The following is a 56,563-nucleotide window of genomic DNA, read 5'->3' on the forward strand; positions in this document are numbered from 1 at the left end:
TCGGCACGCTCGATTCGGCCGAGGTGCGGGAGACCGCGGACGCCTACGAGGTCACCTTCACGGGCGAGTTCCTCGATCCGGCGCTGGTGACGCCCACCGCCCGGGTGAACTTTCGGCTGGTGCTGACCGAGCCCGACACCGCTCCCGTGATGCTGTTCACCGAGTACGCGCAGGGCGCGCTCACCACCACCGGGACCGTCGCCGTGGGTATGGCGTTCGCGCAGGAGACGGCCGCGGAGCTGACGCCGGGCGCCTTCACCGCGAGCTACGCCAAGAGCTCTCCGGACCTCGCGGGCTTCGCGCCCGAAACCTGGCGTGCGGGCGTGGAGTACACGAGCGGGGAGCCCAGGGTGGACCCGGTGATTCGCTCGTGCGGGGACGGTCGGGACTGGGAGTGGCAGCCGCTCGCGGGGGAGTAGGGAGCCCGCGGTTCGCCGCGCCGGAGGACCTGGTAGGCACAGCTCTGGGCGCGGCCGGATCAGGCGGGCGTTGCGCTGAGTGAAGCGTTCGTCCTGCATGGTCCGCATCGCTGTTCGAAGCGATCGTCGCGGTCGCCGGTGCCCGTTATCGGAATAGGGATGGGGATCCAGTCGCAGCGTGGGCGTCATACGGCGGCGCGGCCGGTGTCCGAGGTTTCGTGCCCGCGAGGGAGGCGTGGGCAACAAATGCCTGATGAGGCATGCCGAGGAGGGCGTTGCCGAGACCCTCGAACGCGGCCGAGGCGCACAGCGCAAACACCGAGGTGTCGGCGTGGTCTGGGCTCACACAGCCGCCGTGCGGATCAATCACCGGAACTCCCCGTCTGCTGCGGTGCGAGAACACGGCGGTAGCCGCGGCCGACGCGCGAGCAACGGTTGTCCTGGAGAGGAGCTGGGTGTGGGGATGAGGTGACACCGCAGGTGCACGTCGTCTAATGTTGGATTGTGAACAAATTACACCACCGTCTTCGATCCGACAGCGTTGCGGATCCGCTCTCGCCCCGATCGTCGCGCCCCGCGCGCCGTCGCACCCTCGGCCTCGCGCTTGCGGCCACGCTGGCCCTCGGCGGTACCGGGCTCGCCACGGCAAGCGCCGCCCACGCGACTCCGCTCCCGCAGCAGACCGAGCCGGGCACCCCCAGCGCCGAAGTCGCGGCAGGGGTCGTGACGCACACGGAACTCATCGTCCAGTCGACCCCGAGCCGAGTGGGGCAGTATCTCGTTGCCGCGGCACTCGTCTCCCTCGACGGCCCCGCACTGCTCAACGGCGAAGCGCTGGTCTTTGAGCTCGATGGCGTCGTAGTCGGGCAGAGCCCGCTGTTGTATTTCGGATCCGGGAAGTACGGCACGCTCGTTCCGCTCATCTTTTCGCCCGGGGCGGGGTCTCATGAATTGGTGGCACGGTTCGCGGGAACGGGCGACGCCCTCGCCTCAGCGAGTGATCCGGCGGTGTTCAGCGTCGCGCAGATCAGCACGCTGACGGAGATCACCAGCGCGCCCATCTCGGGCACCATCGATGCCCCGATCGACGTCTCCGCGCGGGTGAGCGCCGACCAGCCACCCCCCAATCTGGAGGGGCTCGACGGAACAGCGGCGCTGCTCGCAAACGGCTCGCCGGTGATGACGCTCGAACTTGCGGCCGACGGCTCGGTGCGGTTCGACGATGTGCTCGTACCGTGGGGCACCACCACCCTCAGCGTTGCCTACCTGGGGGATACCCGCGGTAACTACGCGCCTTCCTCCTCGGCGTTTTCGCCGTTCGCGGGTGAGGTGATCGACACCACCACCGCGCTCTCACTCTCCGCCCCGCAGATCCGCGCGGACGGTGCCGTCGCGCTGACGGCGACGGTGCAGTCGGCGGATGGCGCAACGGCTCCGCGCGGCACCGTCGAGTTCCAGGTTGACGGCGAGGTGGTGCGCACCGCTCAGCTGGGCACGGACGCCGACACGGCGCCGGGCACGGCTCTCGCGGTGTCCACGTTGAACCCCGCGGAACTCATGCTCGGTGAGCACGAACTGACCGCGCGGTTGGTGCCAGCGGACGGCTTTGCGGGCTCCTCGAGCACTGCAGCCGCATTGCGGATCCTGGGGGTGGAAACGGTCCTCACCCCTCATGCCACGGAAGTGCGTGGCACTCCGACGCGGCCCGCGCAGGTGGACGTGACGGCGCAGATCGTCGACGGCGGAACTGACGACGGTGGATCCGGCGACGGCGAACCAGGTCACGGTGAACCAGGTCACGGCGAACCAGGCGACGGTGGATCCGGCGACGGCGACGAAACCGGGTCCGCAGTGGCGGCGCACCGTTCCGACGCGCCGATCGATCTTCCCGCTGGCACGGTCCAGGCGTACCTGGGAGCGAAGCCGCTCGGTGATCCCGTGTCCCTCGAGGACGGAACGGGAACGGTGATCCTTGCCGGCCTCCCCGTCGGCGCACACGAGGTCGAGCTGCGTTTTGCCCCCGGATCCCCGCAACTGTTGCGGAGCGCCGCGACCGTTGCGGTCACCGTGACCGCGGACACTCATCCGGATGATGGCGGCACGCCCGATGACGGCAGGCCGGATGATGGCGGCACGCCCGACGGCTCGACCCAGCCGAAACCCCACGCGAAGCCCGGCCAGGCCACCGCGCACCCGGGGGCGCTCGCCACGACCGGTGGCGCGGCAGTCACGCCGCTCCTGCTCGGAGGGCTCGCGCTTCTTGGCGGGTCCGCCGCGCTGATCATGTCCGCGCGGCGCCGGAGCTAGCCCACCGTGTTCCGCGACCGCCGCTGCGCTGCGAACCCGGAGTCTCCGTCCGCGAGAGACTCGGCCGGTCGCAGGGGCGGCCGCGGAACGCTGGATCCTCGACCTTCCGATACTGCATTCTCGCGATTGCCCGCCTTCCGGATCGGCGCGGTTGCGATACTGGATCGCGAGATGCCGGGCCCGTGTGGTGCTCCCGCGTCGCGAGGAGGAGACCGTGCAGTTCACCGCGTACCTGGCCGGCGGCAAGGCAGACGGGCCACCCGGGCCCGCGCGGATCGCACGGTTACTCGGCCCCGCGATGCCCGCCTGGGAATTGCTGCTGCAGGGGTGCGCGGAACTCGAGCCGGTCGCCCAAGCGTCCTGGAAGTACTACGCGGATGGCGGTTGGCTCTGCCGCGTGCAGCGCGGCACGAAGACCCTCGCCTGGCTTGCGCTTCGCGAGGGATACGCCACGGCCACCTGCTATTTTGCGGAACGCCACCGGGACCCGATCACGGAAATCCCGGGGTGCGCGTGGGTCGCAGAGGTCCCCATGATCGGACGTATGCTCCCCGTCCAGCTCGAACTGCGCACCGCTGCCGACGCGGGGCTTGCGCTCGAGCTGCTGCGCGCGAAAGGAACCTGGCGGTAGCACGGCGGTGGAGCCCACTCGGGAGTCGCCCACTCCACGGGTGGGCCTCGACCGGAAGGCACGACCGTGCCTGAGGGCCTGCGCGAGCGAAAACGACGACGGACACACGAGCAGCTCGAGACCGCCGCCGTCACCATGGCGGTCGCGAACGGCGCGGACACGGTCACTGTTGACCGGGTGTGCGAGGCGGCCATGGTGTCGCGGAGTACCTTCTTCAATTACTTCGCCTCGCTTGACCGGGCAATCTACGGTGGCCCGTTGTCCTTCGACCCCTCGGGTGCAGCGCGCGTGCTGCACGCCCACCCGAGTGACCTTGTGCTCGCGACGATCCGGATCCTGCACGAGTCGGTGTCCGGTCCGGAGCCCGCCGCTCTTCGCCCACACCGCGTCACACTGTTCATCCGTGAAGCGGGTGCGATCCGGCCCGTCTCACCCACGCACGCAGAAAGCCGTGATCGGCTGATCAGCATCCTGGTCGAGTGGCTTGAAACGCGCCCGGATCACGCCCGATTGCCCGATCAGCCACCCGAGCACGAGGCGGAACTGACGATCGCGCTCGCGCTTGCGGTGGCCGCCGAGGTGTTTCCCGACACGGGGCGCACCGACGGTGATCTCGCGTCGTACACCGCTGCCCGCGCTCGGCTTGCGGCGATCATCACGGAGCCCGGCGCGGGCTCAGCCCCGCCGGCCCGGGTCCCGCGTGAATCGTGAGGTTCGTGTGCTCGGTGACGGCGTGGTTCACAGGCGCGCGGCGAGCCGGTCGAGACGGCGTGCGGGCACCGGGCGCATCGCGCGGTGCAGCGCCCGCAACAGGGGCCCCGAGTGCCGGATGGTGTGCGTCACCAGGGTGGCTGGCCCGTCGGGGAGCGCCGCGTCGCGGAGCCGCCACTCGCCGGTCTCGGCACCGCCGGCGACCGTGAGGGTCCACACGATGCGCTCCGCGCCGATCTCGGCATAGCGGAGGGTGGCGGGCCCCGGAACTCGCGTGGCGACACGATACACGCGGCCCGTTGTCGCGACGCGATCCGGCGCGGTCACACTCCGCAGCGCGGGGTTCCACTCCGCCAGCTCGGCGATGTTCGTGAGGACCGCGGCGACCCGCGCGCGGGGTGCCAGCATCATCCGAAATGCGGTGTACTCGGCCATGCGACGCTCCCGTCGTGACGCCCTCACGGCGCGCCGCCGGGTGCCGCGCGCTCGTGCCCCGCAGCCACAGCGTACCCCGCCGCCGGGCCGCAGCACAGGTTCAGGAGACTTCGGAGTCGTCCTGATCCGGCACGATCTGCTGCAGGATCGTGGCGTGGCGCAGCAGGAACGCACGCTCGTCAAACTTCTTGCGGCGCAGCCAGGAGGTGACCTCCGAATTGTGCTTGCTCGCGTTACACGAGGCGCAGGCGGGAACGACGTTGCCGATCGTGTAGCGGCCCCCGCGAGATATGGGCTGCACGCAATCCCGCTGCAGGGCGGGGCCGGTGCCCTGACAATAGGCGCAGCACCCCCACGCGTCGAGCAGAATTGCCCACTGCTCATCCGTCAGATCGTTGTCGACCCGAGACAGCCGCGTGCGGCGGCGGCGCGCATAGCGGGCGCGGGTGGCCGCGGACTGGGTGGCGGAGTTGCGGCGACGTGGTGGCACCCCCTCACTCTGGCACGAGACCTGGCTCTTGTCAGATCGCCGAACCGGTGTCACCATTACTCTCACCAGGGATGGGTGCCGCTGCGGCCCAACGCCGCATCGCTCGTCCCGCGAGGCGAGGGAGCCGGGACATGCACACCCGCATCATCACTCGACAGCGGTGCCGGATCAGGCGCCGGGCGGCGCTCGCCGCCGTGGGACTCGCGCTGGGTGGGGTGGCGCTGAGTGGCTGCGCCGGTGGCGCCGCTGGCGGATCGGGCGATCCGGCCGTCGACGAATCGGCCGCGCGTCCGAGCATGATCCAGCGCCCCGAAGCCCCCGCGGGGGCGCTCCCTGAGGAACTGCAGCGCGCCCTGGACGCGGCGCTCGACCAGACACGGGCTCGGTATGGCGTGCCCGGTGCCGCCGCCGGGGTGTGGATCCCGGACGAGGGGTCCTGGACCACGGCGGTGGGGGTCGCGGACGCCGAGCGCGACACCGCGGTGACCGAGGACATGAGCTGGCCGATCCGCAGCATCACGAAGTCCTACACCGTGACGCTGCTGCTCCAGCTCGCGGACGAGGGGGCGCTCAGCCTCGACGACACCCTCGACCAATACGTGGATGGGGTCACCCACGGCGACGAGATCACCCTGCTGCAGCTCGCCAACATGTCGAGTGGGATCGCCGACTACGTGACCGAGGCGTTCATGACCAGGTTCGCGGCGGATCCCGCGCACGTGTACTCGCTCGCCGAGCTCAACGCCGGGGTCGTGGGCCAGCCCGCGCAATTCGCGCCGGGGACCGAGTTTGTGTACACGAACGCCAACACGAACCTGCTGGGGGCAGTGATCGAACAGGTCACCGGGCAACCCTACGCGGACGTGTTGCAGGATCGCATCCTGGACCCGCTCGAACAGCGCGACACCCACTACATCACCGACGTGGCCAAGTGGACGGCGCCACACCCCGTGGGGTACCAGCCCGACCCCGACACGGGGGAACTCGCGCCCCAGGACCAAAACCCGTCAATCCTCGGGGCGGCGGGCGCACTGTTCTCCACGCTCGACGACGGGCGGGTGTGGGCCGAGACCCTGGGATCCGGCGCGCTTGTCACATCCGAGACGCAGGCGCTACGGGAGATCGGGCACCAGATCGAGAAGCCGCCCTACGACCTCTACGCCGTGGGCATGGGTGAGACGGACGGCTGGCTGGGGCACAACGGCGAGGGGATCGGCTTTACCGCGGCGACCTTCCACGACCCCGGGTCCGGGGCAAGCATCGTGGTGTACATGAACGCGTCGAATCTGCCGGACCACGCGCACCCTGCGGATCAGGCGTTCCGGGCGCTCGCCGCCGTGGTCCGCGATCGAGGGTGAGGCGGCGCGCGGCTCACGAACGCGGCGGAGATTCACGAACGTGCAGGAGATTTTCTTGGGATTTGGGCCCGTGGCCCGTGGATCTCCGTGGTGTTGGTGAGCGTGCGCCGCGCGGTGCCTCTCTCTGCCGCGGTGTGCCCCTCACGCGGCTCACGAACGCGCAGGAGATTCACGAACGCGCAGGAGATTTTCTTGGGATTTAGGCCCGTAGCCCGTGAATCTCCGTGGTATTCGTGAGCGTGCGCCGCGCGGTGCTTGCGGGGGCAGCACTGGGACTAGATATGCCTGGCCTGGCTATGTCGGGTCTAACTGGGCTGGGTTGGGCTGGGTAGATCCGGGCGGCGCTGCGCTGAGTTGAGTGCACCCGGGGCCGAGCTGTGCCGCGCGTCCGGTGCTTGTCTCTGCCGCGGTGTGCTCCTCGCACGGTTCACGAACGCGCAGGAGATTCACGAACGCGCAGGAGATTTTCTTGGGATTTGGGGCCGTGGCCCGTGGATCTCCGTGGTGTTGGTGGGTGGCGCGGCTGGCTGGAGCGGCGGATCAGGTGCGGCGGATCAGGCGCGGCTGGAGACTGGCCCAGACCCCCGCGACGGGGGAGCGCGGAATGCCGAGCGCGCGGTGACGCCCGGCGGCGATGCGGGATAATGGGCGCATGACCTCCGCCTCGCGCCTCCCGCACCTGGTGCGGGGCGCGTGCGCGGCCGCGATCGCGACCTACGCGGCACTTTTTTCTCACGTCCTGGCGGGCGGCGCGATGCCGGCCCCGCTCGGCATCGTGGCCCCACTCCTGCTCTCGCTCCTCGTGTGCGTGCTGCTCGCGGGTCGTACCCTGTCGCTGACCCGGCTCTCGATCTCGGTCATGGCGAGCCAGGCCCTGTTCCACACGCTCTTCGTGCTGGGGGCCACCCCGTCGAGCGGTGGGGGCGTCCCGAGCGGCGGCCCGCACCAGAACCACGGACAACTGGCACTCGCCCTCCCCGCGATCTCGGGTGAGACCGTGGAACTGATTCAGGGCAACACCGTAATGTGGGCGTCGCACGCGATCGGCGCAGCCGTCACCGTGCTGTTCCTGTACCGCGGTGAACGCACGATCCACCGCCTCCGCGCCCTCGCCGAGCGAATCGCCGCCTGGCTCGATCGGCGACTTTCGGCGCCACTCCGCGTCGTGCCCGTGCCCCCGCCGGCCCGGGTGCAGCCCGCGCCCGCGCGTGGCTGGACCGTGCTCGCGCAACTGCGCGCCTCGGTGCTGATCCGGCGCGGCCCGCCCGTGTGCGCCGGGCTCGTTCACTGATTCCATCCGTGTCATCGCGTTGGCCCGGGTGGAAGACGCGCGCCTGCCCTCCTTCAGCATCCCTATTTTTTGGCCGCCGCGGCATGCCCGCGGCGGGGCGTCGGCCTGCGCGGATACACTCCGCCGAGCCGCACGCACGACTGCCTGAAAGGCGTTCACGCAATGAAACACATGACATCACGCACCGTCCCCCTGACCGCCGCGCTCGGCGTCGCGCTGCTCGCGCTCACCGGCTGCGCCTCGAGCGCGGGATCGAGCGCCGCCGGCGACACCGTCGCCGTGGAGCGCGCGGCACACGCGGTCACCCTGAGCGACGCGTGGATCAAATCCGCCGACGCCGGGGAGATGACCGGCGCGTTTGGTGCGCTCCAGAACACGACGTCCACCGACGTGACCGTCGTGTCGGTCCGCTCCGCGGGGGCCACCATGATCGAACTGCACGAGACCGTGCCGAACGAGTCCGGCCAGATGGTGATGCGGGAGGTCGAGGGCGGCTTTGTGATCCCCGCGAACGGTCGCTTCGACCTGGAACCGGGCGGCAACCACATCATGCTGATGGACTTGCCCGAAGCGCTCACCGCGGGTGAGGAACTGCGCCTCACCCTGGAGTTCGCGGACGGCTCGACGTCCGAGGTGAACGCGCTGGTGAAGGACTACACGGGCGCGAACGAGAGCTACGAGAGCGGCGGTGGCGACGCCACCGCCGGCGAGCACGGCGATGCCACGGCCGGCGAGCACGGCGAGCACTGAGTCGCGCCATGACTTCGACACAGTCTGTGCCCGCCCCGGCTTCAGCCCCGGGCTCGGCCCCACACGCCCCGTCCGCGGGGACGCGGCCCGCGAGACCTCAGCGCGGCTGGTTCGCCCAGCTCCTGCTTCGGCTGCACTTCTACGCCGGCGTCTTCGTCGGCCCGTTCATCCTGGTCGCGGCGGTATCGGGTGGGCTCTACGCGCTCACGCCCACGATCGAGCAGGTCGTGTACGCCGAGACGCTCCGTGCGCCCGCGAGCGACACCCAGCTGTCACTCGGTGACCAGATCCGCGCCGCGCAGGACTATGCGGGAGCGGATGCGGCCCTCACACTCGTGCGCCCCGCGTCGGAATCGGGACGCACCACCCGCGTGCTGTTCGCCGATCCTGCGCTCGACGCGGGAGTGTCCCGCGCGGTGTTCGTCGACCCGGCAACCGGGGAGATTCGCGGGGACCTGTTCTCCTACAGTTCGAACGAGGAGCTGCCGTTCCGCACCTGGGTGTCGGGCCTGCACCGCACGCTGCACCTGGGTGAAGCCGGCCGGATCTACAGCGAGCTCGCGGCCTCCTGGCTGGGGATCATCGCGCTTGCCGGATTCGGGTTGTGGCTGGTGCGGATCCGGAAGTCCCGCACGAAGAAGGACTTTGTGCGGCCGAACCGGCGCTACCGCGGCTACCGGAAATCGCTGAGCTGGCACACCTCCGTTGGGGCCTGGGTGCTGCTCGGCGCGCTGTTCCTGTCCGTGACCGGTATCACCTGGTCGCAGTTTGGCGGCGGCAACGTGGGGGCGGTGCGCACCGCGCTTGGCGGGACCACGCCGCGGGTCGACACGAATCTCGACGGAAACGTGGCGGCGGCCGATGAGCACGCTGGGCACGCCGGCCACGGCGCGCCCGCGTCCGCGCCGAGCGGCGAGGCGAACCCCGACACCTTCGACGCGATGCTCGCCATCGGGCAGCGCATCAACGTGAACACGGGACAGGTGGAAATCGCGCCTCCCGCGGCACCCGGGCAGGCCTGGGTGGTGAAAGAGATCAAGTCCAGCTTCCCGACGGAGGCGGACGCGGTTGCCATCAACGGCAGCACCATGGAAGTGGTGGATCGCGTGGACTTCCGCGAGTTCTCACCGCTGGCGAAGCTGACGCGGTGGGGGATCGACCTGCATATGGGGGTGCTGTTCGGGATCGTGAATCAGCTCGTGCTGTTCTTGGTCGCCGTCGGCATCACCGGGCTGGTGGTGCTCGGGTACCTCATGTGGTGGCGGCGCCGGCCCACACGGACCTCGCCGCTGGAGTTCGCCCGGCCGCCGCGGCGAGGCACGCTGCGCGGTGCCCCCTGGTGGGGGATCGGGCTCGTGCTGCTCGGCGCGATCGGGATCGGCGTGATGCTCCCGGTGCTCGGGTGGACGCTCGCCGGGTTCGTGGTGGTCGACACGATCGTGGGCCTCGTGCAGCAGCGCCGGGCCGCGGCGAGCGCGCGCTAGGAGGACCCGCCGGGGCGTGAGGCGTGCCTTACGCCCCGGCGGGGTTCCGCGGGGTTCCGCGGGGTCGAACAGAACGGAGATTCACGATTCCGCAGGAGATTTTTGCCGATCTCGGCGCTCGGCGCGTGAATCTCCTGCGCAATTGTCGCACCGGCGCCGCGCCCTCGCCCGCACGGGACACACGTGAGGCTCGCGCAAGGCCCGCTGCGGCGCTCAGGCCTCCCGTCAGGCACCCGCACCGTGCCTTCGCCCGCGCAGGGCCCCGCGCCCCGCCTAAGTCCCGCGTCAGGCCCGCAGCTGGTCGCGCAGCGTGGTGCCCGCGTAGGACGTGCGGAAAACGCCGCGCCGCTGGAGTTCCGGGACCACCCCGGAGACGAAGTCCTCGAACGAGGAGTGGTAGAGCGCCGGGAACACGATGAACCCGTCGGCCGCCTCGCTGCGGAAGAGGTGCTCGAGCTCGTCCGCCACGGCCTCCGGGCTGCCGACAAGTTGCGGGTGGAGCTGGTTCATTGCCTGCTCACGGGCGAGATCCGCGACGGTAAAGCCGCGCCGCTCGCTCACCGCGCGCAGCATGTCCTCGAATCCGGTGCTGCCGGTCGCGCCGCGGTGGGCGTCGAGCAGCGCGACCGCGGGGGCCGCCGGGTCGAGCGTGTCGGCGTGGAGGAGGCGGGCGAGCTTCGTGAGCGCTTCGGGCAGGTCGATGGCGGCCTGCAGCTCCGCGAGGGTGGCCTGTGCCGCGGCGTCGGTGCTGCCGAGGATCGGCTGGATGCCCTGGAGGACCCGGATCGTGTCCGGATCGCGGCCGTAGTCGAGGCGTGCGCGGTCCCGGAGCTCGGTGCGCATGGCGCGCATCTCCTCGGGCGAATCGCTGATCGCGAAGACGATTTCCGCCCACCGTGCGGCGAAGGCGCGCCCGCGGGGCGAGGACCCTGCCTGCATGAGCACGGGCTCGCCCTGGGGGCTCCGCGGCAGGGTGAGCGGTCCGCGAGAGAGCAGTCCCTCGGGGATGCGGTGCACGCGATCCGGGTCCGCGAACTCCCCGCGAACGCGATCGTGCACGAGCGCGCCGGGCCGCCACGAACGCCACAGCTCGCGTACCGTTTCGACGACGGCGTCGGCGTGATCGTAGCGCGCGGCGGGGGAGGCGATGCCCGGCTGCCCCATGTTGCGCGCCTCCGCGTTGCTCGTGGAGGTGACGATGTTCCACGCGACGCGGCCGCCCGAGAGGTGGTCCGCGGAAAGGAGTTGTCGGGCGATCGCGTAGGGCGGCACGAAGGTCGTGGAAACGGTGGCACCGAGACCGAGGTGGGTGGTCGCCCCCGCGACGTGGGAAACGAGGGTGATCGGGTCGAAGTAGATGCTGCCCTTGCCCGCGGTGCGAAGGGTCGTGGCGTACTCGCCGTGTCGGTCCTCGGGGACGGCGAGCGCGTCGGCGAAGAACATCATGTCGAAGCAGCCGCGCTCCAGGGTGCGCGCGAGATCGGTGAAGAAGGTGCCGCTGAGCCAGTCGGTGCGGGAGAGCGGGTGTCGCCAGTTCTCCGCGTACTGACTGGTCGGCGGGTTCACCATGGCGACGAGGTGGAGCTGCGCGTCCGGCGCGCGGCCCGCGCTCACGCGGTGCCCCCGCAGAAGGCGCGCCTGAGCGCCGCGCGCGTGGCGCGGTGGCTCTCGGCCGGGGTTTCGGCCCCCGGCTCCTCGGCCTGCGCGGACCACCGGATCCAGCCGTGTCGCCAGGCCGTGATCCCCACCTCGGTGAGGAGCGTCAGCTCCGCGAGCGAGACGTCGGGGAAGCGCTCCGTGAGGCGCTCGGCCATGCGCTCGGCGATCTCCGCGTCCTGAGCGGCACCGTAGGCGCGCAGTTCGGGCTCGGAGTGGAGGAGGGCCGAGACGCGGCGGTGCACGGTGAGCTCGGGGTCGCCCTCCAGCGTCAGGACCTGGTCGCCGACCGCGTCGATGATGGCGACGATGTCGGCGGGGGTGGCGGCCCCGGGCTGGGGGAGCGGGATCTCGGCGAGGGCGTCGAGATAGCGGCGGTGCCCGGGGAGCACGGCCTGCTCCTTGCAGGAGAAGTAGCGGAAGAAGGTGCGGCGCGAGATCCCGGCGTCGGCGGCGATCTGCGCCGTGGTCATGTGCTGCAGGCCGTCGCGTTCCGCGAGTGCGAGCGCGGCGAGGTGGATTCGCTGGTGCGTCTCGCGGTAGTTGCGCTGCCGCACCCCCTCGGTGTCCGGAGCTCCGGCGGGTGTGGCGTCGGATCGTGTGGGCACGGCACTCCTTGGATCACGGGTCTCGGTTGCTCACGAATCTATCGGATGCGTGGCCCCACTTACGAAAAGATGGCACAGTGTGCCAAGATGAACGTCTGATGTATGCCCCCGATGTGAAAGTGACCCCGTCGCAGTGAGTTCTTCCCCCTCCGCCCAGACCGCCCCGACCCCGGTAGTACCCGCCGCCGCAGCACCCCCGGCACCCCCGGCACCCCCGGCATCCCGTGCTCTGAGCGCGAAGGCGATCACCGCCGCCATTGCGATCCTCGCGGTGTCCGCGTTCGTGATGATCCTGAACGAGACGGTCTTGAGCGTCGCCCTGCCGCAGCTCATGCGCGACTTCGGGGTGAGCGCCACGACCGTGCAGTGGCTCACCACGGGCTTCCTCCTCACGATGGCGGTGGTGATCCCGACCACGGGGTTCCTGCTGCAGCGCTTCACCCTGCGCCGCCTCTTCCTCGTCGCGATCTCCCTGTTCCTGGTGGGCACCGTGCTCGCCGCGGTCGCCCCGAGCTTCGCCGTCGTGCTGGTTGCGCGCGTGCTGCAGGCGGCGGGCACCGCGATGGTCATGCCGCTGCTCATGACCACGACCCTGACGCTGGTGCCACCGATGCACCGCGGCACCGTGATGGGGCTGAACTCGATCGTCATCTCGGTGGGCCCCGCCGTGGGGCCGACCCTCTCCGGGATCGTGATCGAGGCGTTCAGCTGGCGCTGGGTGTTCGGCTTCATGGTGCCCATCGCGGTCGTGGCCCTGGTGATCGGCGCGACGTTCATGCCCCGGATCGGTGGCGGCGGCCGCGCCGCGCTCGATCTCCCCTCGGTGGTACTCAGCCTGCTCGGCTTCGGCGGCCTGGTCACCGCGACGTCGACGGTGTCGGATCTCGCGAACGGATCGCTGGTGCCCCTGATCTCCGGCGTCGTCGGCATCGCGGGGCTCGTCTGGTTCGTGATCCGGCAGCGCGCGCTCGTCGCCAGCGGTTCGGGCCGCGCCCTGCTTGATCTCAGCCCGTTCCGGGAGCGCAGCTTCGCGCTCTCCGTGGTGCTCGTGATGATCGCGATGGGCACCATGCTCGGCACGGTCATCGTGCTCCCGATGTTCGCCCAGTCCGTGCTCGGGATGAGCGTGCTCGCGACCGGCCTGATGCTGCTACCCGGCGGGGTCACCCAGGGACTGCTCTCGCCGTTTGTCGGGCGACTCTACGACGCGGTGGGGCCGTTCCCGCTCGTCGTGCCGGGCACGGTGCTGCTGGCGGCCTCGGAGTGGTGGATGGTGACCATCGACGCGGCGACCACGGTCCCCACGATCGTCGCGATGCACGTTGTGTTCTCGATCGGCATGTCGCTCGTGCTGACGCCGATGCTCACCCACGCGCTCAGCGGGGTGCCCGTGCGCCTGTACGGCCACGGCAGCGCGATCGTGAACGCCATGCAGCAGCTCGCCGGTGCGTTGGGGATCGCCGCGATGGTCGGCGGACTCGCCTGGGGTGCCGCGCTGAGCGGCGCCGCGGGCCCTGCGGGCGAGGCCGCGGGCGTGCGGACCGCGTTTGTGGTCGCCGGGATCATCGCTCTGATCGGTGTCGCGTGCGCCCCGTTTATCGGGCGTCGCTCAGCACCTCGGGGTGCGTAGCGAGGAGCTCCCCCTGGTCCTGCCAGGAGAGCCCCACGATGCTGAGGATCACCTTGACCGCGGTCTCGGCCCCGGCGGTCTCGGCGACGCGCCGTTCGCGGAGCGTTGCCCGGGCCGTCTCCTCGATCAGGAACGCCAGAAGCTCCGGCGTCATGTCGCGGCGGAACGCGCCGGATCCGACGCCCTGCTGGGTGAGCACGGTCAGGCGCTCGCGCAGCGGTTCGAGCGCCTGCGCGGTCGCCTCGGCGTACGCGGGGTTGGTGGCGATCTGCGCGGAGGCGCGGACCGCCTGGGCCGCGTGCCAGAGCCGGGACGCGAGCTGTGCGAGGGCCACACGGGGATCGCGGTCTGCTGCGGCGGTCGCGATCTCACGAAACTGGCGCGCGCCGACGGTGATGACCTCGTGGAGGAGCGCGTCGCGATCCGGGAAGTGGCCGTAGAGCGCGCGCCGCGTGAGGCCCGCGGCCTGGGCGATTGCGTCGAGCGAGGCGGTCGGTTGTTCCGCGAGCGCCGCCTGCGCCGCCCACAGCAGGGTCTCCCGGTTCGCGGTGGCGTCGCGCCGCCGCGCGCGGGGCGGGAGGTTCGCGGCCGGGCGTTCTCGGGGGGCGTGGGTAGACATGCGGCTCCGTCCTACATCAACTTGCTCGACTCGAGGGCGTCCATGAGCCCCCGATTGAACGACATGAGGGGGCGGCGCAGCACCAGCCCGAGCAGCAGCGCCGGAATGGTGAACAGGGCGAGCGTACCGAGCGCGACCCAGTAATCCGCTGCATAGATGCCCGCGACGGCGGCCCGCAGCGCGTCGATCGCGTAGGTCGCGGGCAGGAACGGGCTGATGTTCTGGAACCAGACGGGCAGCAGCTGCAGCGGGTAGGCCCCGCCGGATCCGGAGATCTGGATCACGAGTAGCAGCACCGCGAGCGCCTTGCCCGCGTTCCCGAACGCCACCACGAAGGTGTAGATGATCAGGGTAAACACCAGGGAGATCACCCAGCCCGCGAGGATCATGAGCAGCGGGTGCGCCGGTTCGATCTGCACGAACAGCACGAGGCCCGCGGTCACCAGCGTGCTCTGGGCGAGTCCGACGAGCGCGAAGATCCCATAGCGCCCCAGGTACTTCTGCGTGGGGGTCAGCTCCGGTTCGCCGGGCAGCATTTCCGGGGTGACGTCCACCCGGATCGTCACGGTCATTAGGAGCGCCCCGACCCAGAGCGCGAGCACGGTGTAGAGCGGGGCCATGCCGGCCCCGAAGCCCGCGATCGGGAACACGGCGGTGCGGTCCACCCGGAGCGGCTCGGCGAGCGAGGTCGCGAGCACGCCGGGATCCGAGCCGATGATCTCGGCGACTTCCGAGAGCTCGCCCGTGTCAGCCGCCTGTGCGAGCGCACGTTGCAGTTCGCCGAAGGTATCGGCGGTTTTCCCGAGCGATGTGGAGAGCTTCTGCGTCGCCTCGCTCGCGCTGCTCAGCACGGACCGCACCGAGTCGCCCGCGCCGGAGAGGCTCGACGCCGCCCCGGAGAGGTCGCCACGGATCTTCGCGATGTCGGCGCTCACCACGTCGAGGGTGCCCGCGAGCTGGTCGAGCTGCGGCTTCAGCCCGTTTGCGTAGGCGTTCTGGGCGTCGGTGACGGCGGCCTTCGCCCCGGCGATCGCGTCGGCGATGCCCTGGCGTGACTGCTGCGAGGACGCGCTGCCGTCGGTGATGTCCTGCGCCGCCTGGGTGAGACGGTCGCGCACGCCCTCCTGGCGCGAGATCGCGTCATCGAGCCGGCTGAGCACCCGGGTGAGATCGGCCTGCGCCGCCTCGGGGAGGGCGGGCGCGACGTCGGCGGCGAGGCGATCCCGCAGCGCCGTGGTCTGGTCGATCTGCTGCTGGACGCCGTCCGCGAGGGATCGGAGCAGCTGCGCCTGGTTCGCGCCGGTGGCGTCGGCGCTGGCGAACAGCTCGTCGATGCGTGCGCCGACCGCGTCGTAGCTCCCGGCCGTGGCGGCAAGGGCGGAGCTCAGAGCCCCGGTGGCATCCTGGAGGGTGCGCTTGAGCTCTTCGGCCGCGGTGGCACCGCTCCCCACTGCGGCGGAGGTATCGGAGAACGCGCCGCCCGCGGTGGAGACGAGCGATTCGGCGCTGTCGACGAGTGGCAGGCTGGAATCCACGAGTGCCGTGAGCGTATCGGCGGTGCGGGCGCTGGCCCGTAGTTGGGTGCCGATGTTGCCGACGCGCGACTCGACGCGGGTGAGCGCGGCCTGGGTCTGATCATCGGTGAGGTAGTCGGAAACGGAGGTAATGAGCCCGAGCGCCACGTCCCCGAGGGTCACCGTGAAGGCCTCGCTGATCTGCGCGGACACCCCCTCGGCCCCCTGCTCGGTGATCTTCGGGGCGAGCGCGTTCTTCTTCTCGTTCGTGTAGAAGTCGATGCTGGTGCGGTCCGCGCCGTCGGCGTAGAACGTCATCATGTCGGTGCTGAACGAGGGCGGGAGCACGATCGACGCGTAGTAGTCGCCCGAGCGGGCGCCGTCGATCGCGTCCTCCTCGGAGGTGATCACCCAGTCGAGCTGCTCGTTCGCGCGCAGCGCGGAGAGCACCTGCTCGCCGACGTTGAGCGTGATGGGCATCAGCTCGCTCTGGTACCCCGTGTCGGTGCTCGCCACGGCCACCTTCAGACGGCTGGTGTTCGCGAAGGGATCCCAGCTGGCGATCACGTTGAACCAGGTGAACAGGGACGGGATGATGACGAGCCCGAAGATGACGATCGACGCCATGACGTTCCGGGTGGCGTGCCGCACGTCGCGGCGGGTCAGTCGCAGCATGGCGCTCATGCGCGCGGGCCTCCCATCGTGGGGTCAGTGCGGGGCAGACGGCGGGTCGGGGCATCGGGATCGGGATCGGGATCGGGCACTGCACCGTGATCCGGCGCGGCACCGTGATCCGGCGCGGCACCGTGATCCGGCGCAGCGACCTGCGTCGTCGCCACGGATTCGTGCAGCTCCGTGCGCTCGGCGAGCATGGCCGTGCGCAGCTCCGAATCCTCGAGGTTGCCGACTTCCTGGGCGCTCGCGAAGCTCTGGCGGATGTATTCGACGACCACGAGGAACCCCATGATGAGCAGGCACCAGAGCACCCAGACCCCGAGCAGCGGTGCTTTTCCGCCGGGGAGCGCCCAGGCGATGACCGCGAGCGCCACGAGCCCGAGCGCACCGATGATGAGGGTGCCGCGCAGCAACGCGGGATAGTGCTGGGTGAAGGGTTGGGCGCGGCGCTCCAGGTCCGCGCGGTACTCGCCGCGGTTGCGGAGCGCGTGGATCACGTCGGGCAGGCGGTAGCCCGAACCGACGACCTGCACCTTCTCTCCGATCAGCAGATCGGTCGCCGCGATCTGCCGGTTGAACAGCAGATTGAAGTTCGCGAGGCGGCGGCGCAGGATCATGCCGAGGAGGAACGCGACCGTCCCCATGAGCGCGAGCACGCCGACGAAGCGCCAGTAGTGACCGCCGGTGAATCCCGCGATCGTCTCCCGCATCGCGTCGATGCCGTAGGAGAAGGGGAGCAGCGGGTAGATCGTGCGGAAGAAGCCGGGCATGAGCTCGATCGGGTAGAGGCCCGAGGCCCCGGGGATCTGCATGATCACGAGCAGCACGCAGAGGCCGCGGCCGATGTGGCCGAACGCGACCGAGAGCGCGTAGATGATGCTGACGTAGACCAGCGCCGTGAAGAGGCCGGTCCCCACGTACGCGAGCGCGCTCGCCGTCTGAATGCCGATCACGAGGTTGCCGAGACAGACGATGAGCGCCTGGAGCATCGCGAGCGTGCCGAGCAGCATGAACCGCCCCAGGTACGCCTGGCGCACCGTGAGGCCCGGGATCCCCTCGGTGTCGACCTCCACCTTGAAGATCACCATCAGCACAAACGCGCCGATCCACAGCGACAGGTTCGTGAAGAGCGCCGCCATCGCCGAGCCGTAGTTCTCGATCGGGTACAGCGCCCGCTCGTTCACCGTGACGGGCGTCGCGATGAACTGTGAAATCTGCGCGGGATCGAGACCGGTCACCGTCTGGAGCGTGTTCCACTCCGAGGCCGATCCGAGCGCGAGGACGTCGGCGCGGGTGTTCTTCACTCCCGTCGCGATGTTCGCGAGGTCGGAATCGAAGTTTCCGACAGCCGCCGACGTCGATACCAGCTGGGTGTCGAGCCCGCGGAGGAGTTCGTCCGCCTGCGTGAGGGTCGCCTGCTGTGCCCCGATCGCCGCTCCGAAGGCACCGGCGCTCGCCGACAGCTGCGACATGGCGGCGTTGACGGCCGGCACGGTGTTCGTGATGATCGCGCGCATATCGCCCGCGGCCCCCGCGGTGCCCTGCATCGCATCGTTCAGGGCGCCGCTCGCGTTCCGGATCGACTGGGCGGCGTCGCCGGCGCTGGTGTTCAGGGCCGTGAGATCTTGCAGGGTGGTCTGATGGGCGGCGTTCTGTGCCTGCAGGCCGTCGAGCGCGGACTGCAGCTGGGCGGACGTCTCGGGGCTGAGGCCGGAGGTCGCGAGGAGCGTCTGCAGCTGGGCGATCGTGGCCTCGTTCGCTTCGACGACCGCCGTGATCGCGGCGATCGACGAATCGGCGCGGGATCCGAGCTGGTCCAGGCTGTGGGTGAGCTCGGTGACGGAGGTGTGCGCGGAGGCGGTCGCGTCGGCGAGCAGCGTGGTGCCCGTGAGGTACGCGGAGCTCGCGGCGTCCGTGAATGTGACGACCTGCTGCTGTGTTTCGGCGATGATCGACTGGGCTTGCGCGACGGCGACCTTGACGTCCGCGAGCGTGGCGTCGAGATCCCCGAGTGTGGTCCGCGCAGAGGTGAGGCCCCCGCGGGAGTCTTCGATGCCCTCCTGGAGTTTCGCGATACTCGCGCGGGCCTCCGTGAGTTCCTTCGTGGTGCGATCGAAGGCGTTCAGCGAGTTGGTGCGGGCGTTCAGGAGCTTGAGTTCGACGGAGTCGCCCGCGCCCTTCACCGCCTCGGTGGCGGCCTCGGCCACCTGCTCCTTGAACGCGGTGGTGATCTGTGCGTCGAGGGTGGAGGCACCCACGTCGGTGATCTTCGGGGCGATCGCGCTCGCCTTCTCGTTCACGAAGTACTGCAGCGCGGGTTGGGTGAACTCGCCCGTGGTCATGCTCAGGAGGTCCGCGCTGAAGTCCGCGGGGATCACGATGGCGGCGTAGGCGTCGCCGCGCTTCACCGCGGTGTGTGCGGCCCCTTCCGCCATGAACTTCCAGCCCAGTTGGTCGTTCTCGCGGAGTTGCTCAACGACCTGCTCGCCGATGTTGACCTCGCCGGTCAGCTCGGATTCGGCGCCCTCGTCGAGGTTTGCGACCGCGATCGTGATGTTCGAGGTGTTCGCGTAGGGGTCCCAGAACGCGTTGATGTTGAACCAGGCGTAGAGTGCGGGCGTGACGAGGATCCCGATAACGATGACCCACGTCTTTCGGACGCGGACCAGCCTCATCACGTCCCGTTTGAATACCTGCCAGCTGTGTCTCACACAACGACACTAATAACTTGCACACGAGTGTGCAAGTTATTTCGGAAATTGCGGTCAAGCTGCGAGCGAATCTCGGTCATTTCGATAAATTTATGCATAGACAATGATTTAGTTTATGTTTAATCATTGAAGCCTGTTGGTTGCCAGTGGAAGTTCATTCTCCATTGGGTGCCCGGAGAACGTTCGACGGTGCACGCAAAACCTGTGGAAGGCCGGGAGGGTGGGGGGAGATCGAGTGACCGACTCAACGAGGGGCGCGGTGCGCGCCGCGCTGTGTACCACAGTGCGGAGATGGGCTGTCGGATCGGCGGGGGTGCTCTTGGCCCTGTGTCTCGCCGTTGCTGGCGCAGCCGCCGCACACGCCAAACCGGCTCCCGAGTTTCGCGCACCGGACGGCGCGACAGCGGTCTGGATCGACATCGAGATTGAATCGCTCGATCCTGGCGCGGTGACGGGCTTCCTGCGCGCGGACGGGGTCCCGACGAGTCTGACGTTTGTCGCCTCTCCGACCGGTCTCACCGCCCAGGTGATCGACCCGTCGCCCAGCTTTTCCCTGGAACTCGTTGCGGAGACTCGTACCCAAGCTCGGGTCTCGGTCACCTTCGCCGATGCGGCGGGGAGTGTGCGCGGTGGAAGCAGTTCACTGGTCACCCTTCCCGCGAAATCGACGACCGTCGTGCCACCCGATCCGCCCACGGATGACCCGACAGCGAACCGCCCCGAATCGCCGGGCTCATCGCTTGCGCAGACCGGCGCACACGCGGTCTGGGGTGTCGTGCTGATGGCGGCCGCGTGCGCTGCGGTTGGCCTCGGAATGGTGATGCGTCGCAGGAAGGGAGCCGCGCTGTGAGGACGAAGTATCTGGCAGGTCTCGGCGTCGTTCTCACGAGCGTCCTCGCGTTGACGCTCTCGGCACCGGGACCGGCAGCCAACGCCACCGAGCGGAGTGCGACTCCCCGAGCGGGAGTCGTGCACGTCGCCGAGCAACTTGACGTGGTGACGGTTGACCGGATGCCACTGGTCGAGAGCGGCACCGTGCGCGAACTGCCGATTGACGCCGGTGGCGTGGTGGCCCTTCCCGGAGTACCGGATGGTTCGGCACTCGTGCGCATCAGCGTGTTTCGTCCGAACCAGGCGGTCTCGGTCACTGCCACGGGGCGTACCGTCCTCGAGTCCGAAACCGGCAGGGATGCGTCAACGACAGTGTTGGTCCCCGTGCGCGATGGCGGTACGACGATCGCAGCGAGCGTCGCGGTCAACGCACGCGTCGAATTCCTGGCGCACTTCGGTGCCGATACCGAGACCCCCGGCGCCACGGTCGCCCTTCCTGCAGTAGTGAACCGCGTTGATTCGGCCGCGGGGACGGGGATCGACGCGCTCGGGCCGGAGCCTCAGCCGGTCAGTGTTGTCGGGGTGGGCGGGGTGCCGAGTACTGACGTCCGGGCAGTGCATGTGACCGCTGCCGTCGAGCTGCCGTCCCCGGGTACCGTCGCGATCTCCGGTCAGGAGATGAATCTGCCCGCCGGGCGGAGCGTCGTGACGACGATCGCGGCCGTGGATGCCGAAGGAAACGTCACCCTCAGCTCCAGCGCCGGGGGTCATCTCTCACTCGATATTCGCGGCTGGGTGGCCGGTGCCACACAAGACATGAGCGCCGCGAACGCATTCGGGAGTTACGTGCCCAGCGAGGTCGCACTGTGGTCCGAAGCTCGCGTGGGCGCAGATGGAACGTCGTCCGTGGTGGTCCCGGGTGTGAAGGATCGAGCCATGAGTGTGGCGTTGGTCTCCGCAGCGGCGAGCGGATCCGGGCACCGATCCTTCCTCAACGTGGGCGACTCACCCGCCGGGAGAAGCCGCGGCGTGCTGGTGGATCCGCAGCAGGGTGCGCTTCCGCAGATCGAGCTCGTTGAAGCCGCAACCCCGGATACCGAGGTGTTTTCTCGCGGCGCTGCCGTCCAGGCCCGGGTCATGCCATTGGGAGACATCGTCGGAGCGCGCAGCGCGACCGCGGGCAGGGTGGACGTGACCCTGCAGGCCCCCGAGCAGGCAGACCTTGCCGAATCTGGAACACTCGAGCTGTCGGGTACGGTCCGGTCAGAGGCACCGGTGGATCGTGTTGAGCTCTTCGGGAACGGCGAACACATCGGAACGGCTGCCGTCGAATACTCCGACGAAGGGGCACACTGGCGGCTGATCACGTCGGCCCCGGCTGGCGGAGAAATCGAGTTTCGCGCCCAGGCGTTTGCCCGTGATGGTGGCACCGGCGACGCCCGTGGCGTGACGCAGGTGATGATGCCTGACGCCGAAGACATTGTGGTGAACGGGCGGACGGTTGTCGTCGACCCGAAGCAGATCACGGGCGTGGAACCGGGCCTCGTGAGTTTCGCTGCGGACCCGCAACTTACTCCCGGCGACATCATGGTCGCTGGCGTCTCGGAGCACACCCCAGACGGTGCGTTGCTCAGGATCGTTGCCACGCAGCGTACCGCTGACGGTTGGACCGTCAGGACGGAACAGGCTGCGCTGACCGACGCATTCGTGCAGGCCGAACACCGGGGCGAGTACTCTGCGTTCCCCGAGGGCACCGAGCTTCTTCCCCCGAAATCGAGTGACGACGACACCGACATCATCGATGACGGAGTCGACAACGTCGCGCTGGTCCCCGCGGACGACGTGGTGCCCGCGGCACCAGCCGCCGCGATGGCACGCGGCGGTGCGGCACCCGCAGCCGCAGCACCGCGCTTGGGCGTCGAAGTCTCCAAGGAGTTGGTGCTCACGGGGACCGCGAAGCTCACGGTTCCCTTCACGGGCAAGGGGAAGACCACGGATGTCTCGCGCGCAAACTCCGCACAGCAGAGTCAAGCGAAGAAAAAGGTCAAGCTTGAGGGCGGGCTGGCGTTTGACGCGGAAGTGCGGGCCTCGTTGGGGGTCGTCATGGTCCTCGACATTCAGGTCGACTGGAACTGGGGGATCCCGGATCCGTCGTTGACGTACTTCAAATCGGCGTTTACCGGCGGGTACTCGTACAACTACAAGGCGCAGATCTCAGGCTCGGCGAAGACCGCGTTCACCAAGGAACTCGCGAACCTGCGTTCGGCACCGATCACGATTCCCGTCGGCGTGGTGCCGGTCGTGCTTGTTCCCGGAGCTACCGTCACCCTCGCCGGCGAAGCCAATGGTGAGTACAGTGTGAGCTTTGCTGATTCGGTTGAAAAGTCCTTCGAGTATGGGGCTGAATATCGGAATGGCACCTGGCGTCCGGTTGATGAGGTTTCGCCCGATACGCCAGCGAACGCGGAAAGTCAGTGTCTGGGATGGGGACAGCAGGTGACCGCGAGCGGCGAACTCGACGGGAAGATCACACTCGCGATCGCGGGCAACGTGAAGATCTATGGGATCCTCGGGCCGGAAGTCACCGCCAACGCCGGGGTCGAAGCAGGCATGGCGGCGAAGCTCTCAGGGGCCGACGGGACATTCACGATGTCGTCGAAGCGAGCGCTCCTTCTCGGCGCGGCGCTCGGCATCAATGCGAAAATGAAGGTCCTGGGATTCACGATCGGCGACACGTGGTCGCACACCGTCGCAGACGTGCGTATTCCGCTCTGGGAAACTGACGATGTCGTGATCCCCCTGTGCCCGGTCGAGGACGATGGAGAAGACGGTGAGGACGGTGATTCCGACCTGGTGCTTCTCCACGGCACCGTGAGCAGCGCCTCCACGACCGAACCGATTCCGGGTGCGAAGATCACGGTCACCGATAGTGCGGGCACGCAACATGACGCGGTGTCGGACGGGACAGGCGAGTACGAGATCGAGGCGGCTGCTGGCGCGCTCTCGGTGGTCGTGGAAGCCGAGGGGTATATTCCGTTCACGCATACCGTTGAGGCGGGCGCCGGTGAGCAACGGCTGTTGAACGTGCGAATGTCGACGCGACTTGACGCGACGCAGTATCGCGCCGTCCTCACCTGGGGTGAGCACCCGCGGGATCTGGACTCGCATCTCGTGGGCCTGGACTCGTCCGGTTCCTATCACGTCTACTACTCAGCGAAAAACGCGCGGAGTTCGGAGACCGGCGAACTGATCGCTCAGCTCGACGTCGATGACGTGACGGGATTTGGGCCCGAGACCACCACCTTCGCCGTGCAGCCCGATGGCGAGTACGCCTTTTTCGTGCACAACTACACCGGCGACCACGGGGAAGCGCGGCTCTCGACCTCCGGAGCGAACGTCGTGCTGTACCGGGGATCCGAGAAAGTGGGGGAATACGACGTCCCCAGCACGGGCGAGGGCCGGTACTGGAACGTGTTCAGCATTCGCGGCGGGGAAGTGATCGTCTCCAACGGTATCTCGGACACCCCGATCGCCGCCGGAGGCTCGGATACGTCGCAGGAATCGCTGAGCGGACCAGCGACGTCGTCACGGACTGGTGCTCCCGCCCCGCTTGCCGGAGCCCCGGATCTCCGAGAAGAGGTGCGCGAGGCGACCGAATCGGGAACAAAGTAGGAATCGGGGCTCAGGCAGCGGGTATGCCCGGGCCCCGAACCCCTGAGTTCCCCGGCGTCGAGGCAGCGGTCAGCGCCGCCGTCCCGAGCGGCACCACCATCGGACTCCCGGCGACCGGATCCGGCACCACGAGGCACTCGAGGTCGAACACCTCACGCACCAGCTCCGCTGTGACGATCTCGTGTGGCGGCCCCTCGGCAACCACCCGGCCATCCTTCATCGCGATGATGTGCGTGGCGTATCGGGCGGCGTGGTTCAGATCGTGCAGCACGGCCACGAGCGTGCGCCCCGCGCCGTGCAGACGGCGGAACAGTTCGAGCAGCTCGATCTGATGGGCGAGGTCGAGGAACGTGGTGGGCTCGTCGAGCAGGAGGAGCGGTGTGTCCTGCGCGAGCGCCATGGCCACCCACACGCGCTGGCGTTGCCCACCCGACAGCTCATCCACCAGCCGCGACGAGAGCTCCGTCGTGTGGGTTGCGGCGAGCGCCGCCGCGACCGCGCGCGCATCGTCGGGCGACCACTGTCGGATCAGTCCCTGGTGCGGGTACCGGCCGCGTGAGACGAGATCCGCGACCACGATCCCGTCGGGCGCGAGCGACGATTGGGGGAGCAGCCCCACGCTGCGGGCGAACGCCTTCGCCGGCATCGAGTGCACGGCACGCCCGTCGAGCACCACCTGACCGGAGCTCGGCCGCAGCAACCGGGCGAGGGCGCGCAGCAGCGTCGACTTGCCACACGCGTTCGGGCCGACGATCACGGTGAACGAGTCGTCGGGGATCGCCACGGTCAGGCGCTCCGAGATGATCCGCTGGTCGTAGGCGAGGGTCGCGTCGGTGCTGTGCAGTCGCGGGCGGGAAACGGGCGTCGCGTGATCGGGCATGCGTGGTCTTTCCAGGAGGTGGAGGGAACGGTATGGGGTGCGCCGGGCTACCGCCGACGGGTCTCGCGCACCAGCAGCCAGACGAAGTAGAGACCGCCGATCGACACGGTGACGATGCCCACCGGGAGCTGGAGCGGCGCAAACAGTCGCTGTGCGAGGCCGTCGCTCACGACGAGCACAAGCGCGCCGGTCACCCCCGCGGCGATGAGCCCGACGCCCGCGGAGCGGGTGAGTCGGCGCGCGATCTGCGGTGCGACGAGCGCGATAAACGCGATGGGCCCCGCGGAGGCGGTGACGAGCGCGGTGAGGGCCACGCCGACGAGGATCGCGACGAGCCGGATCGCGGTGGGTCGCGAGCCCAGGGACCCGGCGGCGTCATCGCCGAGTTCGAGTACTCGCAGCGCCGGGGCCAGTGCGAGGGCGGGGACCAGCAGCAGGACCAGCACCCCGAGGACGGGCACGAGCGTGTCCACGGTGAGGCCGTTGAGTGAGCCGCTGCCCCAGACGGCCGCCGTGAGCTGTTCGCCGGGGGCGGCCTTCAGCATGAGATAGGTGTTGAACGCCGAGAGCATCGCCGAGACGCCGATGCCGACGATGATGAGGCGGAACCCCTGCACGCCGCGCCGATACGCCAGCACGAACACGACACCCGCGGTGAGGATCCCGCCGGTGAGCGCGCCGAGCGCAACGGCGACGTACCCGCCGCCGGTGATGAGCAGCACGACGAGCGCACCGGAGTATGAGCCCGCCGAGAAACCAATGATGTCGGGGGATCCCAGCGGATTTCGCGTGAGCGACTGGAAGATCGCGCCGCTCATTCCGAGCGCGAGGCCGAACAGGGCGGCGAGCAGCGCCCGCGGTAAGCGCCACTCGCGCACCACCAGGACCGTGCCGTGATCGGCGGTGCCGAGCACCCCGCCCAGCACCTCCGCGAGCGGGATGTCGGTGCTGCCGGATCCAATCGACACGACCATGGTCGCGCAGGTGAGCGCCGCGAGTATCGCGGTGACCACCACGCCGCGCAGCGACACGGTGAACGACCAGCGGCCCCGCTGTGCGGTGACCTGACGGCTTCCGAAATCCACGGAGGCGCCGGGGGCGGGGGTGGCTGCGGTCGATGTACTCATAGGGCGCTCACGTTTCTCCGACGGGCCAGGGCGATGAGGACGGGCGCGCCGATGAACGCGGTGACGATCCCGACTTCGAGTTCGCGCGGGGCGAGCACGACGCGGCCGAGCACGTCGGCGGCGAGCAGCAGGAGCGCCGCCCCGACGGCCGAGAACGGGATGATCCAGCGCTGGTCCGGACCGGTGAACCAGCGGACCACGTGCGGCACCATCAGCCCCACGAACCCGACGGGTCCCGCCGCGGCGGCGGCCGCGCCGGCGAGGAGCGTGACCGCGAGGATGACCAGGATCCGGGTGCGCAGTACGTTCGCCCCCAGGGAGCGCGCGGCGTCGTCTCCGAGGGAGACGGCATTCAGCGGCCTGCCGCAGCCGAGCGCGATGAGCACCCCGACCCCGATGGGCGGCACGACCGCGCCGAGGGTGTCCCAGCCGCGACCCGCGAGCGATCCGGCGCTCCACCGCAGGACGTCCGAGAACGTGTCGGGATGGAGCATGGTGATGGCGGAGGAGAAGCCGCCGAGCACCGCCCCCAGCGCGACGCCGACCAGGGTCAGCCGGACCGGGGTGGCACCGATCGATCCGATCGACCCGAGGGCGTAGACCAGCGCCGTGACCACCACGGCCCCGAGGAAGGCCAGCCAGAGGTACTGGCTGAGGGCCGTCACCCCGAAGAAGGCAACCCCCACGACCACCGCGAAGCTCGCGCCCGCGCCGACCCCGAGGATCCCGGTGTCGGCGAGCGGGTTGCGGGTGAGCGCCTGGATCAGCGCGCCGGCCACGCCGAGCGCCAGGCCAATCACGAGTGCAAGGAGCGAGCGCGGCAGCCGCATCTCGTGCACGATGTACGAGGCCTCGGAGCCGTCCGCGTGCCAGAGCACCCGCCACACCTCACCGAATTCGAGTGCCCGTGCCCCCGCCCAGAGGGCAAGCGCGAAGACCACGGCGAGCAGGAGCAGTGCGCCCGCGAGAAAGAGGACGCGTTTCGCGGCCGTGCCGGCGGGGGCCGGCGCCGATGCCGGTGCTGGTGCTGGCGCCGGTGCTGCCCCCGGCGCCGCATCCGGTGCCGGTGCTGCGTCCGCAGTCTGCAGCACGGCCCTACAGCCCGAGCTCGGCGAGGCGGGCATCGTAGCGATCGCGGTTGATCTCCTCGTCGCTCCCGTCCCAGATGGACTGCAGCGCCGCCATCGTGGCGGCGTCGAGCGAGTCGTAGCGCTCCAGCCAGGCCTCCTGCTTGTCGCGCCAGTAGCCGATCACCGCGTACTGGGCGGGGGCGAGGCCGCGCTCATGGCGCAGGTAGCGCCGCGCATCGCGCAGTTCGCCGGCCTCGCCGGCCACCCAGACGTAGCAGTCGTCGGTGATCGGCATCGCGCGGAGCGCTTCCGTGATCGCGCTGGGGCCGACACCGTTTCCCCGGCCCACGACCCACTCGACCTGCACCCGGTCGGTGCCGAGATCCTGGCGGTGCGAGGCCTCCGCGATTTCGACGGCGGCCACCGCACGCACGCCGGGAGCGAGCTGGCTGGCGAGCCGGGCCAGTGCCGGGATCCCGGTCGCATCGGTGACAAACACCTGCACCGTGGCGTCGGCCGGCGGCTCGTACAATCCGCGCGGCTGCCCGAACGCCACGCGGTCGCCGGCCCGCGCGTGCGCACCCCAGGTGCCGGCGCGGCCATGACCGTGCACCACGAGGTCGATGTCGACCTCCCCGGTCGCGGCATCATGCCGGCGGATCGTGTACGGCTCGATATGGGCGTCGCTTCCCGGGGGCTCGTGCCAGGTGCCCGACGCGTCCCGCGTGGGGAGCATCAGCTCGCCGCTCGGGCCGGGGAACCTGACGCGCACAAACTCGTCGCCGACGCCCGTGGTGGTGAATCCGGCAAGCCCCGGACCGCCGAAGGTGACGCGCACCATCCCGGGGGTCACCCAGGCGGTGCGCGTCACCTCAGCGACAAACAGCGTGTCGTTCACTGCGCGGCGTCGACCTTCGTCTGGATCTCGGCGAAGCGTTCCTCAAGGTCGTCGAGGTTCTGCAGGGCCCAGCCGAACGAGCCCGTCGGCCCGCGGTCGATGTAGTCGAACACCATGCCGTTCTGGACGGCGGGCAGGTTGTTCCACAGGGTGTTCTTCGCGAGGGCGTCGATGTTTTCCTGGGGGCTGTCGCGCAGCAGGATGATGTCGGCGTTGCTGAGGCGTCCGAGTTCTTCGTAGGAGAACCACTCGGGGAAGCCGTCGTCGGTGACTTCATCGTCCTGCTGCTCGCGGAACTGGGCACCCAGGTCGCGCAGGATCGGGGTCATGAAGTGCGTGCTGCCGTAGGTGCCCCACTCGTCAGGGTCCGGGCCCAGCAGGGTGAAGGTGTTGTTCGCGAGGAGCTCCGCGAATGTCGCTGCGATCTCGTCGCGACGCTCGGTGTACTCGTCCACGAGGGGCTGGAGCTCGGCTTCCTTGTCGAAGATCTTCGCGAGCTCGACCGAGCGGGTGCGCCAGGCCTCGCCGTCGCGCGCATTGAACGTGATGATGGGGGCGATCTTTTCGATCTCCGCGCGCATCGGGTCGTCGAGCGGCAGGAAGTCTTGGGTGGCGAGGACGAGATCCGGCTTCGCCTGCACGATCGCCTCGAGGTTGAGCTCGTAGTACTCGCCGATGGATCCGACGCCCGCCTCCCGGATGGGCTCGCTGTATTCCAGCGGAATGGAATCACCGGCGGTGTCGGTGAAGTAGCTGTTCACCACACCCACGGGGGTGATGCCGATGTCTTGCAGGGCCGCGGGCGTGTAGAAATCGACCGACACCACCCGCTCGATGTCCTGCGGAATCTCGACGGTACCGAAATCGCTCTCGTAGCTGCGGGTGTCGGCCGCGCCGTTGTCGCCGGGGGTGCCGCAGGCGACAAGGGCGAGGGCGGCGGCCGCGGCGACGAGGCCGCCCAGGACCCGGCGTGGCGATCGGGGTGTGGGGAAGAGGGACATCATGCTCCTGCTCGGTACATCAGAAACGTCAGACGGGAGCGATCCCATCTGACGTAGGTAAGGGTGACCTTGGTTACTGTATTCGCCCGCGCGCGCGGTTTGGCGACAAGCTGTACCGGTTTTGGAACACCTTAGGCCCGGAGCACCGCGTCGGTCCGGGTGTAGGCGGCGGGGGTTTGGCCCGTGAGCGTGCGGAAATGGTCGATGAAGGTCGACGTGTTTCGGTAGCCGAGGCGGCGGGATACCCGGGCCACCGGGTGTCCCGCCGCGAGCTCGCGGATCGCCAACTGGAGACGGGCGAGGATCCGCCACTGCGTGAAGCTCATGCCGGTTTCGCTGGTGAATTGCCGGGCGAGCGTGCGCGAGTGCATCCCGCACATTGACGCCCAGTCGCTCGTGGTGCGCTTGTCCGCGGGATCGGCGAGGATCGTGCGGGCGATGCTGCGCAGGTGCGGGCTGCTGGGCATGCTGAGGTCGAAGGAGACCTGCGGTGCGGGGGCGAGGAGGTCGAGGATGACGCGTTGCATGCGGAGACGGGCCTCGGCGTCGAGGTCAGCGTGCAGATTGTGTTGCAGGAGTGCGCGCAGGGGGTCGCTGATCGCGACGCCGGTGACACGATCTGGCATCGCGCTGAGACGGCTGGCGTCCGCCGCGAAGTAGGTGGCCCGGACCTCCGCGCCCGCCTCGGCGGAGGCGCGGTGGGGGAGGTCGGCGGGGATCCAGACGCCCAGCTCCGGGGGCACCGCCCACACGCGGCCGTCCGCCTCGAGCGTCACCATTCCGCGATGGGACCAGAGGAGTTCGTATTCGGCGTGGGCGTGCTCCAGCCAATCGATCGGGCCGGTGACGTCGAAGTCGATGGTCGTCAGGAGGAAGCCGTCGGGGATCCACGGGATCTCCATGGTCGCCGCTTCGGCGAGCGGCGGGGCGGATCGGTGCAGCGTCAGCACGGGGTCTCCACGGGTCTGCTCGGGGTCAGGGGGTGTGGTCCGGGTGGCAGCGCCACCCGGACCACACCTCGGATCGCGTTATTCGGAGGGGGTGCTTGCCGCCGCGGCACGAGCGGTGCGCGAGCGCCGAGCCCGCGCGAGCGTGAGCGCGGCACCGCCGACGAGCAGCAGCGCAGCCGCGCCGAGCAGGGCACCCTGCGCGGGATCCGCGCCGGTCCGGGCGAGGCCCTCCGCCGACGCGGTACCGGCGTCTCCCGTGCTGCCCGCAGTGTCGGGCTTCGGGGCCCCGGTCCCACCGGTGCTCGGATCGGTGCCCGTCGCAGGATCGGTGCCCGTGCCCGGGTCCGTGCTGGTGCCCGGATCCGTCGCCGGGTCGGTGCCCGTGCCCGGATCGGTGGCGGGGTCCGTGGCCGGGTCGGTGTCCGTGCCTGGATCCGTGCCCGGCACGGTCTCAAGCTGGGACGTGCCGAACGATACGGGATCGCCAGCCTGGCCCGCGTAGAAATCGTGGAGCTCGGTGGGCTGGATCGTGTCGAGGATCGTCGTGGCCTGCGCGGTCCAGCTCGCCTGGTACGTCGCGTCGCCCGCGGGTGCCGCGCCCGGGCCGCTGGGGTCTGCGGCGACGGCCGAAACGGAACCGATCGCGGAGGACACCACCGTCGGTTCGGTGAGCGCGATGCTTGCGACATCCACGCGGGAGACCGTGAGGTCGCCGACCGTGGTGGTGGTCGACAGCTCCGCGCTGAGGATCCCTGGCGCGCTCGGGTCCGTGATCGTGACGTGCGGGTTCTGCAGCACGATGTCGAACTCGTGCAGGGCGCTCTGGAAGCGGATCCGGCCCTCGTACTTCAGCACACCCGTGCCGGTCGCCGGATCGTAGGTGCTGCCCGTGGCGAGGGGGAAGTGGAAGAGGCCGGCCTCGTCGATCGTGGCGTGTCCGCTGTGGTGCGTGGCCCCCTGGGCGACGTTGGCCACGTAGTCGCGCCAAGACTTCTTGAAGCCCCACACGAGCTCGCCGGTGACCGGCGTCTCGGTCTCGCCGCCCTCGCCGGGCGTGGGCGCGTCCGAATAGGTGACGGGGATGAAGAGCTCCTGCGCCGGGTTCGTGGCGTTGGCCGCGCCGCCCGCGTAGCTGTACACGCCGAACTGCCCGTTCGCCGGGATCTCGCTCGGGGTCGCGGCGGTGATCCGGCCCTCGAAGGTGCCGGTGGCCGGGTCGAGGATGATCGCCTGTGCGCGCATCGTGGCCTGGAGTGGCGCGGGCATCGCCGCGATCACGGACTCCAGCAGCACCCACTTGGTGTTCGCGCGCACCTGGGTGCGATTCTCGCTGGGGGCCTGTTCCGATGGTTTCCAGGGGGATCCCACCGCGCCGAACGCCACGAAGGTGCCCTGCGGCTGGTTGTTCGGGATGGGGAGCCCGCTGCCGTCGCCACCGGGGTTGTTCGCCTCGGGGTCGAAGCCGCTGCCGCGCACCACGATCTCGTCCCCCGGGTTCACGGTGGTGGTGCCGAGCGGGGTCTGTCCGTCCGCCGCGAAGAGCTCGATCTGCGGCGCGGCACCGGTCGCGGGCCCGTCCGGGAGATCGCCGATCACCTGGAACGGCAGCGGCGCCTTCTGCTGATTCAGCGTCGAAGTTCCGGTCATGTAGTGGAACGCGCGGACGGCGTCGGGAAGCTGGTCGATGTAACTCTGCAGCCAGGAACCGCCCGCCTCCTGCGTCTGCTGGACGCCCTCGGCGTTGCGGTAGTGCTGGCCGGCGAAGACGGGGGTGCCCGTCAGCTCCCCGTCCGCGATGTGCGTGTCGGCCAGGGTGAGCACGGTCGTGCGCACGGGATCCTGGGCGGGGGAGGGAGCGCCTCCCATGCTCGCGCCGGCGCCCGCCCCGACGTCGAAGCTCAGGGCGGCCGTGCCGTCGGCGGCAACCTCGAGGATCGGGGCCGAGAAGAACAGATCCGGCCCGCCCATCATCCGCACCGGGTTGACGGTGAGGATTCCCGCGTCGGGCCAGGTGATGGTGCCGGCCCCGGTCTCGGGGTCGAGCGATCCAGCACCGTCCGCGAACGACGCAATGCGGTAATCCTTGCTCGACGCACCGGGCACCGCCCCCGCGACCTCGGCCTCGGGCACCGTCGCGATCGAGACGCCGTCCCCGGCCGCCTCCATCGCCCAGGGGCCGAACACCCCGTACTGTGCGTAGGAGCTGTAGCCCCAGTCGAGTTGCAGGCCCGTGACCTGCTGCTCGGCGGCCTGCGCGGCCGTTGCGGTGACGGCACCCGTGGTGCCGATCGTCAGTGCGGCCAGGCCCGCGAGGATCCGCGGTGCCCACCTCCGGTGCTGTGTGTGGTTGCTCACGCCATCCCCTATAGTCGGATCAAGATAAGGACATCCTAAGCAACATCTGCTGTCTGGGTCGAATCTGCCCGCCCCGCGGCCCGGGCCCGCCCGCTCGCCCGGCCCGCCTCTGCCATGCCGCCCGGCCCTGCCACGCCCGGCCCGCCCGGGCCGCCCCGTCCCGGCCCGGCCCGGCCACGCTGCCCGACCACACCGCCCGATCCTGCCGTCCGGCGCGTCCACACCGACGCGTTTTATTTAGCGCGAGGGTTTTTCCGACATATTTGGCTCGGTTTCGCGAAAATGCCTCGGTTTGGGCGGGCGGGCGGGTGGTTGGGCGGGTGGGGGCGGCGCGGGGCTATGCGCGGACGCCGTGCTCTTGGCACCACATTTCCAGCACCGCGAGCGACCACAGGGCGTTGCCGCCGCGCTGATCGCTGGCGCCGTTCGGGTCTGCGAGCAGCGCCGCAACGGCGTCCGAGCTGAGGAGGCCGCGCCGCCGCGCCTCGGGGCTCGTCATCGCATCCGTCACGGTCCCGAGCACGTCCCCGTCGAGGTGTCGCAGGCCGGGGACGGGGAAGTAGCCCTTCGGGCGGTCGACGACGTCGCGGGGCAGGACCCGCCGCCCGATCTCCTTGAGCACGCCCTTGCCCCCGTGCCGGGTTTTCAGCTCCGGCGGGCAGCTCGCCGCGAGCTCGACGAGGTCCTGATCGAGGAAGGGGACGCGCGCCTCCAGCCCTGCCGACATGGTCATGCTGTCGACGCGCTTGACCGGGTCGTCCGGCATGAGCACGTGCGTGTCGAACCGGAGCACGGCATCCACCGCGGTCTCCGCGCCGGGCTGCGCCAGGTGCGCGTCCACGACGCCGCGGCTTGCGTCGTCGGGGAGCCGGTGCGGTGGGCGCAGCAGCGCGCCGACCTCCGCGTGTGAGCGATCGTGGAACTCGGCGCGGAACTGGGCGGCGGCGTCCGTGCGTGCGGCCCCCGCCGCCGACCCGTGATACCCATACCCCGCGAAAACCTCATCGGCACCCTGCCCCGACTGCACCACCGACACGTGCGGCGCGGTCGCCTGCGCGAGCAGGTAGAACGCGGTGACATCGTGCGAGGCCATGGGCTCCGTCATCGCCGCAATCGCGTCAGGGATCGCCGCCGCAAGCTCGGCCTCGCCGATGCGCATCTGATGGTGCTGGGTTCCGTACTGCTCCGCCACCCGGTCGGAGTAGCGGAACTCGTCGCCCGTTTCCCCGCCGGCGGCCGTGAAACCGATACTGAACGTGTGCAGGGGTTCGGGGCTGTGCGCCGCCGCGAGCGCGACGAGCAGGCTGGAGTCGAGTCCGCCGGAGAGCAGCACGCCGACCGGAACGTCCGCGACCAGGCGCCGCCGCACCGCCGTGCGCAATGACTCCTCGATCGCCGCGGACCAGTCGTCGGCCGACCAGTCCGACCGCTCGGGCACGCGGGCGTACGCGGGTTCCCAGTAGGTCCACTCGCGCGACCGGCCGTCCGCTTCGATGACTCGGACGGTCGCCGGCGGCAGTTTCCGTGCCCCCGTGAGCAGCGTGTGCGGGGCCGGCACGATCGAGTGCCAGGTCAGGTAGTGGTGCAGCGCAACGGGGTCCAGCGTCGTATCGACGTCCCCGCCGGCGAGGAGGCCGGGGAGCGTCGACGCGAACCGGATCCGGCCGGGCACCTCGCTCACGTAGAGCGGCTTGATGCCGAGACGATCTCGGGCAAGCACGACCCGGTCCCGTCGCTCATCGAACACGGCGATCGCGAACATGCCGACGAGATGCTCGACGAATCGGGTGCCCCAGCGGGCGTAGGCGTGCAGGATCACCTCGGTGTCGCTGCGGGTCGCCGGGGTGAACTCGTCGCGGAGTTCGTCGCGGAGCTCGGCGTGGTTGTAGATGCAGCCGTTGAACGCGACAGTGATCCCGAGCTCCGGGTCCCGCATCGGCTGCGCCGCGCGCTCCGACAGATCGATCACCTTGAGCCGCCGGTGGCTCAGGGCCACCCAGCCGCGGGCCAGGGTGCCGTGGCCATCGGGGCCGCGCGCCGCCATCGCCTCCGCCATGCGGGTGACGACGCGCGGGTCCGCTGTCCCGCCTCGGGTGTTCAGTTCTCCGGCGATTGCGCACATGGGGCCTCCTCGGGGTCGTGTGCGGACCACGGTAGTGACCTCGGGGCCGGAGGCGCAGGGCCTTGACTTCCCGAATGCGGGGAGCCACGCGCGCGCGTCGGTCCGCCCGGGCGCGGCAGGGCGGGAAGCTGGGAATGCAAGCCCTCGCCGGGCTCCCGGGCCGCGCGATGTACTCGAGGCAGCGTGCGCGGGTGCGGCGCGGGAGGGACGCGATGGGGGCAGACACACCGGCGGGAACGGCGGGCAGCGGGCACGGGGAACGGGTGCGGCGCTTCGGACGGGGGTTCTGGCGCACACCGCGCCTCATCCTGGCGGGGAAGAGCGCCCTCGCGGCCGGGCTGGCATGGTACCTGGCCCCGATCATCCCGTTCGCCGAGCCGGAGTACTCGTATTACGCCCCGCTCGGGGCACTGGTGAGTATGTATCCGACCTTCTTCGACTCCGCCCGATCGGGGCTGCAGGCGCTGGCAGGCCTGTCGCTCGGGGTCGGGCTCGGCCTGGGAGCGGTGCTGGCCGTGTCGCTCGGGGTGCCCGGGATCCTCGGCGTCGCCGGGGTGATCGGGATCGGGGTGGCGCTCGGGGGGTCACCCCGGTGGGGCGTGGGCCGGGACTGGCTGCCCATGGCCGGCCTATTTGTGCTCGTGCTGACCGAGGGGCACGGCGCGGCGTTCTCGATCTCATACCTGGTCACGATGGCGTTCGGGGTCGTCACGGGGGTGTTGGTGCAGTGGCTTGTGCTGCCGCCGTTGACCGTGGGGGAGGCGCAGCGCGCCGTAGCGGCGGCGCGGCTCGCGCTCGCGGACGGCCTCACGGCGGTGGCCCGCGTGCTCGAGGATCCCGCCGGTCACCCGGAGCTCGACCGGCGCGCGGCCGAGCTCGCGCGAGCGGTGTCCGGGGTGAGCGAGAGTGTGCAGCACGCGCACCGCAGCGCGCGGGCCAACCCCCGAGCTCGCCGCACCGCCCGCACCGCGTCGGCCGAGCTCGACGCGGAGGCGGCCGGCGTGGAGCGCGCCGGTCGCCACGTCCTGGTGATGCTGGAGCTCGTGGCGGAGGGCGCGCGCGGCCACACGCCTTCGGTCTCGCGCGCGGCGTCCCGACGGTTGGTTCCGGCGCTGCGCCGCTGCGGCGAGGCCCTCGGCACCGCGGTCGACGCGCCCGAGCACGCGGCACGGGTGGCGGCGGCGCAGCGGCAGGTGGAACGATGCCGGCACCGGGCCCGGCTCCCGATCAGAACCGCGGAGGCGGGGGCGGACGAGGCGCTCGCGAGCAGCCTGTCCCGTGCGCTCTCCGCCGCGGTGCCTCGACACACCCTGTGAATTTTGAGGTTTTCTCCCAGCTCAGAGGCCATGATGAGAGCCATGGGGTTTCTTTATTACAATGGGGTCACAGAATTCGAGTTCGATGATCGGGTGCTCGCCCATCTGAAGGCGGCCATTGGAACGAAGCTCCGCCGGCAGGAGTCGTTCTTCGTGAACTGGACCAACCCGGCGGAACAGGGCAGCGGCCGTGTCACGATCTGGATGTCGCCCGCGATCCCCGTGTTTTTCCGCTTCGCGGGCAACACGCCCCCGTCGCTCAATGCGAAGTGGGTGCACGTGCTGGTCGAAACAGCGAATACGCCACGGGGGATGACCGTGATGCGCGAGGACCAGGTCGATTCGGCATTTGCCGCGCTCGCGGCGGCGCAGGAAGGATAGGGGCGGACACCATGGGCGAACTCCACTACGGCACGAAGGACAGCGTCTTCACGTTTGAGGATCGGCTGCTGCACCACCTGAAGCTGGTGATCGCGAACAAGCTCCGCAAGGGCGAGAGCTTCCTCTTCAGCTGGCAGACCTCGGACTGCGGCGCGGGCGCGGCCATCTGGTTGCACCCGTCGATCCCGCTCCACTTCACGTTCGAGCAGTTGGGACAGGTGGAGATCAACAAGGATTGGGCGGAGCTCTTGAGCTTCCAGGCGAACAGCGCTGCGGGCCTCACGCTGGTGCCCGAGCCGAACGCGGAGGCCGCGCGCGCGTAGCCGCCGCCGTCGCGACTCACTCGCCGTCGTCCGTGCGGAACCCGGCGGCCTTGTGGGTGCCGTCGCACCAGGGCTTGATGCTTGAGAGGCCGCAGCGGCACAGTGCGACGGTGCGCCGCCGCTGCGGAATCGGGGTGCCGTCGGCGGCCCGGAGATCCACGGTGCCCCGCACGATGAGGGGCCCGTCCGGGTAGGGCGTGATGCTGGGCGGCACCTCGGGGCCGGCCGCGCCGCCTCGACCGCCAGGGGCCGGGGCCCCGCCGTGCGCGTCGTCCGGATCATCGGCAACGCTCACGCCGGGTCCTCGTCACGGAGGGACGACCGACCGGCCTCCCACGCGTCGAGCATGTGCCTGCCGGCGGCACCGTCGAGGGCGAGGCAGGCGGCGGCACCGAACATGATGTCGGCGAGGAGCTCGGGGCGGTCCTCCGCGAGTCCGCCGGCGAGGTCGCGCCCGGCGATCTGTTCGTGCACGGCGTCGGCCTCGACGTGTTCATCGAAGTAATCGGTGACGTCCGGCCCGGCACCCAGCCGACGAAATCCGTCGCCGGTGTGACGGTTGGGGATCGAGGACGTCATCTCAAAGGCGGCGAGATGGCCGACGATCGCTCCGAGCAGGCGGCGATTGAGCCCGAACATCGACATCGCGTTCTGCGACGCGAGGGTCACCGCGGGCACCCGATCGACGTAGTGACCGTAGCCGGGGTCGAGCCCCATCGCGGCGAGTGTGCGGGCGAAGATCTCGGCGTGGACGCGGTCCGGCCGGCCGCCCCCGTACTCATCCGATTGGATCTCGACGAGCGCGGCTTTCGGGCTGCCGGTGAGCCGCGGGATCGCCCAGGAATGCGGATCTGCCTCGCGGAGGGTGTACACCGAACGCTGGATGAGGAATTCCCGCGCGTGCGCCTCCGTCGCGCGACGTGCGAGGAAGCGGGGCACGCTCGGCCCGCCCTGCTCTGCGGTCAGCGCAAAGAGGGCCGCGGCGACCTCCGCCGCGTCGGCAGCGGGCTCAGGGGGCGGCGCGACCTCGCGGCGCAGCTGCGCCTCGAAGGCGCGCTCGATCCGCGCTCGCGCGGCCAACAATTCGGGATCCCACTCGAGTTCCGGATCGAGGTCCCCGAACGCGCCGTAGGCGGAGGCGTAGAGCACGAACAGCGCGAGCTGGAGGTCCTCATCGCGCCACACGTCCGTGGTGGCTGCGACCGCGGCGTCGGTTCGTGCGCGGACCTCGCGGTGCGCCTCAGCATCTCCGGCGGTGAGCGTGCGCAGCACCGCTGCACTCACCGGGCCGCGCGCGGAACAGGAAACGCGGGGGAGCGTCTGGGGGCGGGAACGTGTGGGCATGGGCCTCCGATCGGTCACGCTGCCCAGTGTCCGGGACCCGCGGGGCGGCGGCCACCCCCTTGACACCGCTGGTGGCGATCGGCTATTCGTGCGCGTCGGGCGCGAACCGGGGTGCCGAGCTGTGAAGTCAAGCCCCCAGACGCACGCGGGTACCGCTCCTACGCTCGGGGGTGTCCCGCTTCGGACTTCGAGCCGGGGCATCGACCGGGACGTCCGTCCGTGGACGCGGCGCCCCGTCCGCAGAGGAAGGACACGCTATGCCCACGATCAGCAGCGACATCGACATCGACCTCCCCGTCCGCACCGTGTACAACCAGTGGACGCAATTCGAGAGCTATCCGGCGTTCATGACCGGTGTGGAATCGGTCCGCCAGCTCGACGACACCCACCTGGCGTGGGATGTTGTGGTCGGCGGCGCGGAGCGCGGATTCCAGGCGGAGATCACCGAGCAGATCCCCGATGCCCGCATCGCCTGGCGCAGTCTCGACGGGCCGGAGCACGCCGGTGTCGTGACGTTTCACACCCTGGACCCCGAGAAGACCCGTGTGCGGCTCGAACTCGAGTGGCAGCCCGAGGGCTTCGTTGAAACCATGGGCGCGATGCTGCAGATCGACGACGCGCAGGTCGCGTCCGATCTGCGCGAGTTCGCGCGGCTGATGGAATCGCAGGGCTTCGCGAGCGGGGCCTGGCGCGGCTCCGTCTGAGCTGGCCCGGTGACCCCCGCCGCACACCCACCACACGAACGGAGGCAGCCATGGCCAGAATCTGGGAATCGAACGAGTCACGCGACGGCGACGAGGAACTCGCGGTGACCGAGCAGCGTGACCGGGACCGCCCCGCGGTCACGCCCCAGTCCGAACCCGCGGAGGAGAACCCCGAGGGCGCGGACCCACGGGATGCGCTTGAGGCGCAGGGCGAAGACGTGGCTTCCTCGCCCGCCCGCCGCGGCCAGCACACCCCCGAACGGAGTTGATCATGAGTACGACACACATCATCCCCCCGCCCGACAGCGCGGTCTGCGACACCTGCGGGAACCGCTACGACAAGACGTTCACGATCACGCGCGGCGACACCGTGCGCGTGTTCGACAGCTTCGAGTGCGCCATCGAGTCGATGGCGCCGAGCTGTGCGCACTGCGGCTGCCGCATTCTCGGCCACGGCGTCGAGAGCGACACGGCGCTGTACTGCTGCGCGCACTGCGCCCGCGAACAGGGCGAGCACGGCGTGGCCGATCGCGATCACGGCCCGGCGGGTGCCCAGAGCATCGCGTGACGGACGCGCACGACCGCGGGGCCAGGCGCGTCGATGCGCTCCTGGCCCCGCGGTCGCGCGGTCACTGCCTTAGAGCGACGCGACGATGCCCCCGCTGATCAGTGCTGTGAGGCCGAGAGTGGCGAGGACGCCGAACACGACGCCCCAGATCACGATCGAGATCACCTGCCACAGGATGACCTGGTTCTTCGACGCCCCGAACGACACCATCGCGGCCGAGGTGATCTGGCTCGGCAGGAACAGCTGCCCCAGCAGGCTGACGCCCGGGACCCCGTAACGATCGAACCGGGCCTTCAGCTTTTCGCGCCGCGGGCTCAGCGGCTTTTCGGTTCGGTTCTGCGTCGCTTTCGCCCGGACCCCGTGTGCCGTGAGTACGAACACGAGCATCGAAAGCACGTTGCCGACAATCGCCGCGAGGACCGCGACGACCGGGGGAATCCCCACGAGCACCCCCACGGCCGAGCCGAAATAGGATTCCACGAAGGGGATCGCGGCGATCAGCAGGACCCCGAGCCACTGCAGCACCTCGGGAAGCGACGCGGTGAAATCCTGGAGGGTGGTGAGCATGACGGCCTTTCAAACGGGAGACGCGGCGCGGCGAGACCGCCGGCCGGGCAGCGAGCGCTGCGATACCTCAAGCTTCGCGGCGGTGGATCGGCGGCGGTAGTGCCGGGATGTCATGACCCGGTGTGACGTCGCGCGGCGCGCACCCGTGACATCTGTCACGGGTCGCCGCGGTGGTGCGCCGCGAGAACCCGCGAGCCCGTAGGCTGGGGAAGATGCCTGACTCGCCGCCCACGCCAGCCCCCGGGGCCGGGGTGAATGCCACCTGGAATTACACGCTGGGCTCGATCGTCTTCCTCTTCGTGGTGATGGACGTGCTCATGATCCTGAGCATCCTGCAGGAGTTCCGCGTGGGGCATCGGTCCACCGTGTTGGTCGTGCTGCTGCTCGCGATCGGGTCCGCCGCCACCCGTCTCCGATACTGCTGGTTCCTGCGCTCGGCGCCCCAGCACCGGATCCCGCATCGGGGGTGGACGATCGCGCTGCTCGCGCCCGCGGCGGCCTCGTGGGGGCTCGCGTTCGCGGTGCCCGAGGTCGCGGGATTCGCCGCCGCGCAGCTCTGGTTCTCGGGGGTGCTGTTCGCCTGCTTCCTGCCCGGGGCCGCTCGCTGGCTCATGTACGCGGGGCTCCTCGCGTTGACGCTCGCCCCCGTCGTTGTCGCCGGTCCCGAGCGCGTCGCCCTGACCGCCGGCCGCGACGGCTCCCCCCTGTGGTTTGTCGCCGTGTACGCCGCGATGCTCCCGGGAATGCTGCTCTCGAGCCTGTGGATGTGGCGCGTCGTGCAGCGCCTCGACGAGGCCCGTCAGCTCGGGGCAGAGCTGGCGGTGACCCAGGAGCGCCTGAGGTTCGCGGCCGACCTGCACGACATCCAGGGGCACCACCTGCAGGTGATCGCGCTCAAAGCCGAGCTCGCGGAGCGCACCCTGGAGGCGCGTCCTGAGCAGGCCGCCACGCAGCTCGGCGAGATCCGGCTCATCGCGAAGGAAGCGATGGAGGAGACGCGGGCGCTTGTCGCGGGGCTGCGCGAGGTCGCCCTCGCGGACGAGCTCGGGAACGCGCGGGACGTGCTGAGCCTGGCGGGAGCGGAGTGCAGCCTGCGGATCGATCCCGCGCCAGACGTGCAGGCGGACGGACCCGTCCGGCCCAGTGACGCGGAGCGCGTCCTGGCGTTCGCGGTGCGGGAGGCGACGACAAACATCCTGCGGCACAGCTCGGCGACGCGAGCCGACATTGTCCTCGCGGCCGCGCGCGGGGGCACCGAGCTGGTGATCACCAATGACGGCGTAGACCCGGCGGATGCCGCCGCGGCCGCGGGTGGCCCGGGCACCGGGATCGCCGGACTCCGCGACCGCGTGGCCGCGGTGGGCGGCACGGTCGCAGCTGGGATGCTGCGCGGTGCGGGAGCGGTACAGCGCGGCGACGACGTGCGCGCGGAGCAGTCGCCGAGTTTCGAACTACGGGTCTGGGTACCCGGGGCGGGAGCATGATGCAGCATCCGAGTCAGCCGGAGGTGGGGCGCGAACGCGAGCCCATTCGGCTGCTGATCGCCGATGACGAGCAGCTGATCCGGAGCGCGTTGGAGGCGCTGTTGGATCTCGAACCCGACATCGAGGTGGTCGCGGGGACGGACAACGGCGCGACCGCCGTGGAGCTCGCTCTCGCGCTCGCACCGGACGTGTGCTTGCTCGACCTCGAGATGCCGCGCGCGGACGGCATCGAGGCCGCGGAGCGCATCGCCGCGGCGCAGCCGCAGACCCGATCGATCATCGTGACTCGCCACGCACGCCCCGGGGTGCTCCGCCGAGCCCTCGCCGCGCACGTCTCCGGGTTCGTGCCCAAGTCGACGCCCGCGGGGGAGCTGGCCCGGGTCATCCGGGACGTGGCCGCCGGCAAACGCTATGTGGATCCCGAGATCGCCGCGGCGGCGCTCACGGCCGAACGCTGCCCGCTCACCGAGCGCGAACTCGATGTGCTGCGGGCCACTCGCGTCACCTCGAGCGTCCAGGGCATCGCGGATCAGCTGTTCCTGAGTTCCGGCACGGTGCGCAATTACCTGTCCGCGGCGATGACCAAGCTGGGCCGCCAGAACCGGCAGGACGCCGCGGAGTACGCCTGGCAGCAGGGCTGGATCTAGCCGCCGCGGCGGCTCGGCTCGGTCCCGGGGGCAGCGGCGTCCGCCGCATCGAGCTGGGCCAGGATTGCCTGCAGCGCCGCCTCGATGGCGGTGGAGAGCACCTCGATCGGGCCGCCCGCACAGTGGAGCTCCGTCGCCGGCGGGTCGGCGTCGCCCCGCAGCGCACAGAGATACACGGTGCCGGCGGGGCGGCCCTCCTCGGGCCCCGGTCCGCCGACCCCGGTGATCCCGGCGGCGACGTCGGAACCCAGCAGCTCGCGCACCCCGACGGCCATGGCCCGGGCCGTCTGCGCCGTCACGACCGGCCCGCGCGGGACCCCGAGGACCGCGAACTTGACCTCCGCGTCGTAGGCGACGACCGCGCCCCGGTACCAGGTCCCGGAATCGGGCCCCGCCGCGAGCGCGGTGGACAGCTGACCCCCGGTGAGCGACTCGGCCACCGCGACCGTCGCGCCCTGCGCGAGCGCGCGCTCGGCGATTCGCGCGACGAGCGCGTCGATCCGATCGTGTGTTGCGTTCTCAGCCATGCCTCTCCCTACGCTCCCAGCGCCCCGACCGCGTGAGCGATCACGAGCGTTACCAGCACGAACGACATCAGGCCCTGGGCGGTGGCGAGAATCTTCGCGCGCGGCCGCAGCGGGATCCCGGCCCCGGGGCCGAACGACATAGAGGTGACGGCGGCGTCATACCAGTAGTCGACGTAGCTGGGGCGCCAGTTGCTCACCGGGCCGGACTGCTCCGAAACTTCGGCGCTGGTGTCGTCGTCTTCGTCCTGCGGGAACCGGAAGTCCGCGGGCGGGAGCTCCGAACGTCGACGCTGCCGCCGGGCGGCCGGTCCGCCGCGATCCAGTTCCCAGAACAGCAGGCTGAACGCGATGAAATTCGTCGCCCAGACCTGGGCGGCGGCGGCGAGCAGCTCGGGTCCGTCCCCGGGCTTCGTCGTCACGAGCAGCACGATGGTGTGGCCGAGCGCGATGAGGTTGGCCCCCACGAGGAGGGCGGCGAGCGCGAGCGAGGCGACCCGGAACGTTTGTGTGTTCCGGTGGGTCCTGAGCGGGTTGACCACCAGGATGCACGCGAGGAGCACGGCCGCGATCGCCACGATCGTGAGCCGGATCCACAGCGGCTGGACGTCGTTCGGCAGGAAGCCGTAGAGCAGCATCGCGGCGATGGTGGCGATTGCCGCGGGGAGCCGGTGTTCGCCGCGCGCGTTCTCGCGCACCTGATCGCGGTCCTCGGCCTGGGTCATGCGTGCTCCGTCCTCGTCTCGCGGGCCGCGGCACCGCGCGGCATCCGGCTCCGCGCGCTCGCCGCCGCGCCGCTGTGCTCGCGGGAAGGGGTCTGTGATCGGGAATAGTAGCGAGACTCGGGGGTGCTTGTCGACCCCCTCCCCGGGGGCCCGACGGGTTCGTACGCTGGAGGACCATGACGCGCGGTGCGTCGCCCCGCCGCGTCCGACGACAGGAGGCCGCTCATGAGTTCGCATCAGAGGCTGCTGGGGATTGAAGAGGAGTTCGCCCTCGTCGACCCCGTGACCGGGACGCCGGTGCCGGGTGCCGCCGCGCGGCTGATCCGCGACGCGCCCCCGCAGACCCCGCTGGAGCACGAGTTTCTCGACAGCCAGGTCGAGACGGCCACGCCGCCGTGCGAGACGGCGGACGAGGCCGAAGCGAGCCTGACCGCGCTCCGTGCCGGCGCGCGGCGCTTGGCGGAGGAACACGGCGTGCTCCTGGCCGCGACCGGCACGCCGCCGCTCGAGATGCCGTCGGGGCCGGGATCCCAGGTCACGGAGAACGATCGCTACCTGATGATCGCGAACGATGCCCGTCGGCTGGCCCGCTCCCACTACGTGAACGGCATGCACGTGCACGTCTCGATCGAGTCCCGGGAGGCCGGGGTGCGGGCACTCAACGGGCTCGCGCGCTGGGCCCCGCTGCTGCTCGCGATGACCGCAAACTCGCCGTTCTCGGGCGGCGTCGATACGGGCTTCCAGAGCTGGCGGCACCTGACCGGCTGCTCGTGGCCGCTGAACGTCTTCCCCGCCCACTTCTCCTCGGCCGAGGAATACGATGCGCGTGTGGACCGCCTGATCCAGGCGGGACTGATCCGGGACCGAGCGCTCGTGAGCTGGGTGGCGCGGCTCTCTTCGAGTTTCCCCACGATCGAGCTCCGACTCGCCGACGTGCAGCCGGATCCCGCGCACGCGGTGGCCTTCGCGGCGCTGGTTCGCGCCCTCGTGGACACCATCGTTGCGAGCGACAGTGCGGCGGCGGCCGAACCGCACGGCACCGACGAGGTGAACGCGGCGCTTTGGCGGGCCGCGCGCGACGGCCTCGCCCACACCCTGGTCGATCCCGGCGTCTGCCGCGAGGTCGATGCCACGACCTGGCTGTCCGAGCTGCTCGAGTACATCGAACCCGCGCTCCAGCGGTTCGGCGACGCGGACCGGGTGCGGCGATACGTCGCCGAGCTCCAGCTGCACGGAGCCCCCGCGGCCGCTCAGCGCCGCGCGTTCGAGTCGGGCGGGATCGCCGGGGTGCTCGAGCTCTATGCCCAGCACCGCCCCGCGCCGCCCGAGCCGGTGCCGGCGCTGCCGCAATTGACCCCGTAATTCCGAGCCGAACTGGAGGAACCGATGCCACAGAACAAGACCCCGCAACTCAAGGATCCCGAGCTGTACGAGAGCCTGCGCGACGACGGTGCGAGCGCCGAGAAGGCGGCCCGGATTTCAAACGCCGCGGCCCGCGAGGGGCGCAGCGCCGTCGGCCGCCGCGGCGGCCAGGCCGAGGACTACGAGGATCGCACCGTTCCCGAGCTGCGGGAGCGTGCGCGCGAACTCGGAATCAGCGGTATCTCGCGGCTCCGGAAAGCGGAACTCATCCGGGTGCTGCGCGAGCACTGACCCCGGCGACCCGGTTCGCGGCCCCGTTCTCTCACCGAAAGGAACCCCAGATGCATCTCTCAGACCCCCGCACGAAATACTGGTCCTCCGGCTTTCCCGAGCAGGAGCAGTCCCAGCCCGGCCTCACCGAGGCGGTCGCGCCCACGCCAGATCACGGGGAGCGAGACTACGTCGGCCACGGCCGCCTGGAGGGCCTGCGCGCGCTGATCACCGGCGGCGACTCCGGCATCGGTCGCGCCGTCGCCATCGCCTATGCGCGCGAGGGGGCCGACGTCGCCCTGTCGTACTTGCCCGAGGAGCAGGAGGACGCGGAAGCCACGGCCGAGCTCGTGCGCGCCGCCGGCCGCGGGGCGATCCTGCTCCCGGGAGACCTGCGCGAGGAGGAGACGTGCGCGGCGATCGTGACCGAGACCGCGTCGACCCTGGGCGGCATCGACATTCTCGTGCACAACGCCGGGTATCAGCGGGACCGGCCGGGCGTCGCGTCGCTGAGCCGGGAGGAGATTCTCCGGGTGCTCGACACGAACCTGGTGGCACCGCTGCTGATCACCCGGGCGGCGGCCGATCTGCTGCGCCCCGGCGCGAGCATCATCTTCACCGCCTCGATCCAGGCGTTCGCGCCGTCGCCCTCGCTGATCGACTACGCGGCGACGAAGTCGGCGCTGGTGTCGCTCACGCGCTCGCTCGCGGAGGAGCTCGGGCCGCGCGGGATCCGCGTGAACGCGGTCGCGCCCGGGCCCATCTGGACGCCGCTCATCCCGGGTACGGGCTGGGACGATGCGCTCGGCAGCTTCGGCCAGGACACGCCGTTGGGCCGCGCAGGCCAACCGGCCGAGCTCGCGGGCGCATACGTGTATCTTGCGTCCGAGGACGCCTCGTTCACGTCCGGGGCCGTGCTCCCCGTCACGGGCGGCAAGCACCTCTAGCTCCGCCGCGGCCCACGGCGGCACCCGCGCAGGGGCGACCGGCCCTACGCTTGAGGCATGACGGCAACACTCGTGGCGCACGGCCTCGCGGGCGGCTACGCCCACCGCACCCTGTTCGAGCAGCTGGATCTCACGGTCGCCCCGGGTGACGTCGTGGGCGTGGTCGGCGTGAACGGTGCGGGGAAGTCCACATTCCTGCGCATCCTTGCGGGCGAACTCGCGCCGCAGGAGGGCGAGATCCACCTAGCGCCGGCGGACGCGTTTGTCGGGTGGCTGCCGCAGGAGCACGAGCGCGTCGCGGGCGAGACCGTCGCCGCCTACATCGCCCGGCGCACCGGCTGCGCGCAGGCGACCGCGGAGATGGACGCGGCCGCCGCGGCGCTCGGAGATCCCGCGCCCGCGGCCCCCGGTGCGCCGGATCCCGCTGACGTGTACTCGGCCGCGCTGGAGCGGTGGCTCGCGAGCGGTGCCGCCGATCTCGAGGAGCGCATTCCCGCGGTGCTCGCGGAGCTGGGGTTGGGGCGCCCCGCGGGCGCCGGATCCCGCGCGGGACGGGCCGCGGCGGTCACGGAAGCATCCCTGATGACGTCGCTGTCCGGCGGCCAGGCCGCGCGCGTGGGGCTTGCCGCGCTGCTGCTCTCGCGCTTCGACCTCGTGCTGCTCGACGAACCCACGAACGACCTTGACCTCGACGGGCTGGAGCGCCTGGAGCGATTCGTGCAGGGGCTGCGCGGCGGCGCGGTGCTGGTGAGCCACGACCGCGAGTTCCTGGCCCGCTGCGTCACGCGGGTGCTCGAACTCGACCTGGCCCAGCACAGCACCCGCGTGTACGGCGGCGGGTATGAGGCGTACCTCGAGGAGCGGGCGATCGTGCGCCAGCACCAGCGTGACAACTACGAGGAGTTCGCGAGCACCAAGGCCGACCTCGTGGCGCGCGCACGCACGCAGCGCGAGTGGTCGAGCCAGGGCACGCGCAACGCGCTGAAGAAGTCTCCCGATAACGACAAGATCCGGCGCCGCGCGAACACCGAGTCGAGCGAGAAGCAGGCGCAGAAGGTGCGGCAGATGGAGAGCCGGATCCGGCGCCTCGACGAGATGGAGGAGCCGCGCAAGGAGTGGCAGCTCGAGTTCACCATCGGCGCGGCTCCGCGCTCGAGCGCCGTGGTCGCGACGCTGAACGAGGCCGTGGCCCGGCAGGGGGAGTTCACCCTCGGACCGGTCTCGCTGCAGCTGAACGCGGGCGAGCGGGTCGGGATCACGGGGCCGAACGGGGCGGGCAAGTCGACCCTGCTGCGGCTGCTGCTGGGGAGGCAAGCCCCGGATGCCGGATCGGCAACGCTCGGCTCGTCGGTGGCCATCGGCGAGGTGGATCAGGCGCGTTCGCTGTTTCACGGTGACGCGCCGCTCGCGGACGCGTTTGCGGCGCTCGTCCCGGAGCTCGCGTCCGCCGAGGTGCGTACCCTGCTCGCGAAGTTCGGCTTGAAGACCGATCACGTGGTGCGGCCGTCGGGCGAGCTGTCGCCGGGGGAGCGCACACGGGCGGGGCTCGCCTTGTTGCAGGCGCGCGGCGTGAACGTGCTGGTGCTCGACGAGCCCACGAACCACCTGGACCTGCCCGCGATCGAGCAGCTGGAGCAGGCGCTGGAAAGCTACACGGGCGCGCTGCTCCTGGTGACGCACGACCGGCGCATGCTGAGCACGGTCCGCTTGGACCGGCACTGGCATGTCGCGGAGGGGAAACTCAGCGAGCGCTAGGTGCCGATGCCGCCCGCTTCGGGATCGGCGGCGGGGGTTGCGATCGCCAGGATCGGGTCGGTGGTGGGGAGCCGCGTCGGGGAGCCGCCGCGTTCCTCGACCGTCACGGCAACCGCGTCGCCGGGCCGGAACCCGGCCGCGAGCACGGCCGCGTTCTGCTCGGCGTCGGGACGCACCACGCCGAGGGAGACCGGCTGGCTGTCGCGCACGATCCAGAGCTCGAAGTCGCGGTCGGCGTCGAGCTGCGGCAGGCCGTCCGCAAGCAACACGGCCTGGCCCACGGAGTCCGACCAGTGCAGCGTCGCGCTCCCCGCTCCGGCGATGCGCACCGTCGACGTCTCGGCGTCCGGCGCGCTGGCCACCGCGTCGAGCGCCACCACGACGGGGTCCCGGGGCGTGAGGAGTCCGCTCAGCGGGAACGAGAACGACACCGCGAGCAGCACCGCCACCATCCCGGCCACCAACAGCCAGCCAACGCTGCGCCGCGACCGAGATGTCTGCGTCTGCTCATCGGCGTACTCGTCGGCGTCGAGCTCTTCGAGCTCGGGGATCCGCGCCGCCGCGGGGCGTGACGGCGGTGGCACCTGCCGCGGTGCCGGGCGTGACTCGCCCCAGAGTGGGGGCTCCTCGAACTGCGGGGTGGTGGCGATCGCATCCAGGATCGCGGCGCGCGCCGCAGGAGGAGGGGCGACGGGTGCTGCGACGGCCGACAGCTCGGCGGCGGTCGCGCGATCCTCGTCGACGATGCGCTGCCACTCCGGGTGCGCTGCGAGCGCCTGCGAGAACGCCTGTTCTTCGTCCGGCGAGAGCGCGTGGAGGGCACGCACCGCGGAGAGTTCACGGAACTCAAGCTCGGTCATCGCGTTCCCTCCAGTGCCGCTCGAAGCCGGGTGAGGCCGTCTCGAATTCGTGTTTTGATCGTGCCGAGCGGTGTCTCCAGGAGCACCGCGATCTCGCTGTGGCTATAGCCACCAAAGTACGCGAGGATGATGGCACGGCGCTGGGGTTCGGGGAGCGCGTCGAGCGCGTGGACCGCGCGGCCCCCGTCGACGAGCAGGGCCACCTCCTCGTCGACCCCGGGAACGGCGTCGGAGACCTCGCGGGCCCCGGCAGTCAGATCCCGGCGCCGGGACGCCTGGGACGCGCGGACACGATCCACGGCTCGGCGGTGCGCAATCGTGAGGAGCCAGGTGCGGGCACGGCCGCGGTCGGCGTCGAACGACTGCGCCGTCTGCCACGCTTCGAGGAACACCTCTTGTAGCACCTCTTCGCTCTGCGCGCGGTCGACGAGTACCCGCAGGATCAACCCGAACACCCGCGCTGCGAGGAGATCGTAGAGGGTGGCGAAGGCGCGCTGATCGCCGAGCGCTGCGCGCCGCAGCGCCGCGTCGGCCGGATCGGCGGTGCCGCCATCCTCCGAAAACTCGACCCCATCGATGACCATCGCCTCCAGCATGCCGTACTCACCTCCGATTTGTCGCCGTCTGCGCCACGCGAGTCTCAGCCGAACGTGAACGAGTACACCTCGACGCCGGGCGTCACCGCGAGCTCGAGGGTGCCCGTGTCGGGATCGTCGTCCTCGACCAGCCGGATCGACCGCGGGGTGCCGCTCACCTCGATGGTGCGCGTCCCGCCGCCCGAGAGGTCGACCGTGACGGTTCCCGTCCCCGCGACGACGGTGCGCACTTCCTGCCCGCGGTAGTTCAGGCGGATGGTGCCCTCAGCGGTGTCGCCCGGGGTGGCAAACTGGGTCTCGATGTCCCAGGTGCCGTCGAGGGCGAAGGTGTCGCCGGGCTGGGTCTCCGGGAAGCTGAAGTCGCCGGTCCCGGCGCGGTACGCACCAGCGCCGGCATAGTTGTGGTCTTTCGCGGAGCCGAGGAACGTCTCGGGGGTCGTGCTCCCGAGCTCGGGGGTTGCGTCGCTCGTGTCCGTCGCCGCGGGGAGCGTCGCACCCGGGGTGGCGTCCTGCAACAGTTCGCGGATCAGCCGCTCCGTGACCGCGTAATTCCCCTCACCGAACGAGATGTGGCGCACCGTGCCCGCGGCGTCGATCAGATAGTGTGCCGGCCAGTAGCGGTTGCGGTAGTTCGTCCAGGTCGAGAGCGAGTTGTCGAGGGCCACGGGATAGTCGATCCCGAAGTCTCGTATCCCGGCCTCGACGTTGGCGCGTTCTTTCTCGAAGGCGTACTCGGGGGAGTGCACGCCAATCACGGTGAGTCCCGCGTCGCGGTAGGCCTGATCCCACGCCACCACGTGCGGCACTGATCGCTGGCAGTTGATGCACGAGTACGCCCAGAAATCGATGAGTACCACCTGGCCACGGAGCGCTGGGAGATCAATGGCTTCCCCGTTTGGGGTGTTCAGCCAGGCTTCGATCCCGCGGAGCGCCGGTGCGGTTCCGCACTCCGCAAGTTCTGGCGCGTTGTGTGCGCAGCGGTCCAAGTCACGGTTCTCATCCGTGACAAGGCCGCCCAGTTGCAGCGCGTTTTTCCCGGCGTCACTCTCTGCGAGGTCGCGCTGTAGGCCGGCCGTGTAATCGGGCAGGAGTCGCTGCAGCGTCTGGGGAAGATTGAAGGCGAGCCCGATTGCGAGCGCGATGAGGGCGACGCCGCCGACGATCCGGATGGTGCGTTCGTGCGTGCGGAAGCCACGAATGCGCCCGGCGACGCTGCGGCCCGCGAGCGCAAACACGAGGAGCGGGATCGCGACGCCGAGCGCAAACGACACCGTGAGGAGCACGGTTTCCACGCCGATCGCGCCGGTCGCCCCGGCCACGATGATCGCGGCGAGCACCGGCCCCGCGCACGGGACAAAGACGGTGCCGAGCGCGAGCCCCATGCCGAAACCGCTCCCGCCGTCGCCCACTGTGCGCCGAGGGAGACGCTGGAAGGGTTTCTCGAGGAGCTGTTCGAATCTTGGGAACAGCATGCCCACGCCGATGATGGCCAGCACGGCGACACCGGCCCAGCGGATTGTGCTCTGCGGGATCGAGAGCAGCCCGAGGAGGAGGGAACCCAGCAGCGTCACCAGGGAGAAGCTGATGACGAGCCCGGCGATCACCCAGTACGGCCGGCTCGGTTTCGCCGGAATCACCTCCGGGGCCTTGCCGGGGGCCGCGGGGTGCGCGCCCGCGGTGAGGAAGATGACGGGGAGCACCGGCAAGATGCACGGCGAGATCCCGGTGATGAGTCCGCCGAGCAGACCGATGAGCACAATATCCATGAGCAGCCCTCTCTGTTGCGAAGTGGTTCGGTGCGGGGGCCGGATCGGATTGCTTTTCGACGGTCTGGGGCGTGAGCGGACTGGCCAGGAAAAATTCTGCAAGAAAGCTGCAATCCGATCCGGTCGGGGCTCCGAAGACGTTCACAAGCCGCGAGAATCCGCGGATTGAATTCTGAGGAGGAACCATGTTCACGAAGAAGAAGACCCTCGGCACCGCCTTCGCCCTGACACTCATTGGGGCAGCCACACTGACGGGGTGCTCGATGGGGGCGTCCTCGGACGCGGGCACGGAAGAATCGGCTGCACCGAAGCAGTCGGAGTCGCAGGCGCCCGACACCTCGGCTGGGACGATGGATCCTGCCGCGAATCTCGTCGGATCGGGCTGTAGCGCCTACGCGGAAGCGGTGCCCGACGGTGCCGGATCGATTCAGGGCATGTCCCAGGATCCCGTGGCTGTGGCAGCGTCGAACAACCCGATGCTCACCACGCTTGTCTCGGCGGTGAGCGGCCAGCTCAACCCCAAGGTCGACCTGGTTGACACGCTCAATGGGGGTGAGTTCACGGTGTTTGCCCCGGTCGATGACGCCTTCGGCAAGATCGACGCGGCCACCATCGACGCCCTGAAGACGGACAGCGAGCTCCTCACCCAGATTCTCACCTACCACGTGGTGCCCGGTCAGATCGAACCGAACGACATCGCGGGCTCGCATGAGACCGTCGAGGGCGACAGCCTTGACGTCACCGGTTCTGGCGACACGCTGCAGGTGAACGGCGCCAACGTGATCTGCGGCGGCGTGCAGACCGCGAACGCGGTGGTGTACCTCGTTGACAGCGTCCTGATGCCGCCGGCCGACGCGGAGTAATTCGCGGGTCCGGCCCGGCCCCCGTCACCGCATCGCAGCGGCCGGGGGCCGGACTATGCCCGGGGCTCGCGAGCGTCGTCGGTCGCGCCGGGCCCCGACTGGACGAGCTGCCACGCGTCTGAGACGAGCGCGCGGGCCTCGGCGGTGGACAATTGCCCCGTCAGCCAGCGGCCGGACACGCCCTCGATGATCGCGGTGAGGAGCACCGCCGCGCGATCCGCGGGGAGCCGGAGGGCGGCGCCGGCCAGGTCGCGCTCCAGGTCGGCCTGCCACTGCTGGGTCGATTCCGCGAGGGAGTCGCGCAGCGCCTCCTCGAATACGGCGATCGCGCGGATCTCGTTCCACACGATGGAGTTGTCGCGCACGGCCGCGGTGTCCGCAATGTCGGTCAGGAGCGTGGCGCGCACCGGATCGGTGTCCGGCGCCACCGAATCGGGGTGCCGGTCGGGCAGGCGCTCGCGCGAGGCCTCGTGCACGAACGACAGGGTCGCGGACATGAGCCCCTCCCGGTCGCTGAAGTGGTAGTACACCAACCCCACGGAGACGCCGGCTTCTTTCGCGACGTCACTCACCCGCATTCCGCGAATGCCGTCGGCCGCGATCCGTCGGGCGCAGGCCTCGAGGATGCGCGTGCGCGTCGAATCTGCCATTGCTGATCGCTCCCCTCGAAGACTGCGGACGGACTCTACGTTAGCGGCCGCGCGCGCCGGGCACGGGGCGTGGGCCGCGGACACGCTCGAAGTCCGCGGCCCACGCGAGGAGTCGGGGATCGCTGTAGGCGGCCCCCGCAAAGGTGACCCCCACGGGCATGCCGGTGGACGGCATGGTGCCCATCGAGGTCGTGACCGTCGGCACGCCGAGGTGCCGGATCGCGAGGTTTCCGTTCGAATAGTGGGTGCCGTTGCGCCAAGCGTGGTCCGCGGCGCGCGGGTCGTGATCCGCGTGTGCCGCACCGACATCCGCGTTCGCCGGAAACACCACCGCGTCGAAACCCTCGCGCTCCAGCCACTCCTCGAGGAGCGTGCGTCGCAGTTCCTCGAGCTGCGCGAGCGCGCGCGCGAAACCGGGGATCGCGGCGGGATCGACGCCGGGTCCGTCGTGGTCCCGGGCGCGAGGCAGGGCCGCGACGATGGCGAGGATGTCCGAGTAGCGATCCGTGTTGTCGGCGACCTCCGGGTAGCGGTCCGGGAGCGTGCCCGTGGGCAGCGGGAAGATGGTGGCCCCGTCGACCTGCGCGAGGCGGTGGAGCGCCGGATCGCCGTTCGCGCGTAGGAAGTCGTCCCAGGCGGCGGCGACGAGGGTCGTGAACTCGTGCGTCATCCAGTCGGCGGGCAACTCGGCGAAGGTGTCGAGTTGCTCGTGCGTGGGATCGGTGCCCTCGTAGCGGTCGATGAGCGGGAAGTCCGTGACGACCACCGTTGCCCCGGCCGCCTCCAGCGTGTCGCGGGTGCGTGCCCAGAGGGCGCGCACGTCCGGGTGAACCTCCAGCGGAGCGTCGGGGTCCTCCCCGAGGTAGCGGCGCGGAACCGCGAACCGTGCGCCGCGGAGCGCGCCGGGGGTGGCGAGCTGGCGGTAGTCGCTCGGGCGGTGCGCGCTGGGCAGCGGCAGGGGAACCGCGGTTTGGGCCCGCCAGAAGTCGCCGCGGCGTTCCGGATCGTCCTGCACGAGCACGTTCAGTACTTCGAGCAGGTCCGCGACGGTCTTGGTGTGCGGCACGATCACGTCGCGGGTGGGGAAGAGCGGCCAGTTTCCGCGCATCGAGAGGAGGCCCCGGGATGGCGTGTAGGCAACGATCCCGTTGTTGGAGGCGGGACTGCGTCCGGAGGAGACCGTTTCCTCGCCCATGCCGAACTGGCACAGCGACGCGGCGACCGCGACGGCGGAGCCGTTGGAGGAGCCCGAGGCGTACGCGGCGGCGAGGTAGTCGGGGTGAAAGGGGCTTTCGGCCCGGCCGTAGAGGCCGCGCTGCATGCCGCCGTCGGCCATCGGCGGCATGTTCGTTTTCCCGATGAGTACCGCTCCGGCGTCGCGCAGCAGCAGCACGGAGTGCGCGTCCCACTGTGCGATCAGGCCCTGAAACGCGGGGGAGCCGGACGCGACGGTGAGGCCCGCCACCATGTACGAGTCCTTCACCGTGAACGGGATGCCCTCGAGCGGCCGGGCCTCGCCCGCTCGGATCCGGGCGTCGGATGCGCGAGCCTCCGCGAGCGCGTGCGGGTTCCGCACGACCACCGCGTTGAGCTCGGGCGCGGCGGCGATCCGCTCGAGGTGGTGGGCGAGCAGCGACTCGGCGGTGGTGCGCCCCGCCTGGAGCGCGGCGCGCAGTTCGGCGATGGACGCGTGGTCGAGAGCGGCGGTCAAGCGGGGCCTCCTGGGGTCACAACGGCTTTGACTGAATATTCAGTCAGTGTTACTGTAGCGCCGAACGACGGAGTTTCCAAAGGAGAACGAAGTGAACGCAGCAGGACCACAGCGAGCCGCCACGGGAGCGGCGACGAAGCTGATCGACCAGTTCGGCACGGTGGAACGCGCGGGGGTCGACTACGTGCCAACGGCCGACCGCACCTCCTCGCCGGGCAACCTCTTCCGGGTGTTCCTGGGCGGCAACCTCGCGCTGTCGGTCGTGATCTTCGGGTGGCTGCCCGTCACCTTCGGCCTGAACTTCTGGCAGGCGATCGCGTCGAGCGCGGTCGGGCTGCTGATCGGCCTCGCGCTCATGGTGCCGATGACCCTCCTGGGTGCACGCACCGGCACCAACAACCCGGTGTCGAGCGGCGCGCACTTCGGGATGCGTGGCCGGCTCCTCGGCTCCACGCTCACCCTGATGTTCGCGATCGCCTACGCCGCGATCGCGGTGTGGACCTCGGGTGAGGCGCTGGTCGCGGGCGCGCACCGCCTCTTCGGGACCCCGGAGAACAGCACCGCGCTGCTGATCGGCTACGCGATCATCGCGGTCGAGGTGGTCCTCATCGCGCTCTACGGGCACGGCACGATCGTGGCCCTGCAGAAGTTCATCATCCCGATCGCGGGCGTCCTGCTGATCGTGGGCCTCATCGCGTTCGCGCCCGAGTTCTCCCCGACCCGGACGTCCGGCGAGTACCTGCTCGGCGAGTTCTGGCCGACCTGGCTGTTCGCGGTCACCATCTCGATCGGGGGACCGCTCTCCTACGCGCCCTCGGTGGGGGACTACACGCGCCGGATCAATCCCGGGCGGTTCACGGATCGACAGGTGGCCCTGGCCAGCTGTGGGGGGATCTTCGCGGGGCTGTTCGCGACCGCGAGCTTCGGGGCGTTCACCGCGAGCACCTTCGAGACCCTCTCGCCGTCCTACGTCGCCGACCTGGTGGCGCACGCCCCGGGCTGGTACCTCGTCCCGTTGCTGCTCCTCGCGATCATGGGCGGCTTCGGGCAGGGCGTCATCAACATCTACGCGAGCGGACTCGACCTCGAATCCATCGTGCCGCGGCTCAGCCGCACCCAGACGACGCTGATCACCTCGGGTGTGGCGCTCGCCGTCATGTATCTCGGCGTGATCGCGACGGACGCGATCTCCTCGATCACCGCGATGACGGTGGTGCTCAACGCGTTCGCAGGACCCTGGGTGGTGATCAACGGCATCGGGTTCCTCGTGGCGCGGCGCGGCCGCTACGACCCGGTCGCGCTGCAGCGCTTCGGGCTGGGCCACTCGGGCGGCCGCTACTGGTTCAGTCACGGCTGGAACTTCCGTGCCGTGATCCCGCTCCTCGTGGGTGCCCTGGCCGGCCTGCTGACCGTGCAGAACGAGCTCTACGCGGCGCCGCTTGCCGACGTCGCCGGCGGCCTCGACATCAGCCTGCCGCTCTCCGTGGGCGTTGCCGCCGCGCTGTACCTGCTCGCGCTCCGTATCTGGCCGGAGCGCGGGGTGAACGACGGCGTCGCCGCCGTCGAACGTCCCCAGTAGCGGTGGTCCCTGCCCCTCCCTCATTTGCCCGTACCGAAAGGACCCACACATGACTTACACGCCGACCCAGGCCCCTGCCTGGCAGATGCCCAGCGAAACCGACCCCCACGAGCGCGTCTTTATGGCGTTCCCGCCGCGCGGGGAATCGTTCGGAAACGCGAGCGAGGACACCGAGGATGCGCGCGCGGCCTGGACCGCCGTGGCGCACGCGACGGCGGACTTCGTTCCCGTGACAATGGTCGTCGATCCCGCCGACCGCGCGGTGGCGCAGCGACTGCTCTCCGCGGAGATCACCCTCGTCGAGGCGCCGCTCGACGACGCGTGGATGCGCGACATCGGCCCCACGTTCGTGCGCGGATCCGGCGGACGGCTGGGTGCCGTGGACTGGGTGTTTAACGGCTGGGGGCAACAGTCCTGGGCCGCCTGGGAACGGGACCGACACATCGGCGCATTCGTCGCGGAGCTGGCCGGGGCGGAACTCGTGAGCTCCGAGCTCGTCACCGAGGGTGGCGGCATCCACGTCGACGGGCAAGGCACCGTGCTGCTCACCGACACCGTGCAGCTCGACCGGTTCCGCAACCCGGGATGGTCGCGCGATGCGATCGAGGCGGAACTGCGGCGCACGATCGGTGCGGACCGGGCGATCTGGTTCCCGCGCGGGCTCCACCGCGATTCGCAGCGCTTCGGCACCCGCGGTCACATCGACATCGTGGCCACCATGCCGGACGCGGACACCCTGCTCGTGCACCGACAGCAGGACCCGAGCCACCCGGATTTCCACCTGTGGGAGGCGCTCGAGCGTGTCATCGAAGAGTCCACCACGCACGCGGGGACGCCCTGGCGGGTGATCGAGCTCGACGCACCCACCCGGGTCACCGACGAGGAGGGCTGGACTGACTACAGCTACGTGAACCACTTGGTGACCAACGGTGCCGTGATCGCCTGCACCTTCGACGACCCGAAGGATGCGGACGCGGCAGCGCGACTCGCGGAGGCGTACCCGGGCCGCGAGATCGTCGGCGTCGACGCGCGCAACATCTTCCGCTACGGCGGCGGCATCCACTGCATCACGCAGCACCAGCCACGGGTGTAGCGGGGCGCAGAAACCGGGGCCGACGGAACGCATCGGGCCGACGGGCGGTCGCCGTGCGAGCGCCCGTCGGCCCCACATCTGATGAGCAGGAAAAGACTGTTAGGCTCTTCGCGAGATGGGGTCCGTCCGCACGCACTGCGCTCGACTGGGAGAGTCAATGGCTATCGTGAACACCGCACCGACGACAGGCGAAGAGACAACTGACGTCCAGCGCTCCGCAGCGGACCGGTTTATGCGTCGCCTGCTGCGCGTCTCCGAAATCAAGAAGACCCCGTTCATCGACCGGGACGCGCACCGGAACTTCCGGGTTGCCATCATCATCTCGGGGGTGCG

General features: G+C 70.2%; 52 protein-coding genes (2 of these 52 cut by a window edge). 27 read left to right on the forward strand and 25 right to left on the reverse strand.

Annotated elements, in window-relative coordinates:
* The 4 genes from D3230_RS06360 to D3230_RS06375 all read left to right on the forward strand — a co-directional run.
* A protein-coding gene (locus D3230_RS06360) for a hypothetical protein (protein WP_202344197.1) crosses the window boundary here: on the forward strand, nt 1-419 show its 3' portion. The gene continues 223 nt to the left of window position 1, outside the view; 419 of the gene's 642 nt are visible here — the last part of the coding sequence; the start codon falls outside the window, past its left edge; its stop codon occupies nt 417-419.
* Between the two features lie 504 nt (nt 420-923).
* Nucleotides 924-2,726, forward strand: a complete 1,803-nt coding sequence (locus D3230_RS16350; RefSeq protein ID WP_202344198.1) for an Ig-like domain repeat protein — start codon at nt 924-926, stop codon at nt 2,724-2,726.
* Between the two features lie 214 nt (nt 2,727-2,940).
* The gene (locus tag D3230_RS06370) at nt 2,941-3,357 is read left to right on the forward strand and encodes a DUF3788 family protein (RefSeq protein ID WP_202344199.1); all 417 of its coding nucleotides are present in this window, start codon (nt 2,941-2,943) and stop codon (nt 3,355-3,357) included.
* Between the two features lie 66 nt (nt 3,358-3,423).
* The gene (locus D3230_RS06375; protein WP_202344200.1) at nt 3,424-4,068 is read left to right on the forward strand and encodes a TetR family transcriptional regulator; all 645 of its coding nucleotides are present in this window, start codon (nt 3,424-3,426) and stop codon (nt 4,066-4,068) included.
* Between the two features lie 27 nt (nt 4,069-4,095).
* Here the strand turns inward: D3230_RS06375 and D3230_RS06380 are convergent, their stop codons facing one another.
* Nucleotides 4,096-4,503, reverse strand: a complete 408-nt coding sequence (locus tag D3230_RS06380) for an SRPBCC family protein (protein ID WP_202344201.1) — start codon at nt 4,501-4,503, stop codon at nt 4,096-4,098.
* A gap of 100 nt (nt 4,504-4,603) precedes the next feature.
* A complete protein-coding gene (locus D3230_RS06385) occupies nt 4,604-4,993 on the reverse strand; it encodes an HNH endonuclease (RefSeq protein WP_337249114.1) in 390 nt (129 codons plus the stop codon).
* Nucleotides 4,994-5,124: 131 nt separating this feature from the next.
* Between D3230_RS06385 and D3230_RS06390 the strand changes: the two genes are divergently transcribed.
* The 4 genes from D3230_RS06390 to D3230_RS06405 all read left to right on the forward strand — a co-directional run bounded on the left by D3230_RS06390 (nt 5,125) and on the right by D3230_RS06405 (nt 9,876).
* Nucleotides 5,125-6,351, forward strand: a complete 1,227-nt coding sequence (locus tag D3230_RS06390; protein ID WP_202344203.1) for a serine hydrolase domain-containing protein — start codon at nt 5,125-5,127, stop codon at nt 6,349-6,351.
* A 652-nt stretch (nt 6,352-7,003) separates the two neighbouring features.
* Nucleotides 7,004-7,642, forward strand: coding sequence for a hypothetical protein (locus tag D3230_RS06395; protein WP_202344204.1), 639 nt, complete (start codon nt 7,004-7,006; stop codon nt 7,640-7,642).
* Between the two features lie 171 nt (nt 7,643-7,813).
* The gene (locus tag D3230_RS06400) at nt 7,814-8,392 is read left to right on the forward strand and encodes a copper chaperone PCu(A)C (RefSeq protein WP_202344205.1); all 579 of its coding nucleotides are present in this window, start codon (nt 7,814-7,816) and stop codon (nt 8,390-8,392) included.
* An 8-nt stretch (nt 8,393-8,400) separates the two neighbouring features.
* Nucleotides 8,401-9,876: a PepSY-associated TM helix domain-containing protein gene (locus tag D3230_RS06405; protein WP_202344206.1), complete on the forward strand. Its 1,476-nt coding sequence runs from the start codon at nt 8,401-8,403 to the stop codon at nt 9,874-9,876.
* Nucleotides 9,877-10,161: 285 nt separating this feature from the next.
* Here the strand turns inward: D3230_RS06405 and D3230_RS06410 are convergent, their stop codons facing one another.
* Nucleotides 10,162-11,490, reverse strand: coding sequence for an NtaA/DmoA family FMN-dependent monooxygenase (locus D3230_RS06410; protein ID WP_337249115.1), 1,329 nt, complete (start codon nt 11,488-11,490; stop codon nt 10,162-10,164).
* Nucleotides 11,487-12,140 carry a TetR family transcriptional regulator gene (locus tag D3230_RS06415; protein ID WP_202344207.1) on the reverse strand — a complete coding sequence of 218 codons (654 nt, stop codon included), beginning with the start codon at nt 12,138-12,140 and terminating at the stop codon, nt 11,487-11,489. Before D3230_RS06415 ends, D3230_RS06410 begins: the two co-directional genes overlap by 4 nt.
* A gap of 133 nt (nt 12,141-12,273) precedes the next feature.
* Here D3230_RS06415 and D3230_RS06420 point away from each other — a divergent pair, with 133 nt between their 5' ends.
* Entirely contained in the window at nt 12,274-13,770 is a 1,497-nt protein-coding gene (locus tag D3230_RS06420) for a DHA2 family efflux MFS transporter permease subunit (RefSeq protein WP_202344208.1), read from the forward strand.
* Here the strand turns inward: D3230_RS06420 and D3230_RS06425 are convergent.
* The 3 genes from D3230_RS06425 to D3230_RS06435 are packed head-to-tail and all read right to left on the reverse strand — an operon-like array spanning nt 13,736 to nt 19,253.
* Nucleotides 13,736-14,389: a TetR/AcrR family transcriptional regulator gene (locus D3230_RS06425; protein ID WP_202344209.1), complete on the reverse strand. Its 654-nt coding sequence runs from the start codon at nt 14,387-14,389 to the stop codon at nt 13,736-13,738. The two genes, D3230_RS06420 and D3230_RS06425, sit on opposite strands and share 35 nt — an antisense overlap.
* Nucleotides 14,390-14,400: 11 nt before the next feature.
* Nucleotides 14,401-16,587 (reverse strand): YhgE/Pip domain-containing protein, encoded by a 2,187-nt coding sequence (locus D3230_RS06430; protein ID WP_202344210.1) that lies wholly within the window; start codon nt 16,585-16,587, stop codon nt 14,401-14,403.
* Nucleotides 16,584-19,253, reverse strand: a complete 2,670-nt coding sequence (locus D3230_RS06435) for a YhgE/Pip domain-containing protein (protein ID WP_237467161.1) — start codon at nt 19,251-19,253, stop codon at nt 16,584-16,586. Before D3230_RS06435 ends, D3230_RS06430 begins: the two co-directional genes overlap by 4 nt.
* Before the next feature lie 349 nt (nt 19,254-19,602).
* Between D3230_RS06435 and D3230_RS06440 the strand changes: the two genes are divergently transcribed.
* Both D3230_RS06440 and D3230_RS16355 read left to right on the forward strand, forming a co-directional pair.
* Entirely contained in the window at nt 19,603-20,139 is a 537-nt protein-coding gene (locus tag D3230_RS06440; protein WP_202344212.1) for a hypothetical protein, read from the forward strand.
* Complete coding sequence (locus D3230_RS16355) at nt 20,136-23,792, forward strand: carboxypeptidase regulatory-like domain-containing protein (RefSeq protein WP_202344213.1); 3,657 nt, start codon at nt 20,136-20,138, stop codon at nt 23,790-23,792. Before D3230_RS06440 ends, D3230_RS16355 begins: the two co-directional genes overlap by 4 nt.
* A 10-nt stretch (nt 23,793-23,802) precedes the next feature.
* Here D3230_RS16355 and D3230_RS06450 read toward each other — a convergent pair whose 3' ends face one another.
* The 8 genes from D3230_RS06450 to D3230_RS06485 all read right to left on the reverse strand — a co-directional run bounded on the left by D3230_RS06450 (nt 23,803) and on the right by D3230_RS06485 (nt 34,195).
* On the reverse strand, nt 23,803-24,672 hold the full coding sequence (locus D3230_RS06450) for an ABC transporter ATP-binding protein (RefSeq protein WP_202344214.1): 870 nt from the start codon (nt 24,670-24,672) through the stop codon (nt 23,803-23,805).
* 47 nt (nt 24,673-24,719) lie between these two features.
* A complete protein-coding gene (locus tag D3230_RS06455) occupies nt 24,720-25,799 on the reverse strand; it encodes a FecCD family ABC transporter permease (RefSeq protein WP_202344215.1) in 1,080 nt (359 codons plus the stop codon).
* Complete coding sequence (locus D3230_RS06460; RefSeq protein WP_337249116.1) at nt 25,796-26,890, reverse strand: FecCD family ABC transporter permease; 1,095 nt, start codon at nt 26,888-26,890, stop codon at nt 25,796-25,798. The genes D3230_RS06455 and D3230_RS06460 overlap by 4 nt, the downstream gene beginning before the upstream one ends.
* A gap of 4 nt (nt 26,891-26,894) precedes the next feature.
* Nucleotides 26,895-27,767, reverse strand: a complete 873-nt coding sequence (locus D3230_RS06465; RefSeq protein ID WP_202344217.1) for an SIP domain-containing protein — start codon at nt 27,765-27,767, stop codon at nt 26,895-26,897.
* On the reverse strand, nt 27,764-28,771 hold the full coding sequence (locus tag D3230_RS06470; RefSeq protein ID WP_202344218.1) for an ABC transporter substrate-binding protein: 1,008 nt from the start codon (nt 28,769-28,771) through the stop codon (nt 27,764-27,766). Before D3230_RS06470 ends, D3230_RS06465 begins: the two co-directional genes overlap by 4 nt.
* A gap of 128 nt (nt 28,772-28,899) precedes the next feature.
* Nucleotides 28,900-29,718 carry a helix-turn-helix domain-containing protein gene (locus D3230_RS06475; protein WP_202344219.1) on the reverse strand — a complete coding sequence of 273 codons (819 nt, stop codon included), beginning with the start codon at nt 29,716-29,718 and terminating at the stop codon, nt 28,900-28,902.
* Between the two features lie 78 nt (nt 29,719-29,796).
* The gene (locus D3230_RS16360) at nt 29,797-32,073 is read right to left on the reverse strand and encodes an HtaA domain-containing protein (protein WP_202344220.1); all 2,277 of its coding nucleotides are present in this window, start codon (nt 32,071-32,073) and stop codon (nt 29,797-29,799) included.
* Between the two features lie 337 nt (nt 32,074-32,410).
* Nucleotides 32,411-34,195, reverse strand: a complete 1,785-nt coding sequence (locus D3230_RS06485; protein ID WP_202344221.1) for an N-acetylglutaminylglutamine amidotransferase — start codon at nt 34,193-34,195, stop codon at nt 32,411-32,413.
* A 212-nt stretch (nt 34,196-34,407) separates the two neighbouring features.
* Between D3230_RS06485 and D3230_RS06490 the strand changes: the two genes are divergently transcribed.
* The 3 genes from D3230_RS06490 to D3230_RS06500 are packed head-to-tail and all read left to right on the forward strand — an operon-like array spanning nt 34,408 to nt 36,215.
* Entirely contained in the window at nt 34,408-35,511 is a 1,104-nt protein-coding gene (locus tag D3230_RS06490) for an aromatic acid exporter family protein (protein WP_202344222.1), read from the forward strand.
* A gap of 42 nt (nt 35,512-35,553) precedes the next feature.
* Nucleotides 35,554-35,892, forward strand: a complete 339-nt coding sequence (locus tag D3230_RS06495; RefSeq protein ID WP_202344223.1) for a DUF7882 family protein — start codon at nt 35,554-35,556, stop codon at nt 35,890-35,892.
* Nucleotides 35,893-35,903: 11 nt separating this feature from the next.
* The gene (locus D3230_RS06500; RefSeq protein ID WP_202344224.1) at nt 35,904-36,215 is read left to right on the forward strand and encodes a DUF7882 family protein; all 312 of its coding nucleotides are present in this window, start codon (nt 35,904-35,906) and stop codon (nt 36,213-36,215) included.
* Nucleotides 36,216-36,231: 16 nt separating this feature from the next.
* On the opposite strand, the gene D3230_RS16365 is transcribed toward D3230_RS06500, so the two are convergent.
* Both D3230_RS16365 and D3230_RS06510 read right to left on the reverse strand, forming a co-directional pair.
* A complete protein-coding gene (locus tag D3230_RS16365) occupies nt 36,232-36,510 on the reverse strand; it encodes a CDGSH iron-sulfur domain-containing protein (RefSeq protein WP_337249117.1) in 279 nt (92 codons plus the stop codon).
* The gene (locus D3230_RS06510) at nt 36,507-37,559 is read right to left on the reverse strand and encodes an iron-containing redox enzyme family protein (protein ID WP_202344225.1); all 1,053 of its coding nucleotides are present in this window, start codon (nt 37,557-37,559) and stop codon (nt 36,507-36,509) included. The genes D3230_RS16365 and D3230_RS06510 overlap by 4 nt, the downstream gene beginning before the upstream one ends.
* A 257-nt stretch (nt 37,560-37,816) precedes the next feature.
* Between D3230_RS06510 and D3230_RS06515 the strand changes: the two genes are divergently transcribed.
* Genes D3230_RS06515 through D3230_RS06525 form a run of 3 tightly spaced genes read left to right on the forward strand, consistent with a single transcriptional unit; the run spans nt 37,817 to nt 38,831 of the window.
* On the forward strand, nt 37,817-38,263 hold the full coding sequence (locus tag D3230_RS06515) for an SRPBCC family protein (protein WP_202344226.1): 447 nt from the start codon (nt 37,817-37,819) through the stop codon (nt 38,261-38,263).
* 50 nt (nt 38,264-38,313) lie between these two features.
* Complete coding sequence (locus D3230_RS06520; RefSeq protein WP_202344227.1) at nt 38,314-38,532, forward strand: hypothetical protein; 219 nt, start codon at nt 38,314-38,316, stop codon at nt 38,530-38,532.
* 2 nt (nt 38,533-38,534) lie between these two features.
* The gene (locus D3230_RS06525; protein WP_202344228.1) at nt 38,535-38,831 is read left to right on the forward strand and encodes a hypothetical protein; all 297 of its coding nucleotides are present in this window, start codon (nt 38,535-38,537) and stop codon (nt 38,829-38,831) included.
* A 69-nt stretch (nt 38,832-38,900) separates the two neighbouring features.
* Here the strand turns inward: D3230_RS06525 and D3230_RS06530 are convergent, their stop codons facing one another.
* Nucleotides 38,901-39,398: a small multi-drug export protein gene (locus D3230_RS06530; RefSeq protein WP_202344229.1), complete on the reverse strand. Its 498-nt coding sequence runs from the start codon at nt 39,396-39,398 to the stop codon at nt 38,901-38,903.
* Between the two features lie 212 nt (nt 39,399-39,610).
* Here D3230_RS06530 and D3230_RS06535 point away from each other — a divergent pair, with 212 nt between their 5' ends.
* Nucleotides 39,611-40,882, forward strand: coding sequence for a sensor histidine kinase (locus tag D3230_RS06535; protein WP_202344230.1), 1,272 nt, complete (start codon nt 39,611-39,613; stop codon nt 40,880-40,882).
* The gene (locus D3230_RS06540; RefSeq protein ID WP_237467116.1) at nt 40,879-41,529 is read left to right on the forward strand and encodes a response regulator transcription factor; all 651 of its coding nucleotides are present in this window, start codon (nt 40,879-40,881) and stop codon (nt 41,527-41,529) included. The genes D3230_RS06535 and D3230_RS06540 overlap by 4 nt, the downstream gene beginning before the upstream one ends.
* Here the strand turns inward: D3230_RS06540 and D3230_RS06545 are convergent.
* Both D3230_RS06545 and D3230_RS06550 read right to left on the reverse strand, forming a co-directional pair.
* Nucleotides 41,526-42,056, reverse strand: a complete 531-nt coding sequence (locus D3230_RS06545; protein ID WP_202344231.1) for a CinA family protein — start codon at nt 42,054-42,056, stop codon at nt 41,526-41,528. The genes D3230_RS06540 and D3230_RS06545 overlap by 4 nt on opposite strands.
* Before the next feature lie 8 nt (nt 42,057-42,064).
* A complete protein-coding gene (locus tag D3230_RS06550) occupies nt 42,065-42,778 on the reverse strand; it encodes a hypothetical protein (RefSeq protein ID WP_202344232.1) in 714 nt (237 codons plus the stop codon).
* Nucleotides 42,779-43,003: 225 nt separating this feature from the next.
* Between D3230_RS06550 and D3230_RS06555 the strand changes: the two genes are divergently transcribed.
* From D3230_RS06555 to D3230_RS06570, 4 genes are read left to right on the forward strand one after another with little or no spacing between them, the layout of a single operon-like run.
* Entirely contained in the window at nt 43,004-44,140 is a 1,137-nt protein-coding gene (locus D3230_RS06555; RefSeq protein WP_202344233.1) for a carboxylate-amine ligase, read from the forward strand.
* 24 nt (nt 44,141-44,164) lie between these two features.
* On the forward strand, nt 44,165-44,431 hold the full coding sequence (locus tag D3230_RS06560) for a DUF7218 family protein (RefSeq protein ID WP_202344234.1): 267 nt from the start codon (nt 44,165-44,167) through the stop codon (nt 44,429-44,431).
* A 50-nt stretch (nt 44,432-44,481) separates the two neighbouring features.
* A complete protein-coding gene (locus D3230_RS06565) occupies nt 44,482-45,357 on the forward strand; it encodes an SDR family oxidoreductase (RefSeq protein WP_202344235.1) in 876 nt (291 codons plus the stop codon).
* 57 nt (nt 45,358-45,414) lie between these two features.
* Nucleotides 45,415-47,112 (forward strand): ABC-F family ATP-binding cassette domain-containing protein, encoded by a 1,698-nt coding sequence (locus D3230_RS06570; protein WP_202344236.1) that lies wholly within the window; start codon nt 45,415-45,417, stop codon nt 47,110-47,112.
* On the opposite strand, the gene D3230_RS06575 is transcribed toward D3230_RS06570, so the two are convergent.
* Genes D3230_RS06575 through D3230_RS06585 form a run of 3 tightly spaced genes read right to left on the reverse strand, consistent with a single transcriptional unit; the run spans nt 47,109 to nt 50,334 of the window.
* A complete protein-coding gene (locus tag D3230_RS06575) occupies nt 47,109-47,972 on the reverse strand; it encodes an anti-sigma factor (RefSeq protein ID WP_202344237.1) in 864 nt (287 codons plus the stop codon). The genes D3230_RS06570 and D3230_RS06575 overlap by 4 nt on opposite strands.
* Nucleotides 47,969-48,568 carry an ECF RNA polymerase sigma factor SigK gene (gene sigK, locus D3230_RS06580; RefSeq protein WP_237467117.1) on the reverse strand — a complete coding sequence of 200 codons (600 nt, stop codon included), beginning with the start codon at nt 48,566-48,568 and terminating at the stop codon, nt 47,969-47,971. The genes D3230_RS06575 and sigK overlap by 4 nt, the downstream gene beginning before the upstream one ends.
* 44 nt (nt 48,569-48,612) lie before the next feature.
* On the reverse strand, nt 48,613-50,334 hold the full coding sequence (locus D3230_RS06585) for a cytochrome c biogenesis protein CcdA (protein ID WP_202344238.1): 1,722 nt from the start codon (nt 50,332-50,334) through the stop codon (nt 48,613-48,615).
* Nucleotides 50,335-50,519: 185 nt separating this feature from the next.
* Between D3230_RS06585 and D3230_RS06590 the strand changes: the two genes are divergently transcribed.
* A complete protein-coding gene (locus D3230_RS06590) occupies nt 50,520-51,197 on the forward strand; it encodes a fasciclin domain-containing protein (RefSeq protein ID WP_202344239.1) in 678 nt (225 codons plus the stop codon).
* A gap of 53 nt (nt 51,198-51,250) precedes the next feature.
* Here the strand turns inward: D3230_RS06590 and D3230_RS06595 are convergent, their stop codons facing one another.
* Both D3230_RS06595 and D3230_RS06600 read right to left on the reverse strand, forming a co-directional pair.
* Nucleotides 51,251-51,847 (reverse strand): TetR/AcrR family transcriptional regulator, encoded by a 597-nt coding sequence (locus D3230_RS06595; protein ID WP_202344240.1) that lies wholly within the window; start codon nt 51,845-51,847, stop codon nt 51,251-51,253.
* Nucleotides 51,848-51,887: 40 nt separating this feature from the next.
* Nucleotides 51,888-53,558 carry an amidase gene (locus tag D3230_RS06600; RefSeq protein WP_202344241.1) on the reverse strand — a complete coding sequence of 557 codons (1,671 nt, stop codon included), beginning with the start codon at nt 53,556-53,558 and terminating at the stop codon, nt 51,888-51,890.
* A 91-nt stretch (nt 53,559-53,649) separates the two neighbouring features.
* On the opposite strand from D3230_RS06600, the gene D3230_RS06605 reads away from it, so the two are divergent.
* From D3230_RS06605 to D3230_RS06615, 3 genes are all read left to right on the forward strand, one after another.
* Nucleotides 53,650-55,137 carry a cytosine permease gene (locus D3230_RS06605; RefSeq protein ID WP_202344242.1) on the forward strand — a complete coding sequence of 496 codons (1,488 nt, stop codon included), beginning with the start codon at nt 53,650-53,652 and terminating at the stop codon, nt 55,135-55,137.
* 49 nt (nt 55,138-55,186) lie between these two features.
* Nucleotides 55,187-56,230, forward strand: a complete 1,044-nt coding sequence (locus tag D3230_RS06610; protein WP_237467118.1) for an agmatine deiminase family protein — start codon at nt 55,187-55,189, stop codon at nt 56,228-56,230.
* Between the two features lie 157 nt (nt 56,231-56,387).
* Nucleotides 56,388-56,563: the 5' portion of a hypothetical protein gene (locus D3230_RS06615; protein WP_202344243.1), read on the forward strand. The gene runs 247 nt beyond the window's last position; 176 of the gene's 423 nt are visible here — the first part of the coding sequence; it begins with the start codon at nt 56,388-56,390; its stop codon lies beyond the right edge, outside the window.

The sequence above is a fragment of the Leucobacter chromiireducens subsp. solipictus genome, assembly GCF_016758195.1.
Lineage (GTDB): Bacteria > Actinomycetota > Actinomycetes > Actinomycetales > Microbacteriaceae > Leucobacter > Leucobacter solipictus.

Excerpts from the sequence above, each read along its gene's own strand:
- D3230_RS06380 (WP_202344201.1), bottom strand. The coding sequence starts at position 4,503 with ATGGCCGAGTACACCGCATTTCGGATGATGCTGGCACCCCGCGCGCGG.
- D3230_RS06390 (WP_202344203.1), top strand. The coding sequence starts at position 5,125 with ATGCACACCCGCATCATCACTCGACAGCGGTGCCGGATCAGGCGCCGG.
- D3230_RS06395 (WP_202344204.1), top strand. The coding sequence starts at position 7,004 with ATGACCTCCGCCTCGCGCCTCCCGCACCTGGTGCGGGGCGCGTGCGCG.
- D3230_RS06400 (WP_202344205.1), top strand. The coding sequence starts at position 7,814 with ATGACATCACGCACCGTCCCCCTGACCGCCGCGCTCGGCGTCGCGCTG.
- D3230_RS06405 (WP_202344206.1), top strand. The coding sequence starts at position 8,401 with ATGACTTCGACACAGTCTGTGCCCGCCCCGGCTTCAGCCCCGGGCTCG.
- D3230_RS06425 (WP_202344209.1), bottom strand. The coding sequence starts at position 14,389 with ATGTCTACCCACGCCCCCCGAGAACGCCCGGCCGCGAACCTCCCGCCC.
- D3230_RS06430 (WP_202344210.1), bottom strand. The coding sequence starts at position 16,587 with ATGAGCGCCATGCTGCGACTGACCCGCCGCGACGTGCGGCACGCCACC.
- D3230_RS06435 (WP_237467161.1), bottom strand. The coding sequence starts at position 19,253 with ATGAGGCTGGTCCGCGTCCGAAAGACGTGGGTCATCGTTATCGGGATC.
- D3230_RS06450 (WP_202344214.1), bottom strand. The coding sequence starts at position 24,672 with ATGCCCGATCACGCGACGCCCGTTTCCCGCCCGCGACTGCACAGCACC.
- D3230_RS06455 (WP_202344215.1), bottom strand. The coding sequence starts at position 25,799 with ATGAGTACATCGACCGCAGCCACCCCCGCCCCCGGCGCCTCCGTGGAT.
- D3230_RS06470 (WP_202344218.1), bottom strand. The coding sequence starts at position 28,771 with ATGATGTCCCTCTTCCCCACACCCCGATCGCCACGCCGGGTCCTGGGC.
- D3230_RS06485 (WP_202344221.1), bottom strand. The coding sequence starts at position 34,195 with ATGTGCGCAATCGCCGGAGAACTGAACACCCGAGGCGGGACAGCGGAC.
- D3230_RS06490 (WP_202344222.1), top strand. The coding sequence starts at position 34,408 with ATGGGGGCAGACACACCGGCGGGAACGGCGGGCAGCGGGCACGGGGAA.
- D3230_RS06495 (WP_202344223.1), top strand. The coding sequence starts at position 35,554 with ATGGGGTTTCTTTATTACAATGGGGTCACAGAATTCGAGTTCGATGAT.
- D3230_RS06500 (WP_202344224.1), top strand. The coding sequence starts at position 35,904 with ATGGGCGAACTCCACTACGGCACGAAGGACAGCGTCTTCACGTTTGAG.
- D3230_RS06510 (WP_202344225.1), bottom strand. The coding sequence starts at position 37,559 with ATGCCCACACGTTCCCGCCCCCAGACGCTCCCCCGCGTTTCCTGTTCC.
- D3230_RS06515 (WP_202344226.1), top strand. The coding sequence starts at position 37,817 with ATGCCCACGATCAGCAGCGACATCGACATCGACCTCCCCGTCCGCACC.
- D3230_RS06520 (WP_202344227.1), top strand. The coding sequence starts at position 38,314 with ATGGCCAGAATCTGGGAATCGAACGAGTCACGCGACGGCGACGAGGAA.
- D3230_RS06525 (WP_202344228.1), top strand. The coding sequence starts at position 38,535 with ATGAGTACGACACACATCATCCCCCCGCCCGACAGCGCGGTCTGCGAC.
- D3230_RS06530 (WP_202344229.1), bottom strand. The coding sequence starts at position 39,398 with ATGCTCACCACCCTCCAGGATTTCACCGCGTCGCTTCCCGAGGTGCTG.
- D3230_RS06535 (WP_202344230.1), top strand. The coding sequence starts at position 39,611 with ATGCCTGACTCGCCGCCCACGCCAGCCCCCGGGGCCGGGGTGAATGCC.
- D3230_RS06540 (WP_237467116.1), top strand. The coding sequence starts at position 40,879 with ATGATGCAGCATCCGAGTCAGCCGGAGGTGGGGCGCGAACGCGAGCCC.
- D3230_RS06545 (WP_202344231.1), bottom strand. The coding sequence starts at position 42,056 with ATGGCTGAGAACGCAACACACGATCGGATCGACGCGCTCGTCGCGCGA.
- D3230_RS06550 (WP_202344232.1), bottom strand. The coding sequence starts at position 42,778 with ATGACCCAGGCCGAGGACCGCGATCAGGTGCGCGAGAACGCGCGCGGC.
- D3230_RS06555 (WP_202344233.1), top strand. The coding sequence starts at position 43,004 with ATGAGTTCGCATCAGAGGCTGCTGGGGATTGAAGAGGAGTTCGCCCTC.
- D3230_RS06560 (WP_202344234.1), top strand. The coding sequence starts at position 44,165 with ATGCCACAGAACAAGACCCCGCAACTCAAGGATCCCGAGCTGTACGAG.
- D3230_RS06565 (WP_202344235.1), top strand. The coding sequence starts at position 44,482 with ATGCATCTCTCAGACCCCCGCACGAAATACTGGTCCTCCGGCTTTCCC.
- D3230_RS06570 (WP_202344236.1), top strand. The coding sequence starts at position 45,415 with ATGACGGCAACACTCGTGGCGCACGGCCTCGCGGGCGGCTACGCCCAC.
- D3230_RS06575 (WP_202344237.1), bottom strand. The coding sequence starts at position 47,972 with ATGACCGAGCTTGAGTTCCGTGAACTCTCCGCGGTGCGTGCCCTCCAC.
- sigK (WP_237467117.1), bottom strand. The coding sequence starts at position 48,568 with ATGCTGGAGGCGATGGTCATCGATGGGGTCGAGTTTTCGGAGGATGGC.
- D3230_RS06585 (WP_202344238.1), bottom strand. The coding sequence starts at position 50,334 with ATGGATATTGTGCTCATCGGTCTGCTCGGCGGACTCATCACCGGGATC.
- D3230_RS06590 (WP_202344239.1), top strand. The coding sequence starts at position 50,520 with ATGTTCACGAAGAAGAAGACCCTCGGCACCGCCTTCGCCCTGACACTC.
- D3230_RS06595 (WP_202344240.1), bottom strand. The coding sequence starts at position 51,847 with ATGGCAGATTCGACGCGCACGCGCATCCTCGAGGCCTGCGCCCGACGG.
- D3230_RS06610 (WP_237467118.1), top strand. The coding sequence starts at position 55,187 with ATGACTTACACGCCGACCCAGGCCCCTGCCTGGCAGATGCCCAGCGAA.